Raw genomic sequence first — 54335 nt, forward strand, 5'->3', positions numbered from 1 at the left:
ACGGGTGAGACGGTGCGGGTGAAGAAGACCAACGTGCCGGCCTTCCGTGCGGGCACGACGTTCAAGGACGTCATCTCCGGCACGAAGAAGCTGCCCAAGGCCACCGCCGTCAAGCGCACCACCACCGCCACGGCTGCCACCGCCACCCGCGCGACCACCACGCGCGCGACCGCGGCGACCGGCACGCGTGCGGCTGCCTCGCGCACCGCGGCGACCCGCCCGGCCACCACGCGCTCCACCACGACGCGTACCCGCGCCACCGCTGCGAAGCCGGCCGCTGCGACGAAGACCGCCGCCGCCAAGCCCGCCGCGACGCGCGCGAAGGCCGCCACCACCACTAAGGCTGCCGCTGCGAAGCCGGCTGCCAAGGCGACGGCGACCAAGGCCGCTGCCGCGAAGCCGGCCGCTGCTGCCAAGCCTGCTGCGAAGAAGGCCGCCGCCGCCAAGCCGGCCGCCAAGCGCACCAGCGCTGCGAAGAAGAAGTAACACCACCCCGGTTTACGCCGGGACGTGCACTTCACGGCAGGGCCCCCTCCCATCTCGGGAGGGGGCCCTGCCGCATGTGTGGGGTGGTTCTGGCCAAGTTGGGTGCGGTGTTGGACATCGGGTCGGGCTGGCGTGGGGCCGTGGGAATACTGGGGCTGGCAGGGGAACGATGCACCCTGGCTCGGTCGCCCGGTATTGGCCGACGGCGCCGGTACGAACGCTCTGGCCTGCAGGATCACGGCACCGCACAGAAATGACGAGGCCTGCGCAGTCCTGGCTCGCGCGGCACAGAACGGCGGACGAGAACACGCTGCTGCATAAGCCGAGAGCCCGCCACGAACAACGCGGCCCGAAGCTCTGGCGTAACGGGTTCGGCGCGGTCCAGCCATCGGGTCTGTCCCGCGTACTCCCGCAGGACGGCTCCCGCGAGCATCGCAATGCCGAGGCCGGCAATCGCCAGGCACGCCTGCGATAGATCACTGTGGCACTCACTTACCGCCCGACTGCGGCACGGTGGAATGCGGGACGCGCAATCAACTCCCCAGCTTCCTATCGGCGGAATCGCCGCCGAGCTCAGGGTGCGGCCTCGGGCCGGCAGTTCGGCCACGCGGCGGATGTCAGGACGCGAACGTGGCCTGGGAAATGAGGGCGCTATCGCGCGTTCCTCGCGCTCTTGATCGGCAGGACGCCTTAGGCGCGACGCACCGGAAATGGTGTGCTACCTGCGTGTTCGCGCTCTCCGGCCCAGGTAAGGGTGCGAACGGCGTGGTCGGGCGGCGGGTTCCGCCGCCGTCTTCTCGCGTCTGTCGGGAGAGCGGCTGCGCCCGAACGAGCCGGGATGGCTGTGGTGCGGGGAGCTGGAAGTGGTGCGCTACCTGCATGATCGGCTCGCGGGCCGCGCGAGGTTGCGTGCGGCGTGGTGGCGGGGTGGGGTGCCGCAGCTGTCCTCTCGTATTTGCCGGGGCGGCGAGGAAGTGCCGGAATGGCCGGGATGGGTGCGGTGCGCTGGGAATAGTGCGCCGCCTGCAGGCTCGCGGGCTCGGCCCGCGGGGTTGTGGTTGGCGGGGTGCTGCCGCGGGCTTCCCTTGTCTCCCCGGAGTGGCTGCGGTCTTGCGGCGGAGCGGCCGGGATGGGTGCGGTGCAGTGCGCTGGGAATGGGGCGCCGCCCACAGGCTCGCGCGCTCGACCGGCACGGGGTTGTGGTTGGCGGGGTGCTGCTGCCGACGTCGCTTGTGTCTCTCTGGTGGCTGGGCTCCTGTGCCGGAACGGCCGAGATGGGTGCGGTGCGCTGGGAATAGTGCGCCGCCTGCAGGCTCGCGCGCTCGATCCGCGCGGGGGTTGTGGTCGACGGGGTGCTGCCGCGGACTTCCCTGGTCTCTCTGCTGGCTGTGGTCCTGTGCCGGAGTGACCTGGATGGGTGCGGTGCAGTGCGCTGGGAATGGTGCGCTACCTGTTTGTTCGCGCGCTCGGCTCGAGTCAGGTCGGGCGCTGCTCGGCGGAGCGGCGGGGTGCTGCCGCGGTCTTCCCTTGTCTATGGGGAGTGGCTCTGCGATCTCCGCTGGGATGACCGGAGTGAGCGTCGTGCGACGCGCTGGAAATGGTGCGCTACCTGCATGTTCGCGCTCTCGGTCCAGGCGAGGTTGGGGTAAGCCGTGGTGGGGCGGCGAGGCTCAGGCGGTCCTCCCGCATCTCTCCGGAGATCGGCCGTGGTGCTCGACCGGAACGGCTGGAGTCGTCGGGCTCGCGGCTTGCGTGACGCCGGGGTTTGGTGTGCTGGGTGAAGGTAATGGCACGGCGCGGGGTGCGGTGTCCTCGGCCGCAGGAGAGCTGCTCCGGCCCTGGGAAGTGGCGCGCAGCTCGGTGTTCTTCCCGGGGCTGAGCTTGCAGCGTGGCTGGGAGGGCCGGAGAAGCGGGGGCGTGCCGCGCGGACCTTGCCGCACGTTGTCGTGCGCCTGCGGTGTGCGGGAGTAGCGCGGCGGAACCGACGTTCGAGGCCTGCGATTGCCGGGACATCACGGGGAAGGAAGTGGGAGCGGTGGGGCCGTCGGGTGGATCGGCTGCGGGGCAACACATCCGAGTCCCGGCTGGCAGATATGGCCTGGAGCTGCGGATTCACCCCGCAACGCAGAGCGAGGAAGGCTCGGCCGAGATCGTTGCCGCACCAGGGAGTCGTGGGCTGGGAGCGTCGCTGGGGCTACGAGGGCCACAGAGCGGCCGAGGGTTCTGCGGAGGCGAGACGGACAGCCCACGGCGAGCCCGAGCGCCCCTGCCGACGGTCCCACGACGCAAGGCGGGATGAAATTTCGCCCCCACCCCGAGCGCTTGATCCGCCGTTCGGGCGGACTTGTGTACCCATCGCCGACCACCCCGGCGGCAATAGCCATCTCTATAGAATCCCCGCCAAGCCACCCCGCGAATAGCGACCCGCCCACTTTTCGAGCCCATTCGAACACCGCCATTCCCCGAAACGCGGAAGGCCTCCCCGCGGCGACAACAGCCGGCGGGGAGGCCCGAACAGAAGAACTGCGTCAGTGTTGCGAAGGAGCGGGTGCGGGCAACGGCGTCGGGTAGTAGTCCGCGCCGGCGAGGCGCGGGCCGACGTCGCCGGACGGCGGGAGGAAGGAAAGGACCCAGAGGGAGCCCTTCTTGCTGGGCACGACGCCCCCGCGGGCGGCGGCGAGCTCGGTGCCGTCGCGGTCGGCCAGGGCGCTGATCAGGTCCGGGATCACGCCGCCCTGGCTGGCGATCAAGGGGGTGCCCCCGCCGCCGGCGATGGCGAGGAGGCGGGCGATCCCGAGGACCGGGTCGGGCCAGTAGCCCTCTTCCGAGAGGAGGTTCTCGTGGCGCACGTCGACGCCCAGGTCCTCCGCGACGCCTCGCACGGTCTGTACGCAGCGCAGGCGCGGGGCCGAAAAAACCCGGTCCGGGCCGAAACAAGGCAACAGGGTGCGCAGGGCTTCGGCTTGGCGCTGGCCGGCGTCGGACAGGGGGCGCAGGTCGTCGTCGCCGGTCCAGTCGTCGCGTTTGCCCGCCTTGGCGTGGCGGACGAGCAGCACGGTGATCAGCGACACCGGCAGCGCGCAGAACTCGCGCAGCACGCGCACGTCCGTGTCGCGCGTGAGGAGGCGCTCGGCCGCGACCGCGTCGAGCCAGCGCAGCTCGTCGACCTCGTGGTTGGCCAGGAAAGTCCCCGACACGGCTTCGCCGCTGAAGTAGTCGACGGTCTTCTTCAGCACGCCACCGCCGCTGCGGGCGGGCACGTCGTACGCGCTCTGCGCGACGTGGCGTCCCAGCACCACGCGGTAGCCGGTTTCCTCCCACACCTCCCGCACCGCGGTGGCGGCGAGGGTCTCACCCGAATCGACCTTGCCCTTCGGCAATGACCAGTCGTCGTAACGAGGCCGGTGCACCAGGGCGACTTCGAACCCGTCACCGGCGCGGCGCCACAGCACCGCACCGGCTGCGCGGACGTCCACGCTCATCCGGCGGCCCCGTGCAGCTTCGCGAGCTCCACCTGGTGGTCGCGCACCTGAGAACCGGCGGCGGGTGAGGGCTGCCACTCGCCGGTGGCCGTGAGGACCCAGCACCGCGTGGTCGGGTCGAGCGCCGAGTCGAGCACGGCGTCGAGCTGCTGCGTGAGCTTCGTGTCCTTCACGCGCACCAGCGCTTCGATACGGCGATCGAGGTTGCGGTGCATCATGTCGGCGCTGCCGATCCAGTGCGTGCCGCCGGCGCGGAAGTGGAACACCCGCGAGTGCTCCAGGAACCGGCCCAGGATCGAGCGGACGCGGATGTTCTCCGACAGCCCCTCGACACCCGGCTTCAGCGCGCAGATCCCGCGCACCACCACGTCGACGGGCACGCCGGCCTGCGAAGCGTGGTACAGCGCGTCGATCACCTGCTCGTCGACGAGCGAGTTGCACTTGATCCGGATCCCGGCCTCCTGCCCGGCGCGCGCGAGCTCGATCTCCTCGCCGATCGCGCGCACGATGCCGCGGCGGATGCCGTGGGGCGAGGTGAGGATCGTGCGGTAGGTGTCCTGCCGCGAGTAGCCCGTGAGCACGTTGAACAGGTCGGTCACGTCGGCGCCGATGCTCGGGTCGGCGGTGAACAGGCCGATGTCCTCGTACAGGCGCGCGGTCTTCGGGTTGTAGTTGCCGGTGCCGATGTGGCAGTAGCGCCGGATGGTCGAGCCTTCCTGGCGCACGATCATCGACACCTTGCAGTGGGTCTTGAGCCCGACGAGGCCGTAGACCACGTGCACGCCCGCGCGCTCCAGCGTGCGCGCCCACGTGATGTTGGCCTGCTCGTCGAAGCGCGCCTTGATCTCGACCAGCGCCACGACCTGCTTGCCGGCCTCGGCGGCGTCGATCAGCGCGTCGACGATCGGGGAGTCGCCCGACGTGCGGTAGAGCGTCTGCTTGATCGCCAGCACCTTCGAGTCGGCCGCGGCCTGCTCGATGAAGCGCTGCACGCTCGTGGAGAACGAGTCGTACGGGTGGTGCACCAGCACGTCGCCCTCGCGCAGCGTCGCGAACACGCTCTTGGGCGTCTCGCGCTCGCCGAACGCCGGGTGCGTCGCCGGCACGAACGACCGGTCCTTGAGCTCCTTGCGGTCCACACCGGACAGCTGGTGCAGACAGGTCAGGTCGAGCAGACCCGGCACCTCGACGACGTCGGCCGGGTCCACCTCGAGCTCGCGCAGCAACAGCTCGAGCATGTGCTCGCTCATGTCCTCCGCGACCTCGAGCCGCACGGGCGGGCCGAAGCGCCGCTGCGCGAGCTCGCGTTCGAGTGCCTGCAGGAGGTCCTCGTCGCGGTCTTCCTCGACCTCGAAGTCTGCGTTGCGGGTGACGCGGAACACGTGGTGCTCCGTCACCTCCATGCCGGTGAACAGCTCGCCCAGGTGCGCGGCGATCAGCTCCTCCAGCGGCAGGAACGTGGCCGTGCGGCTGGCGCGTTCGGGCTCCACGCGCATGAGACGCGGCACGTTGCTCGGCACCTTCACCCGGGCGAAGCGCTCCGTTCCGCCCTGCGGGTCGCGCACCGTCACCGCGAGGTTGAGCGACAGGCCCGAGATGTACGGGAACGGGTGCGCCGGGTCGACGGCCAGCGGCGTGAGCACCGGGAAGATCTGCTCCGAGAAGTAGCTCGACAGGCGCAGCTGGTCGGCGCCGGCGAGGTCCGCCCAGCCGACGAGCTGGATGTCCTGCTTTGCGAGCTCCGGGCGCAGATGGTTCTCGAACGCGCCGATGTGGCGCTCCACCAGGTCCTGGTTGCGCTTGGCGATGTAGTCCAGCTGCTCGCGCGGCGTGAGGCCGTCGGCGCTGCGCACGGACAGGCCGGTGTCGTCGCGGCGCTTCAGCCCGGCCACGCGGACCATGTAGAACTCGTCCAAATTGGACGCGAAGATGGCGAGGAACTTCGCCCGCTCCAGCAGCGGCTGCGACTCGTCCTCGGCGAGGGCGAGCACTCGCGCGTTGAAGTCGAGCCAGGACAGCTCGCGGTTGAAGTACCGGTCGTCGGGCAGCGTCTCGACGGCGGTCGGCGCGCTCGAGGTGACAGCGGGAGGAGCCGAGGGCACGCCGCGGAAGTCGTCGCCCGAGGCGTCGACCGCGGCCGTGGTGCGCCGGGCCGCGGGCCGGGCGGTCTCGGGGGCGGCCACGGCCGTGGCCGCGGTGGTCTTGCGGGCACGCGAGGTTTTCACCGGTGCGGTTTTCGGTTCGCTCTTGGCGGTCTTGGCCTTGCCGGCGGCGTTGGTGCCCGCCTTGGCCGCGGTCGCGCGAGCAGCCGTCGTCACCGCGTCGGCGGAAGCGACGCTCTTGCTCGGAGGCGTCTTCTTCGCTGCGCTGGTGTGTCGTGCGGGGCTTCCAGGCGCCTCAGCTTTCGCCGCGCTGGCCCTGCGCCGCCGGGCGGGCTGTCCGTTCCGGGCGGATGTGCTGGCGTCGTCTGTGCTCACGACGCCCATTGTTCACTACGAAGCAGCAGTTTGCGCAGACCGCGGTGAAGGTCAAATGAACACCTTCAGCCCAATGGGACGGATTCGTCGGGCAGCAGTGCCGCGGTGCGTTTGCCGACGCCGAGCGCGCGCACGTGCTCGAGATCGTCCGAAGTGTCCACGTCGCTGCGCAACGACACCACCGCCCCGGCCAGCCGGACGGCCCCGGAATCGGTGTGCCGCTGGGCGGAATCGGCGCCGAACCGCGGATCGAGCAGCGCGCCGGGAGCCGACAGCAGCAGCGTGGTGCCGGTGCCCTGGAGGTCCGCGACGAACGCGCGCCGCCCGGCTGCCTCGGCCAGCGCGTCGGCGAAATCGCCCGCGCGCAGGGCCGGCAGGTCGGCCTGCAGGGCGCCGACGATTCCGTCCGGTTCGTCGTCGCGCAGCAGAGCCGCACCGTGACGGAGTGCTTCGTTGAGCCCGCCGTCGCCCGGTTCGGTCACCAGCTCCACGCCGAGACCCGCCAGTTCGGACACCGACGCCGGGTCCGAGGCGACCACGAGCACGCGCCGCACGCCGGCCACCGAGGTGACCGCGGCCAGCGTGTCGTAGGCCAGCGCCAGCACCAGCTCGGCGTGCTCCGCCTCGGCGACCGCGCCACGCAGGCGAGACTTGCCCACGCGGGGGTGTTTCAACGGCACGACCAGGTCCACGTCCACCTGTCCATCTTTACCCGAAAGCTCCGCGGTGCGTGGTGAGCACACCCTCCCTGGACTGCGTGAACCCCGGCGCGGCAGGATCTGCCCGAGTGGATCGTTCGGAGGAGGAGACTTGGCACGGCGTGAGAAGGGCGGCTTCTGGGTGGGGTTGGCCGCGTTCGTGTTCTACCCGCTGACCCGGATCGGGAAGCGGTCGTACCTCGGCGCGGAGAAGATTCCGCGCCAAGGCCCGGCGGTGCTCGTGCTGAACCACATCTCCCACCTCGACCCGGTGGTGGATGCGGTGTTCGTGCACCGTCAGAAGCGCGTGCCGCGGTTCTTCCTCAAGGACAGCCTGCTCAAGGTCCCGGTCCTCGGGAAGATCGCGACCGCGTCGGGCCAGATCCCGGTGTCGCGCAACTCCAGTGCGGCGGGCGACAGCCTCCGGGCCGCGCACGAGGCGCTGGCCGAGGGCAAGATCGTCGTGATCTACCCCGAGGGCACGATCACGAAGGATCCGGCCGGCTGGCCCAAGGAGTCGTTCACCGGTGTCGCGCGGCTGGCGCTGCAGAACGACGCGCCGGTGATCCCGATCGCACGCTGGGGTACCAACCAGATCTACAACGGCTACACGAAGAAGTTCACGCCGTTCCCGCGCAAGACCGTCACGCACCTCATCGGCGACCCGCTCGACCTGTCGGCCTACGCGAACGCCAACCCCCGCAGCGCCTCCACGCTGCGTGAGGTGACCAAGCTGATGATGGACGAGGTCACCCGGCTGCTCGCCGAGATCCGCCACGAGGAGCCGCCCGTGAAGAAGCCGGAGGACGGCGCCTGATGGCCGCCTTCGCCACCGACGTCCAGCGGGTGACGGTGCTGGGCGCCGGCTCGTGGGGCACGGCGTTCGCCAAGGTCCTCGGCGACGCCGGCCGCGACGTGACGATGTGGGCGCGGCGCGAGTCGATCGCCGCGGAGATCTCCGCGCACCACACCAACGAGTCCTACCTGCCGGGCACGCGGCTGCCCGACCGCATCACGGCGACGGCCGACCCGGCCGCGGCGCTCGACGGCGCGCAGGCCGTGGTGCTCGGCGTGCCGAGCCAGAGCCTGCGCGCGAACCTCACCGCGTGGCAGCCGCTGCTGCCGCCCGAGGCGATCCTCGTGAGCCTGGCCAAGGGCGTCGAGCTGGGCACGCTCAAGCGGATGAGCGAGGTGATCGCCGAGCTGGCGAAGGTCGACGCGGGCGAGATCGTGGTCGTCTCCGGGCCGAACCTGGCGCGCGAGATCGCCGCCGCGCAGCCGGCCGCCGCCGTGCTGGCGTGCGCCGACCACGAGCGCGCGATGGCGATCCAGCGGGCGAGCTCGAACCAGTACTTCCGCCCCTACACCAACACCGACGTCGTCGGTGTCGAGCTGGGCGGCGCGTGCAAGAACGTGATCGCGCTCAGCTGCGGCATGGCCGCGGGGATGGGCTTCGGCGCCAACACGATGGCGACGCTGATCACGCGCGGGCTCGCGGAGATGGCGCGCCTGGGCGCGAAGCTCGGCGCCGACCCGCTGACGTTCGCGGGTCTCGCCGGCCTCGGTGACCTCGTGGCGACGTGCTCGTCGCCGCTGTCGCGCAACCGCACGTTCGGTGAACGCCTCGGTCGTGGCGACACGCTGGAGCAGGCGCAGGCCGCCACCGGCGGGCAGGTCGCGGAGGGCGTCGCGTCGTGCTCGTCGATCCGCGAGCTGGCGCGCAGCCTGGGCGTGGACATGCCGATCACCGACGCGATGCACCGCGTGTGCCACGAGGGCGTGGACCCGCGCCGGGCCGGCGCGGAGCTGCTGGGGCGCTCGCAGAAGCACGAGTGGAGCTGATCTCCCAGGGGCTGGGAAGCGGTTGACCGCCGGGGCCGGCGCTGGTTCGCTGTCGGCGTGACGATGTGCTTGATGACTGCGCGGCCGAGGTCCTGTGACCTCCGCCCGGTCATGCCGTCGTGTCGCTGTTGTCGGTGAACCCAGCCCCGGCCCAGCTTCTCCCACCTTTTCTCCTGCGAGGAACGACCATGTTCGCCGTCCCGGACAACACCCTGCTGCGTCCCGAGAACCCCGCCCTGCGCCACCCCGTGCGCGTCGCCCTTCAGGTGGCCGCCGACCGCGAACGCTGGGCGAACCTCCTGCGCTACGACCCCGACGAGCGCTTCTCCGCCCTCGTGGAACGCGGCGACGGCCAGGAGGTCTGGCTGCTGAGCTGGCTGCCCGGCCAGCACACCGACCTGCACGACCACGAGTTCTCGACCGGCGCGTTCACGGTCGTCTCGGGGCGGCTGACCGAGACCGTCGCGCGCCGCTCGCCCGACGGCCGCGCGGTCACCGAGGTGCACGCGCTGGCCGCCGGGCAGTCGCGCGTGTTCGGACCCGGGTATGTGCACGAGATGCGCAACGACGGGCCGGACCCGGCGATCAGCGTGCACGTCTACCGCGACGGGCCGCGCGCAATGCGGCCGTACCACCTGGATCCGCTCGGTGGTCCGGTCCGGGACTGACGCCTCAGCGGTCCAGGTCGCCACGCAGGCGGAACTCCTGCTCGACGCGTTCCCGCGAGGCGCCGGTGGCGAGCAGGACCTGAAGCAGGACGCGGGCTTTGCGGGGGTCGAGCCAGCCGGCCATCGTCGCGCCGAGGCGGATCAGGCTCGACTCGGAGCCGTGGAAACCGTAGGTGCCGCGGAACGTCGTGCCCGCGCCGGTGCGTGAGGCGACGACGATCGGCACCTTCGCGCCGGCGATCACGTCGGCGGTCCCGCGCGAAACGTGGCCGACTCCGCTGGCCGCCACGACCACCCCACCGGCGCCGCCGTCGAGGACGAGCTTGAGCAGTTCGCCGGAATCCGCGATGCCCGCTTCCAGCAACGGAACCAGCCCCGAGAAGTCGGCGCTTTCCACCTGAAGCGCTGACGGACGTCCGCCGGCCGGGTGGAAGTAGTGCACGTTGCGTTCCGCGACGAGCCCGAGCGGTCCCGCCGGGTTCGAGGAAAACGCTTCGAGGTGGCTCGCGTGTGCCTTGCGCACCCAGCGCGCCGAGTGCACGTCGTCGTTGAACGCCACGAGCGCACCGCGCCCGTGGCTGCGGGGTTCGGCCGCGACGGTCAGCGCCGCGAGAAGGTTGGCGGCGCCGTCGGCGCTGGGCAGGCTCGGGTTGCGCATGGCCCCGGTGACGACCACCGGCACGTCGTGGGGCCAGGTCAGCTCGAAGAAGTACGCCGTCTCCTCGAGGGTGTCCGTGCCCTGCACCACGACGAGTCCCGCCGCGCCCGCCGCCACCTGCTCCAGAGCCCATCGGCGCGTCCGCAGCAGAGTCTCGTAGTCCATCGAGGCGCTGGAGATGCCGGCGAGTGTGGCCGCCGCGACGTCCATCGGCAGGTCGGCGCCAAGGTCGCCGAGCAGGTCCTCGGCGGTCAGCCGCGGCACCACCCCGTCTTCGATCGAGCGGCCGGGGGCCATGGAAATGGTGCCGCCCAGCGCGGCGACAGCGACAAGAGCACGAGTCATACCCGCACTCTAGGAAACCTTTGCCGCCTGCAGGGTGTAGCTCGCCGCGAGGCGCCGCGGGTTCTCACGCAGCCGCCATTCGCCGCCGTCGACCTGGTGCATTTCGTTCGGCAACGCGTTCCACGGCACGGTGTCGTGTTCGGTGAACGCGGTGAGCGTGAGGCCGTTGTCCAGCAGCGCCGTGATGATTTCGCCCAGCGAATGGTTCCACGAGTGCGTGGTGCTGTTCACGATGGGACCGTCGGACTCGACGTACGTGGTTTCCTCGGCGAAGACGAGCGGTTCGGTGTGCTCGAAATACTCGTACTTCGGCCAGCCGTGCTCGGATTCGTCGTCGAGGGTCCACAACATCGGGTGGCCCTCGCGCAGGAACAACCGCCCGCCCGGCTTCAGCAGCCGCGCCACGACCGTGGCCCACTGGGAGATCCGCGGCAGCCAGCACAGCGCACCAATGCCGGTGTAGACGAGGTCGAACGCGCCTTCGCCGAACACGTCGACGGCGTCGTACGTGTTGGCCTCGTGGTAGTCGATCTCCGCGCCGACGCTGTCCGCGAGCCGGCGCGCTTCCGCCAGCGAGCCGGGGGACAGGTCGAGGCCGGACATCCGCGCGCCCAGGTGGGACAAGGAAAGCGTGTCCGTGCCGATGTGGCACTGCAGGTGCACACCGCGCAGGCCGGCGACATCACCGAGGCGCGGGAGGTCGAACCGCACGACGTCGCTGAGGTAGGCGGGGTCCGTGCGGAAGTGCTCGAAGCCGTAGTACTCGGACTTCGCGTGCACGGCCGCGCGCTCGTCCCAATTGGCGCGGTTGAGGTCGAACGACTCGGTCACTTCGCTGCCTTTTCGGCCTTGCTGCGGAGTATGCAGAATTCGTTGCCTTCAGGGTCGTGGAGCACGGCCCAGCCGGTGCCGTCGGCGTTGCGCTGGTCGTCGAACATCGTCGCGCCGGCGGCGAGCAGGCGCTCGACTTCGGCGTCGCGCGGGCCTTCGGGCGTGAGGCACAGGTGGATGCGGTTCTTCACGGTCTTGGTCTCGGGGAGTTGCACTAAAGACGTAACCGACATGAGGATGAGCCTATGACCAGCGATGCCACACCGTCCACCGCCTACGTTGCACTGTATTGCCGGATCTCGGTCGACCGAGCAGGGCGCCGGGAAGGCGTGACGGCGCAGGAACGATGGGGGCGGGAGTATGCCGCGCGGACGTGGCCGGGCGTGCCGGTAGTGGTGTTCGCGGATAATGATTTGTCGGCGGCGGCCGATGATGTTGTCCGGCCTGAATACGACCGATTGCGTGCGGCTATCGGGCGAGGCGAAGTTGCCCATTTGTGGGCGGTGGAACAATATCGAATTGAGCGTCGCGAGATTCAGTGGTTCGAGCTGGCGGCGATGATGGACGCGGCGGGTGTCACGGAGTTGCACACTAATCGGGACGGAATTGTTCGGATCCGTGATGAGGTCGCCGGGATTAAGGCCGTTCTTGGGGCTGGTGAGGTAAGGCGACTCAAGAAGCGAATCAATGACATGTTGGCGGAGAAAGCGGCGTTGGGTGAGGCGCCCGGGAGTCGCCCGTTCGGTTATAGGCACGCGAAAAATGACGACGGCGCAAAGACGTATGCACAGGTTCCCGAGGAAGTGACTGCGATTCGTCAGGCTGCTGAGTGGGTGCTGTCGGGGTGGTCATTGGCGAATATTGCCGCCAAGTTCCGGGAGCAGGGCTTGGGTGGTGCGCACGGGGGCACGATTCGGGCTAGTACGGTCCGAAACTGGGTCACTCTCCCCACGGTGGCGGGGCACCGGGTGTACAAGGGGCAGATCGTGGCACGAGGGAACTGGGAGCCAATCCTGGATGAAGCAACCTGGCAGGCGTGCAAGCTCAAGTTGTCGCAGCCGCGCAGGGTAAAGCGTGCGGACGGAAAGGGTATCTACCTGGTCAGTTCCGATCGCAAGAGCAGTCCGACTGGTCGAAAGTACCTTTTGACAGGTGGGCTCGCCGTATGCGGAGTTTGTAAGCATCGATTGATCGGTGCGCTCAAGCAGATCAGGAAGCGGCGTGTGTCGTATTTGAGCTGCCATCCGAACGCTGGAGGTCGGGGTTGCACCGGTATTCTTCTGGAGAACACTGAAAAGTTTGTTGTTGATAGCTTGTGGGCGGAGCTGGACAAGCCGGAGTTTCTGAGTGCGATCGCGGCAGATGGCCACGGCGCGCGCCGGGACGAAATCGCCACGGAATTGGATGGGTTGGAGCGTCGCCGCGGTGAACTGGCGGCGATGTGGGCTACGCCCGGCATGTTGACGCAAACTGAATGGCAAGAGGCGCGCCGGGCGATTGGGGAAAACGAGCAGCGTTTGCGTGTGGAGTACGCGGCGCTCCCGCCAAAGATGGTCAACGTGGACATTGGCGGGGCGCGTGCGGCGTGGCCGGACATGACGTTGGACGAGCAACGGGAGTTTTTGCGGTTGTTCATCGAAAAGGTGATCGTGGTGCGCGCGCTGCCAGGGCGTCCTCGGGTGTACGACCCTAATCGGGTGAAAATCAAGTGGCGAAACTTGCGGCGAACCACAGCATCAGCGGACCAGCCCTGACCCTGTAGGGCAGAAGCCGGGGGGCTGCTGGGATGCGCGAAATAACTGCCAAGTGGTCGTGTAGTGCCGAACCTCGGCCGTGGACTGGCGGTGACCGGTGTCTGGCGAACTGAAACCCGATCCACCGGTTGGTGTTCCGGCGGTTCCGTTGATCGCGACAGGGCCGGGTCAACTAGTGCACAAGCAGTGTCCACGCAAGCCAATGAGTTGACGATCCCTGGACAGCTCAGTGCACCGGCCACGCGCCCGTGATCCTCGACATCGACCAGGCCGCCCTGAAGCAGTTCACCATCGCCGGCGACCTGCCCCGCTGAGCGGCTCACATGCCGAACCCTGCGAACGTCGGCCGGAGCATGGTGACGTATGCCGCAGCGTGGGTCAGCTGCGGAATGTGCCCGCCCGGGGTTTCGACCACGCTGACACCGAGCTGGTCGGCCAGCCACTGCGAGCCCTCGAACAGCCAGTGGTGAGTCGCGGCCGGATCCCACGGTTGTCGGCTCCCGCTGTGACGGCGCATGGCACGCGCACGTCGGCGAGGTCCCTTTCGGCGGGCAGATAGCTCAGCGCTGGAGCCACCTCGACGCCGAACATGACCTCGCCGTCGGTCAGCACCCGGGCCCGGAAATCGGGGTCGAAGGAGTCGTACGCGGCGTCGCCTGCGACCCACCGCTGGAACATCTCGATCGCGGCGCGGGTCCGCCCGCGGCCATGCCGGCGGCGACCACGTCGTCGAAGGCCTTGGCGGTGGCGGCCGGCGCCGAGGTGACCGCGACGAGGGGCGGTTCGTGGAAGATGGCACCTCGCAGCATTTCCGGGCGTCGCAGCGTGAGGTTGGTGAGGATCATCGCCCCCATGCTGTTCCCGCAGGCGGCGACCGGGCCGGAACGGCGGCGGCTGGGGACCATCGTGATCATTCACGGTGTGATCGTCCCCCTGGGCAGGCGCCGGCGTGCCGTTCCCGTGTTCGCTGGTTGAGGATCGACGGAACGGCAAGGCCCGCCGGCGATGATGATCGTGATCGCCGCCCAGCTGCACCGGGTCTTCGCAGCACTCTCGGAAACCGCTGATCCGGAGCGGGACCGGGTTGTGCATCGGCCGTGTCCAGGGAGCGACGAGCAACCGCTGAGGTGGAATGGACGACCCTCGCCGACGCGGGTCAGCCGGCGGAGCGGAGGGAATCGGTTGCTCGGGTGATCAGCTCCTGCAACCGGACGCCGCGGCGGACGTCGAGTTCGGGTGAGCGGCCCGCGCGCACGGCGGCGGCGAATTCGGCGCGCAGGATCGGCCAGGCTTCGGTGTGGTCGAGCGTCGCGGTGTCGTAGGCCAGCGAGCCCGTCGGGCCGAACAGCTCGACCGTGGTCCGGGCCCGATCGAGGCCGACCGCACCGGACAGGGACGCCTGGCTGATCGCGCCGGATACGTGTTCGCAGGTCAGCTCTATCCACCGGGTCGAGTCGCCGGTGGCGCGGATCGTGCGGATGGGGCCGAGCGCGGTTTCGAGGAGGTCCAGCAGGTGGGGGCCGAGGTCGGGCAGCGCGCCGTGTTCGAGGCGCCAGCCGGTGGCGAAATCGCCGCCGAGGAAGGCGCCGTGCAGGTAGCAGGAGCGGGCGCCGATGGTGGGAACGAGCGGGCCTGCTCGAGGAATTCACGGGTCGCGGGGAGGTACCGCTTGGTCAGGACCAGCTGGCTCACGACGCCCGCGGATTCGATGGTCTCCGCGAGCTCCCGCGCCGCGGGCAGGGTCAGCGCGACGGGTTTCTCCAGCAGCACTGCCTTCCCGGCTCTCGCGGCCCGTTTCGCCAGGTCGGCCTGGATGTCGGGGCGAACCGCGAACGCGACGGCGTCGCAGGTGCCGAGCAGTTCGTCGAAGTCGGTCGTCGCGACGGCCCCGTACTTCCCGGCGAGTTCGCCGGCGGCCTCGGCACGGCGGACGTGCACCGCGGTGACGGTGGTTTCGGGGCCGGCGGCGAAGGTCGGGGCGTGCATGGCGTGGGCCCACGGGCCCGCTCCTGCCAGTCCGATCCGAAGGGGCGCTTCGGTCACGATGCTCCTTCCCGGGCCAGCCGTTCGTCGACGGCGGCGGGTGCGTAGGCGGCGTCGAGCACCATGGCTTGTGCTCCGTGCAAGGCAAGCCGGCGAGGTCGCCGAGGCTGCTGCTGGTCACCTGCAGGTGCCTGGTCGCACGGGGGAGCGCTTTCTGGTAGATGACCTCCCGGACACCCGTGACGAAGTGCGTGTCGGCGAGGTCGCCGGCGATCACGAGCACCTCGGGGTTGACCATGCACACGACCGTGGTCAGGACCTCGCCGACGAGCCGGCCGGCTTCCCGCGCGAGCTCGACCGCTTCGGGACGGCCGGCCGCGAGGTGGGCGGCCAGCTCCCGGCTCGAGCGCGTCGGCACCCCGCGTTCGGTCAGCCGGCGCGCGAGCGCACCGCCGCTCGCCACGGCGGCGAGACAGCCGCGGGAACCGCACATGCAGACCGCGTCGTCGTGTCCGGGCAGGCGGATGTGCCCGATGTCGCCGGCCCCGCCGTCGACACCCCGCAGCAGCCCGCCGTTGAACACCAGCCCCGAACCGATCCCGGCCGACACCTTGACCAGCACCAGCGGCGAGGACTCGGGTGCTCCTGGGTGTGCTCGCCCAGCGCCACGATGTTCGCGTCGTTGTCCACCAGGACCGGCACCCCCAGCGACCGGCTCTTCAGCGGCTGGGGCGTGCGCACGCTCGCGGAAGGGCAGGTTGGCGAGTTCGGCGTCCAGCTCGGCGCCCATCACCGCCATGTGACTGTGTACTAGGTCAGCGACGTGGCGATGCGCAACGGCGCCGCGGCCGCCCACGGTTGCGGTGACGCCGAGTGTGGATACCGAACCGGGTACGGCGTTTCCGCGCGAGCGTAACCGGCCATCACCTCGGGCAGGCGGTTGCCTGGTTGGTGCCCGGCCGCGGCGACGAGACCCTCGGCCAGGTGCGTGGCCTCCGCGGTGAGTCCAGCGCGAGCCAGGCCCGCCACCGCGATGGCCGTGTCGTGGAGCCACACCCCGCCGTTGTGGTACGAGACGGGGTGGAAGGGCACCCGGACACCGGCTCGAGGCTCGGCGGCGCCCCGGGGGCGAGCCGTTCCTGCCGGCGCGCGACACGAAGGCCGAAGGCGCGGCCGTCGCCAAGGAGGGGTCAAGCTCAGTCGCGACGGCGCTCGCGCTGTTCGCCGATCACGCTCTGGCCGGTGCCCTCGGCGTCATCGACGTCCCTGGGCGGACGGCCTTCTCCCGTCGTACAGGGAGTCGTCCTCGCGGCCCGGCTCGGACGTCGTCGGGCGGGCGATGTCGGGCTAATTGGTACCGTCGCGCATGTCCCGGGCTTACCCGGTCGTGGGTTTGCCGAACCACCGCGTTTCGCGCGCGGCCGCCTGGGTAACGGGGCAGCATGACTCGCATCGGCACGGACCTGCCGACGGTCTCCGACCTCGCGGGCTTGGCCCGCCTGTTCGAGACTGAAGGCGGCGACAACCTGTATGTGCGTTGGTCGCGGGGCCCCTGCACCGACCTCGCCGACGTCGAGCGCGCGCCCACCAGCCTGGACGGGCTCGCAGGCATCCCGCTGCCGGGCCTGTCGGCGAACCCGCTGCGGACAGAGTCCTGGTGGCTTGACCGCTCCGTACGGCTGTGGCTCGCCCGCCGCCTGTATGACTACGAGCATTTGCGTGACCTCCGAGGCCCCGGCGTCCGCCCCTGGGTGCTGCGGGGCCGCGAGATCGCCCTCGGCCCCGACAACGAGCCCTTGGCCGTCGACGCCCAGCGGATGGCCTGGGTGGCCGACACCGTGCTGCGCGAGGCGCGGCACCCGGTGGACGAGCAAGGTTCCCGCGAGTGGGGCCCGATGGACCGCTACACCCGGCGCTGATTACAAGCGCGGATCAGCCGCCTGCGCATGCGGTCCGGAGTGCGAAATCACCGCGGACCAGCAACACTTCGTCTTCGTAGGGTGTGCGTGGCTTCGTCGTTCACCGGCCCCGAATACCCGCCCGCGGCCCGCTCTAGCCGACGTGGCGGTGAGAGCCGCCGGGCGGCGGCGCGGATCGCCACAGCGGTCTCCGGGCGCAGAGCTTTCGCGCAGCCGGTCCAGCATGGTCTCGTCAACGGCCTGGCGGTGGAGGTGATCGAAGTAGTGCAGGCCGTCCAGCCGCCGTAGGTCCGAGTTCTGCGAACGAGCCCGTGCGCTCGTGGGCGGCACCAGCAGATCTCCGGCCAGGCTTCGCCCGGCACTGCCTTCGGTGGGGGACACCGTGGCCGAGACGAACAGCGCTGCCTGATGGTCTCCGGAAGTACGGACGGGTCCTTGACCAGTGTCTTGGCTTCCTCGGGCAGCCCTTGCCGTTGGTGGGCGAGGGCCGTGGCCGAGGTCTCGGATCCCATCGCTGCGCGGAGCGACAGCATCGGCTCGGCTTGGCAGCCGACAGCCACGAGGACGGGTGGCAACGTCGGGCAGCTTGACGTTGATGTGCCGGGAGGCTTTGCGCAGCGCGTCGAACGCCTCTTCAGCCGACGAGCTGAGCAGCAGCATCAGCATGCCCTTCGCCTGCCCGACCACCGGCTGCGACGCCAGGGCCTCCTCCAGCTGTGCCACCTTGGCGTCGAGATCCGCGTCTTCGTCCCCGCTCGTCAGCCCCATAGTTCACCGCACGCCGCGCGGACGCCTTCCTTGATCACAGCCTGGCGCTGACACGGTATGCCGGCGGTCGCGAAGGCGTCACGGGGAGCCGCGGCGCCACCGGGGTTCTGCGCGCGGTGGGTGGGCTGCTCGGGTCAGCTCGTGCCGAGGGTCTCGGGCAATGTCAGGTACCAAGTCATGGTCACGGTGGTGCCCACGTCGGTGGGAGCGAGGATCGTGAGGTCGGCGAGCGCGCGCATGATGGTGAGGCCACGTCCGCCACGCTGGCCTGGGTCCCTGGTGGGTGGTTGCCAGCGGCCGTCGTCGGTGACGGTGATCCGGATCAGGTCATCCTGGTGGCGTGCATTCAGCTCGACGGTGCCGCCGATGCCGGCGGGGTAGGCGTGGCTCGCCGTGTTGATCAGCGCCTCGTAAGTGGCCAGCTCGACATCGTGGGCGAGATCCCCTGTCAGGCTGTGGGCCCTGAGCCAGCCGGTCAGGGAGTACCGCATGAGCGTCACGTCGTCGGTGCGCGCGGGTCGGCGGACCGACAACTCGGATTTCGCTGCAGCGGCGTGGTCGCCGGTCACAGACATGGGCACCACCTCGCGGTCGTGATCGGGCCTGCCGGGCCTTGTCTGCGGCATACCCGCGCCCGCCCGAGATACACCCGTCCTGTGTCGCGCGTAGCGAGTCAGGTGTCGTCAACGGCAAGAGCGTCGGCCACTGACGAATACAGGGCGAACCGGTGGTGGAGGCCGACCAACCGCAGGGTGCGGTCCAGTTGGCGCTCGACCGCCAGGCGCAGGCTGGTGCGCTCGCCGGCGGCTTGGCGTGCCTCGGCCAGGGCCGCGAGGGCGATCGAGGAGAAGAAGCTGACTGCGGTCAGGTCGACCACCAGAACGTCGGGTGTGGTCTTCAGCGCATCGTGGATTGCCGCCTGGAGCAGGGGTGCGGTGAGTGCGTCGAATTCACCGCGTGCAGTGAGCACCACAGCGGAACCCTCACCGCGGAGGCTGACGCTCGTCTCGCCGGCGCCAGGCGCGGGGTGGCGATCGGATGCCTGCATTGCCCGATCGTCTCGCAGCCACCGCTACGGTGCATCACCTTCGGGCCTCGGGATGTTCACTCGCGTGTCGGCCGCACATCAGCCTGGGGACCACCGACATCGACCAGAACGTGACCGGCGAAGGTACTCACCTGTGGCGCAACGCGCGGTCGAACATCGAAGCGGCTTGCGGGGCGCCGCCGGCCGCGCCGGACATCGGGTGCGATCGGGCCACACGGGTTCGAGGTGTCGAGTGACGGAATCGGGGTAGCCGAGGTCTGAGGAGGCCGTCGGAAACGAAACCCGAGGAGTGATCGTGACCAGCAGCGAAACCGATCAGGTCACAGGTACACAGGACAAGGACTACAACATCATCTGGTTCGTGGAGGCGTGTCTGAGCAACGCGCTGCGAATGGAGTCCTACATCGCCGATGCCGACCGCACGGGCGACCGCGAGCTGGCCGCCTTTTTCCGCCGTGCCCAGGAGGAAAGCCGGAAGGGTGCGGAGCAGGGCAAGAGACTGCTCGCCCAACGGCTCGGTGCCGCGAGTTGACGGTTGCGTCGGCGGCCAGTGCTTCGCCCCACGACGAATACAGCGCGAAGACCCTCGCGAGCCCGAGCAGCGTGAGGCTGCGTTCGAGATAGCGCCCGATGACCAGCCGCAGCGCGATGCGTTGCCTGCCGGCCTCACGCACCTCAACGAGCGCCCCGGGCGCGGCCGAGGAAAAGCATGCCTCGTCACTCAGCTCGAGCGCCGGTGTCGGCGGGCTTCGCGGAGCACGGTCTGCAGCTGAGGCGTGGTCAGGGCGTCGAATTCGCAGCGGGCGGCCAGCATCGCCGCGGCGCTCGCGCGGCGTAGGTCGACGCTGGTGGGTGCGTTGAGCGCGGCCGGGTCGCCGAGCGGCGCACAACAGCCGCACGCCCGGGAAGTCTCGATGCCGCCCTTGAATGATTCGGCACTCCTCCCTCCGGCACCGATGCCAAGGATCGCGCGAATGGGGGCCCGGTGGACCGATGACCGCGCGCCGCCGAGCGCACGGCCACCGGCTGAGCCGGCGGCCGTGCGCTGCTGCTCCGCCCTCGCCTTGCCGGACGAACGGCCGGACGGCCTCCGTGACGGCCGGGCCCGATTCCGAGCTGCCGGACAGCTCTTTGATGAATTCGTGACACTGCTTGGCCCGTGCCGAGTCTTCCGCCATCACTGTGCGGAAGAAATCGGCGATGTCCTGCTTGCCCGCGTTGTCCACGTCCCTGACGTACTGGCCGTAGTCGTGTCCCGCCTTCAGGGCGTGGTACTGCACAGACACCAGGTCGTAGGTGACGTCGTCGAATCCGGTTTCGCCGGTGGCCATGATGTCTCCTCTCCGGAACTGGGTCGTGCGGTGGCTGACACCGCTGTGTTGGCGGGGCACCCGCGCCGTGGCGGCCGACACGGTGGGCCGCGTAGACGTCAGCGGCTGATCGGCGTGTAGGCACGTTCCGGCTGCCGCGACGGGTGGGCCGCATCTTCCGAGGGCGTCGGCGACGCCGTCGCGACTGCCTGTGCCCGCGTCCGCAGCTCGTTCTGGAGGCGACTCGCGCCGGGGCCGGGCGGACCGGTTCCGGCCACACGGCAACGATCACAGGCGGTTCGTCGCTCTCGGGCTCGAGTGCGAGTCGCCAGCCCTCGTCGCTGCTCCACGCGAGCATCAGGAGCCGCCCGGGCCAAGCGCGCGACGTGTCGGCGAGCGCGACGTACGCGGTCGAAGGTGTGCCGCACTCGCAAAGCACCGCGGTCGCCTCCACTCCCACCTGCTCAGCGACCGACTCTACGTAGTGCCGCAGCAGCAGCTCTTCCCGATACGTGGGCTTCGGTTCCACGGATCATCACCACCTTCGCCTGAGCCTGGTCCGCAGATGAAAGCACCGTGCGCGGGCTGGATTCCCCCAGGCGGGGGCGTGAAACCAACCCTTTGTCGCCGACACGGTTGCGGGTACGCGGGCGCGGTCATCCGGGCGGGACGAGAACCAGGCTGTTTGCGTGCGGCGTGGCTCTTCGGCGCCGGGCCGGGGAGACCGGGTGCTGGGCTTGGGAATGAAACCCGAACGCAAAGAGAAACCGCATCGTGATCGAGGTCCGTCGGGCCTCTCGGCGTGCGATCACGGGTGCGAGACCTCGTGCTCTGGACAGTGAACAGCCCGGCCGATCCACTCGGGACCGGCCGGGCTGTCCGTCGCTCAGCCTCAGGCGAGGTCGGACCGGTCCAGTTCCATGACCTTCGTCCACGCTGCGACGAACTTGTCCGGGCGTCTTCGCTGGAGTAGACCTCGGCGAGTGCGCGCAGCTGCGAGTTGGAGCCGAAGATGAGGTCGACGGCGGTGGCCGTCCACTTCAGCTCGTCGGTTGCGGTGTCGCGGATCTCGTCCACGTTCTCGTCCCACGCCGAGGATTTCTCCTTTCACGTACGGGACACGGCGGCACGCTGGCCGCGGTCCTGTGGTGCCCGCGCACTGGCGGGACAAACATCGCGACGCGTGATTTCCGCAGCCGGCCCGGGGCACCTCCCGCGGCGGCGGAGACGGGTGGCCGGGATGAGCGGACGAAGCCGGACGGCCCGACGGATCTTGGGCAACTCGTGGCGCGCCGTGCTTAAGAACTGCGAACCGTTTCAAGCACGGCGACCTGATCGAGTGGGCGGCCGCGCCCACCTATCACGGCGTGCTGTCCGTCTTTCCCGGCTCGGTGGTGCTCACGGCTCTGCTCGGACTGCTTGGCCGGAACGCGACGCAGACGGTGGTTGACAACATCAACCAGGTCGAGCTTGGACAGGGCGCACGATCCTGGTCGGGGCGATCCGGGAACTTTGCGGCTCGACCGTGACCGCCGGCGCCGACCGCAAGGAGATCACGGCCTGACCCCTCGCCGAACGCACCGCTGACGCGGGAGCGCTGGGCCGCGCGGCTCAGCCCACCTCGCGCTCGACCAGCGGAACCCGGCCGACCCGGACCGCGATTTCGCTCTGCTGTGGGACGAGGAACGCCGCTGGGCCGCCGCCATCGAAACCCGCTCCGGCGAAGACCTCATCGTCGTGCGCTACCTCGGCACCGCTGTGGCCCCTCAGCCGGCCGAGGTGGGCTGGTTCCGTCGACGCCGTGCTCAACGACGACCACGCTCGGCACGCCCGACCCGGTGCGCCTGCGGGGCGCGGGCCACACCGACGAGCTCACCGCGCTGCTCGAAGGGAGGGTACGGTGACGTTCACCTTGCTCGAAAGCTTCGCCCTGACGCTGCGCGGCTACGACCGCGAGCAAGCCGACGACCGGCTCGCCGAGCTGCACGAGGAACTGCGCCTGCTCACCGTCGACCGTGACACAGCGCAGTCGCAGGTCGAGGTGCTCGCCGATCGGCTCGCGCAGGCGCGCGCCGAGACCTCCGTGCTGCGCGAACAGCTCGACCGGCCGTGCCGCGCACCCGGCGATCCCGCCGGCTCGGCGATAAGGTGAGCCGACTGCTCGCCCTCGCCCACTCGGAAGCCGACCACGTCGTCCTGATGGCCAGGCGGCGTGCAGCCGCGCCGCGGGCCGAGGCCGACGCGCAACAGGGGAAGCTGATGAAACCGGGTTCGGCCGGCGGGTGACCGCACGGGCGGTCGGGTTACGGGACGGCGCGCCGGGGTAGTCCTCAGGCGTGCGAATCGTGATCACGGGCGCGAGCGGGAACATCGGGACGGCGCTGCTGCGCGAGCTGGAGCCCTCGTGGGAAGTGACCGGCATCGCCCGGCGCATCCCGGATCTCGTCGCGGAGCCGTACGCCGGCGTTTCGTGGCTGCAGTCCGACCTCGGTGAGCCCGGCGCCGCCGATGAGCTGGCGCGCGCGTTCGACGGGGCCGACGCGGTGGTGCATCTCGCGTGGGCGATCTCGCCGGCGTGGGATGAGCCGGCGATGTGGCGCACCAACGAGAACGGGACCCGGCACGTGCTCGACGCCGCGGCGAAAGCGGGCGTCGGGCACCTGGTGTGCGCGTCTTCGGTCGCCGCCTACGGGCCGGGGCCGCGGGAAGAGAAGGTCGGCGAGGAGTTCCCGCGCACGGGCATCCCGGCCAGCGCCTACAGCCGTGGCAAAGCGGAGCTGGAGGCGGTGCTCGACGCGTTCGCCGAGGCGCACCCCGCGATCGGACTGGCGCGGATCCGGCCGTGCGCGGTGGTGCAGCAGGGCGCGGCGGGGGAGTTCACGCGCTGGCTGCTGGGCCCAGTGATCCCGCCCGGGCTGCTGGGCAGACGGCTGCTGCCGGTGCCGCTGTGGGAAGGCCTGCGCGTGCAGGCGGTGCACGCCGAAGACGTGGCTTCGGCCCTGCGGCTGATCGTTGAGCAGCGCGCGACCGGGCCCTTCAACCTGGCCGCACCCGACGTGCTCGACGCGAAGGCACTGGCCGGGATCATCGGCGGGCTGCGCCTGCCGGTGCGCAAGTCGGTGACACGGTTCGCAGCGCGGGTCGCATGGACGGCTGGGCTGCAGCCACTGCACCCGGGCTGGCTGGAGCTGGCCGATCGCGCCGCGCTGGTGGACACCACGCGCGCCGAGATGATGCTCGGCTGGCAGCCGCGGCACAGCACGCGGGAGACGGTGACTGAGCTGATCGGCGCGGTGCGGGACAAGGTGGCGGGGGCGTCACCGCCGTTGGCGCGCGCGAGCACCGGGCTGAAATCACGGGTGCGTGCGCTGGGGCGCCTTCGTCCCACGCGTCAGTCGCAGGCGTGAGGGGGGCGTGGTGGAGACCGTCGACGCGATCGTGGTCGGGGCCGGGCACAACGGCCTCGTCGCGGCGAACCTGCTGGCCGACGCCGGCTGGGACGTGCTGGTCCTGGAGGCCACCGACATCCCGGGCGGAGCGGTGCACACCGCGGAGGTGACCGCGCCCGGGTTCCGCAACGACCTGTGCAGCGCGTTCTTCCCGATGTCGGCTGCCTCGCCGATCGTTCGCGGGCTGGGGCTGGAGGAGCACGGCCTGCGCTGGCGGCACGCACCCGAGGTACTGGCGCACGTGTTACCGGACGACCGGTGCGCGGTGCTGTCGCGCGACGTCGACCGCACGGCGCGGTCGGTGGCGCAGTTCTCCGCCGGGGACGGTGATGCGTGGCGGGAGCTGTTCGCGCAGTGGCAGCAGCTGCGCGAACAGCTCCTCGATGCGTTGTTCACGCCCTTCCCTCCCGTGCGGCCCGCCGCCCGCCTGCTGCGCCGCACCGGTACCGCCGAGGCGCTTCGGCTCGCGCGGATGCTGACGTTGCCGGCTCGCCGGTTCACGCAGGAGCGGTTCTCCGGCGAGGGTGCGCGGTTGCTGCTCGCGGGCAACGCCGCGCACAGCGACCTGTCGGTGGACAACGCCGGCAGCGCCGTCTTCGGGTGGCTGCTAACGATGCTGGCACAGGACGTCGGGTTCCCCGTGCCCGAGGGCGGGGCGGGGGAGCTGGTCTCGGCGTTGGTCAAACGCCTCGACGGTCGCGGTACTGTCCACTGTGGACGTGAAGTGACGGAGATCCTCGTGGCCGGCGGCCGCGCGGTGGGTGTGCGCTGCGCCGACGGCGACGCGATCCGCGCCCGGCGCGCGGTTCTGGCCGACGTGCCGGCGACCGCGCTGTACGGGAAACTGGTCGCACAGGAGTGGCTGCCCGCCCGGCTGGTGCAGGACCTGCACACCGGGTTCGAATGGGACAGCGCGACGGTGAAGGTCGACTGGGCGCTCAGCGGGCCGGTCCCGTGGACCGCGGCGGAAGCGGGGCGCGCCGGCACTGTCCACCTGGGCTGTGACGAGGATGGTCTCTCGGCATTCGGCGCCGAGCTCGCCCGCGGCCGCGTCCCGCGGCGGCCGTTCCTGCTGCTCGGCCAGATGACCACTGCCGACCCGACGCGCTCACCCGAGGGGACCGAGGCGGTGTGGGCCTACACCCACGTGCCCCGCGGTTCCGTGGCGACGCCGTCCGCGTTGTCCCGCCGGGTCAAGTCCATAGAGGACTCGATCGAACGTCACGCGCCGGGCTTCGGCGACCGCATCGTGGCCCGCTACGTCCAGGGGCCGGCCGAACTCGCCGACCACGACCCGAGCCTCGTCGGCGGCGCCGTCAACGGCGGCACCACGGCCATCCACCAGCAGCTCTTCTTCCGTCCTGTCCCCGGCCTTGGCCGCTCCGACACCCCCGTCGACCGCCTCTACCTCGCTGGCGCCTCCGCCCACCCCGGCGGCGCCGTCCACGGTGGCCCGGGCGCCAACGCGGTCCGCGCGGCCCTTGCCCGCAACGGCGTACTGGGCAGCGGCTACGCGGCGTTGATCAAGGCGGCGAACCGCGCGGTGTACGGCTGACGGCCACGCGGAGCTCGATGGCGCGCGGAAAACTCGGCCGGGTCGGAAAGGCGCGGCCGTGGAAACGGATCAGCCTATGGCGCGACCGGCTTGCGGGACCGGCCCTCCGCCAATGCCGCGAGCCGAGCCAGAGACTCGCGATTGCGGGGCTTCAGCACCAGTGCCTGGAGGGGCTCGGGGATGAACTTTCCGGGGCCGCGCAACGCGCGCTCACCCATGCGGACGAGCGTGCCGCTCTCGCGAGGCGTGAGGGTGACCTCCACCTCGGCTGTGCCGAGTGGCCAGCCCTGGGCCTCGAGCTTGAGCGATTCGCCCGGCGAGACGGCGAGGACGACCGTCGTGTCCTCGAGTTGCAGCGGCCAGGCGCCGACGGTGTGATGCAGGCGCGAGCCGACAGCGGGCCAGGTGGCGTCGACGTCGCGGATGTGGCTGCTGCCGACCACCCAGCCGGAGTAGTGCCAGCCGTCGGCAAGGACGGCGAAGACCGCGGCCGGATCGGCGCCGACCATGCGGGTGACTTCGATCATGGATCCCTCCTCGGCGGCAGGCGTCCGGCCGCGCCGCGGCAGTCGTGGACGCCGGCCCCGGCTGGAGTGCCGGGCTGCCGACGGAACACGTTTCCTGAATCGGTTACCCTCCGGCGAGCGGCGTAACCGGCGTTCGCGCATCAGGCCCGATTCGAGCGGCACGTAGGGCAGTGACGCTCGAACAGCACCGGCACGAGCGTCGCCGCAAACGACACCATGGTTCGTCTCGGCCTCGGTCAACCGCCGCGGCGCCGCACCGGCACGTCCTGCTGGGCATGGCGGTGCTCGTGCTGCTGGGTTGCCCTCCGGGTGCCGTTGCTCGTACGCGCGGGTCAGCGGCCGGCGGGCCGCTGACCCGCAGCGGCCCTCCGCCGGGTGACGCTGTCCTCGGCCGAGGGATACCTGTGGCACGTCCGACCTGGCTGAGCCGAGGTCGTCGAACAGCAGCACGCCGTCGCGCCGCTTCGGCTCCCGGAGCGATGAGACGCCACCTGTTGTTGTCCAGCCACATGTGCGCGGGCAGCGCGGTCGGCTCGTTGACGTGACCGGCGTGCCCGGCCACGAGGTGGCGCCGGGTCGCGCCGCGCGCAATTCCAGCGGCGCCGCCGCGTTTTCGGCGGCCAGGGCCTGCGCGATGCCCCCTGCGGCCTTCGGCCGCGGTTACGCGCGCGGCGAGCCGGCACCGGCTCACGGCGTCGCGCCGGGTCGACTCGAACTCAGTGTGGTGGTGTGGGCTGCCCGGCCGGGCGCCGGGCCGCCGCGAGTGATCACTTGGCCTTGTTCTTCGCGGACTTCGCCTTGCCTTTCACCGTGCCTTTGGCGTTCTGCAGGGGTGCGTAGGTGCCGAAGAGCGCGGGGTCGGGCTTGGGTGCGGTGCCAGGGCCGCCGAGGGGTTTGGGGTCCATGAGGTATTCGATGGATTCTTCGTTGAAGGTCCAGCCGGCCTTGGCGCCGTCGGGGCCGTCGGACAGGTGCCAGACGGTGTTGTTGTGCTCCTGGTTCTCCTCGTCGAACAGTGCGTCCGGGGCGATGTCGCCTTCCAGGCCGTCGGTCTTGAGCTCGTCGATGGCGGCGAGCCATTGTTTCTGGTGAACGGTGTCGCGGGCGAGGTTGAACTGCAGCATGGCTTTGACGCCGGGGTCGTCGGTCATGTTGTAGAGCCGCGCGGTCTGCAACCGGCCTTGGGCTTCGGCGGCGGCGTTGGCGCGGAAATCGGCCAGCAGGTTGCCCGACGCCACGATGTACTTGCCGTTCCACGGTGTGCCGTTGCTGTCGGCGGGCAGCGCCCCGCCCCCGGCGACGATGGCCTGCTGCGGATCCATCCCCCCGATCACCGCGGCCATCACCGGGTCCTTCACCGCATCGGCGGTCGCCGTGGCAGGTGCGCCCTCCAGGAGCCGGGCGACCATCGTGGCGAGCATTTCGACGTGGCCGATCTCTTCGGTCGCCGTGTCCATGATCAGGTCCTTGTACTTGCCTTCGACGCGGCAGTTCCACCCCTGGAACAGGTACTGCATGGTCACGGTCATCTCGCCGAACGCGCCGCCGACGAGCTCCTGCAGCTTGTGCGCGTATACCGGGTCCGGCTTCTCGGGCTTCGCTTCGAACTGCAGGAGCTTGGTGTGTCGGAACATCGAGCCGACCTCTTTCCCTGACGTGGCGACCGGCCGATTCCGGCCGCCGATCCGCTCGAATGCCCGCCCCGAGCGGAGATAACCATCGCGAGCCTTTGGCATGACGGAACACGCTCGTCGAGCCCATCAGGATTAGCAGGTCATCTGCGGGGTACGTACCCGGCCAACGTGGTGGCCGTCCGGGCCCCACCGAAGCCCGTTTCACGGGAGGAGAAGCCCATGTCTACAAGCACGCCGTCACACACCGCAATCGGACGGTCGTCAGCCCAGCTCGCCGCGGGCATCGTCGCCGCCGTCTTCCTTTTGGTCGGTGTCCTCGGGTTCGTCCCCGGCGTCACAACCGATTACGACCAGTTGAGCTTCGCCGGGCACGGCTCGACGGCCATGCTCTTCGGCGTGTTCATGGTCTCCACCCTGCACAACATCGTGCACCTGCTCTTCGGCATCGTCGGCCTCGTGTGCGCCCGCACCTCACGCGCCGCACGGTTGTACCTCCTCATCGGAGGAGTCGTGTACCTCGTGTTGTGGCTCTATGGCCTGCTCATCGACCACGGCAGTGACGCCAACTTCGTCCCGATCAACAACGCGGACAACTGGCTCCACCTCGGTCTCGGCATCGGCATGATCGTCCTGGGCCTGCTCACCGGACGCGAAGCACGCGGGGTCGCCACACCGCACGCCGAAAGGGGGCCAGGCACCCGCTAACAACAACACAATTGCCGTACCCCCGGGTCGTAAGTCTCGACGCGGTCGCTGAAGCGATAGCCGGACCCGATCGTGGAGCGGGGGTGTACAAGGGTGAAGCCATTGGTGGGCCGGTGTTCGGCGTAGCGGCGGCGGATGGATCATCGAAGAGTTGACCGTCAACGCCTACATCGAGGAAGAGATCTTCTACCCGGCAGCGCGGGAAGCCGAGCCGGCCGTCTGGATACTGCCCGGGCTCACCGACCTGGACGGGTCGGACGAGACGTTCGACGCGAAGGTCACCGTGCTTGCCGTGACAGCCTGAGCGGCCCACGCAAGCCGGTTCCAGGCAGGTGAATCGCGTTTGCCCCGCCGGTCGTCAGGAAATCCCGCAACCAGTTGGCTTTCTCCACGGTGAAAGGGAGATCGATGAAGGCAGTGACCTGGCATGGCAAGCGCGACGTCCGCGTGGACACCGTGCCCGACCCGAAGCTCGAGGGGCCCACCGACGCGATTGTGCGGATCACGTCCACCGGGATCTGCGGGTCGGACCTGCACCTGTACGAGGTACTTGGCGCGTTCATGACCGAGGGCGACATCCTGGGTCACGAGCCGATGGGCGTCGTCGAGGAAGTCGGCGCGGCCGTGAGCGGGATGAAGCCCGGCGACCGTGTCGTGATCCCCTTCAATATCTCGTGCGGCCACTGCTGGATGTGCGAACGTGGCCTGCAGTCGCAGTGCGAGACGACGCAGGTGACGAGCCAGGGCAAAGGGGCGTCGCTGCTCGGGTACACCAAGCTTTACGGCCAGGTGCCCGGCGGGCAGGCGGAGTACTTGCGGGTTCCGCAGGCGCAGTACGGGCCGATCAAGGTCCCGGACGGCCCGCCAGACGAGCGGTTCGTCTACCTGTCCGACGTGGTCCCGACTGCGTGGCAGGCCGTCGAGTACGCGGACGTGCCCGACGGCGGTTCGGTCGTGGTGTTCGGGCTGGGGCCGATCGGGCAGATGGCCTGCCGCGTCGCGCGGCACCGCGGGGCCGGCGAGGTGATCGGCGTCGACCTCGTACCGGAGCGGATCGCGCGGGCGCGTTCGCACGGCGCTACCACCCTCGATCTCCGCGACCACAGCGACATTGCCGAGTCGATCCGGCAGCTCACCGGTGGGCGAGGCGCGGACGCGGTGATCGACGCCGTTGGCATGGAGGCCCACGGCGCGCCGATCGGCCGATTGGCGCACAATCTCGTCGCCCTATTGCCGCAGCAGGTCGGTGCGAAGATCACCGAGAAGGCGGGTGTCGACCGCCTGAGCGTGCTGTACGCCGCGATCGACAGCGTGCGCCGCGGCGGCACGATCTCGCTGTCCGGTGTGTACGGCGGAATGGTCGACCCGATGCCGATGATGGAGCTTTTCGACAAGCAGATCCAGCTGCGCATGGGCCAGGCCAACGTACGCCACTGGATCGACGACATCATGCCGGTCCTCACCGCCGACGGCGACCCGCTCGGCGTCGAGGGTTTCGCCACGCACAAGCTCCCGCTGGCCGACGCGCCGCGAGCCTACGACATCTTCCAGAAGAAGCTCGAGGGCGCCCAGAAGATCCTGCTGCAGCCCGCCGCCTGAGGGCTGCACCAAGTGGCACACGCCGTCGATCCGCATCCGAGGAATACCTATCGCCGAAGCTGGCGGGGCTGGTGCAGCGCTTCGCGTCGCACTCGTTGGCCGCGCGCTCCGGCCCGCGCGGCGCGTGTACCCGTGAATGCCGGACCGACGAGGTCCATCGAGGTCCCCGCTCATGGCACGATCGAGATGACGCCCGGGCCCCGGCCGGTGAACCTCACGCTCGCAAGTCACGAGCTGCGATGGTGCCGCCCCCGGGCACCGACGACGTTACCTGCTGGCCGCCCGCAACCCGCATGATCGCGTGGTAGCCGCCCCGCCCCGCCCGCGCGGCATGGCGGGTTCAACGTGCGGGGGCCGTTTGGGAACGGCCTGCGGTCGCGCCCTGGCGGCCCAGACGTCGTCCCTGTCTCCGCATGCCAGTGTGCTGTCGGCGCGCACGACCACGGAGAGATTCCTGGTGCGTGAGGAAGAGCTGAGTGGCCGAGTGTTACCGGGCGACGCCGAGACGGCGACCACGTTGGTGCCGGCCGATCTCCCGACTGTGTCGCACCAGGCGGTCTACGACATGCTGCGCGCACTCACTGACGCGGGTCCGCGCGAATGCCCGCTACGAGTCCCGGGTGGGCGACAACCAACACCACGTCGTGTGCCGCTCCTGCGGCGCGAGACGGGTTTCGCACAATGTCCGCACTCTGCGTCCGCCGCTTGCCCGTCATGGACAACCAGGACCTCGTCGGTTCGTCGCCCAGGCCGACGTGGTCCCCGTCATGCCCCACATGGCGGCGGGCGAACTCGTGGAGGCTCTTGTCGTACGACCAATGGAGCTTCCAATAGAAGGTCGCCGGCCTCGGCCGCAGTGGCGGCCCCGCGTGATGTCGTACTCTGCGGGCAGCTCATCGAGATTGTCCATGCGGCTCCTGCATTCGCACCCGGTGCTTCTCGCGGCGGGCGACGTGTTTCTCTTCCTCGAGCCGCTCGGTCATCGCGGGGTAGTGCAGCTCGAATGCCGGCCCTTCGGAGCGGATGCGCGGCAGCTCGTGGAAGTTGTGCCGCGGCGGTGCGCAGGTGGTGGCCCATTCGAGCGAGTTGCCGAAGCCCCATGGGTCGTCCACGGCGACGACTTCGCCGTAGCGGTAGCTTTTCACGACGTTCCAGATGAACGGCAGCATCGATGCGCCGAGCACGAATGAGCCGATGGTCGAGATCGTGTTGAGGGTGGTGAAGCCATCGGTGGACAGGTACGCGTAGCGGCGTGGCATGCCTTCGGCGCCGAGCCAGTGCTGGACGAGGAACGTGAGGTGGAACCCGATGAACGTGAGCCAGAACTGCCATTTGCCGAGGCGCTCGTCGAGCATGCCGCCGGTCATCTTGGGGAACCAGGAACACCGATCCACGAGGCGAGCGCCTCAGACTCCGCACGATCGGTTCCGCGCGGGCGGTCGACTTCACCTCGGTCACGGGTGCCCCCCGGCTTCGGCGCATGGCCCGCGGCGGTCACCCGATCGGCGCGCCGCCTACACCTGCGTCGCAACCGGTTCCGACGCCGCCTCGCTCGCGCTCGCGCGAGGCAAGTCGTCGCGGGCGCGCTCGGCGCCGAGGGGACCCTGTCAGCGCTCGACCTGAAGCGCGTCGAGGTCTGCCCATGGGCGCTGCGGGAAGGAATCATGCTGCGGCACCTGGAGCGCATCGCGGAAACGCCGACGCTGCCGCTTCTGCCGCTGACCCGGCACCCGGACGCGACGGTCCGCCCCCTGCACACCGCCGAGGAACAGCAGACGCCCTCCTGAGCGATCTGACCCGGTTCGGTGCGCCGGGCGCGGGGTAACCGGCACGGACGAGCCGATCCGCACAGGAGGACCGATGGCCGAAGATCGACTGCGCCCGCCGCAGCAGCAAGAGCCGCCCGGGCTGACCGAGGATATGGACCCCCGGCCGCGGGACACGATGGCGGGCTACGAGGGACGCGGGTTGTTGACCGGGCTGAAGGCGTTGATCACCGGCGGGGATTCCGGTATCGGGCGGGCGGTCGCGATCGCGTTCGCCAAGGAAGGTGCCGATGTCGCGATCGCCTACCTGAGCGAGCACGCCGACGCCGAGTACACCGCCGAGCGAGTACGGGCCGAAGGCCGTGAGTGTCTGCTGCTGCCCGGGGACCTGGGCCGCGCGCGGCAGTGCCGGGACGTCGTCGATCAGACCGTGGAGCATCTCCACGGTCTGGACATCCTGGTGAACAATTCCGCCACCCAGCGGCCGGTGGACAAGCCCGAAGACCTCAGCGACGAGCAATGGCTGCACACGTTCGACGTCAACATGCACAGCTATTTCCGGGTCACCTCGGCCGCGTTGCCGCACCTGCGTGAAGGATCGGTGATCATCAACACCGGCTCGGTCAACGGATTGCGCGGCAACAAATCCCTCATCGACTACTCCGCGACCAAAGGTGCGATCCACGCGTGGACGATGGCGATGGCTCAGGCTTTGGCCGACCGCGGCATCCGGATCAACTGTGTGGCGCCGGGCCCGGTGTGGACGCCGCTCATCCCGTCCACCTTCCCTCCCGAGAAGGTGGAGAAGTTCGGGCTGCAGGTGCCGTTTGAACGCGCCGCGCACCCCGACGACCTGGCGCCGTCCTACGTATTCCTGGCGTCGAACCGGCTCTCGTCCTACTACAGCGGCGAAGTCATCGCAGCGCTCGGCGGCGAGACGACACCCGGCTGACCGGGATCCGTCACCGCTTGGCTACCGTCATTGGGTTGATCGTGCCGAGCCTGGGAAAACGCCTTGCCCGGGTCCACGACACAGAAGCGGGTGGTGTCCGGGTCGGTCCGGTGCGCGGCGAGCGCGGGTGAATTCCATGGGAGCGGTGCTCTGCTGTTCGGTGTTCTCTGTTTTGCCGGTGAAGGGAACCGAGGAGTACGACACCGCGACCGACGACGCATGTCCATAGATGCGCGTGCGCCGGAAAACTCATCTTGGCGGTGAGCACGATCGCGTCGCCCGTTGAGATCTTTCGTGGACTTGGTTGGTGATGCAGCACGCCGTTGTCGGCCGTCCGGGTCGGGTTCAGGGGGTGACCGGCGAGCGGTCCAGCAGTGGGCCGTGCCCGTGGTCTCCTTCCACTCCGGGCGCGAGCTGACGCGCGGTCGCAACCTCGCCTCAGCGTCGCATCCCGGGTGCGCCGACGAAAACAGGCCACCTTGACCACTACCATCACCAGATCATCCGGACCTGTGTCGACCCGATCCATCCGCGTGGACCACTCCGGCTCTCCGCCGACCATGAGCTCACCATGGCCCGAGTGGCCGGCGATCTGGACGCCGTCTCGGCACCCCGGCCCCAGGAGCTGCTCGACGAACCTGCTGACGGTTTCGGCGATCCGCAGGATCCGCCCATCTTCCGCTCTGGTGACCGAGTCACTGCCGGCGAGCATGGCGATGTCCTCGGGGCCGCGGCCGTCGATCGAGATGATCTGTGGCGAGGGCTCGGGTGGATCAGCGGATGGCCACGCGACCCTGGCGCTCAGCGGCCCAGGGCGTTCTGTAGCTCCTTCTTGGTCATGCTGGAGCGGCCCTTGATGTTGCGCTTCTTGGCCTCGTTGTAGAGCTGGTCCTTCGTCGGCCCGCCGGGGCCTTGCCGGTTGCCGGACCGCTTTCCGCCGCGTTTCTGCGGCGACGTGTCGCGGGTGGAACTCTTACTGGCGGTCCGGGATTCCCCGGACTGGGCCCGGTTTTTGTTGACCGTGCGCGCGGCGATCTCCTCGGCCCGTCCGGTGCTGGCTCCCTGCTTCTTCTGCGACGACTTGATGTGCTCGTACTGACGTTCGCGTTTGGTGCTCCAGCTCTGCTCAGGCACGGCTCCTCCTTCGTCGTGACTGGCGTCTACCCGCTCGTGGCAGCGGCAAAACCGCCAGGTCTCACGGGGTGCATAAGGTTCACCCCACCTGGGTACGTTCGTGATGTCCGCGGTTCAGCCGAGCAGCCGCCAGTTCCAGCACCCGCCGCCATCCGGTGGTGCTGCCAGACCCGCGACGCCGGCATGATCCGCAGGTTGCCGGCCTCAATGGAGGTGACAGCGTTCATGAGCGACCCATTTCCTCACAGCGCGGCGACGTTCACCGTCACCGGCTCCCTCGACTCGACCGTGCTCGCCGCGACTGGAGACCTTGACTGCACTGTCGCCGACCACTTGCTCGACCGGCTGCTCGACGAGGTCGCCCTGCGCCCGCGCGCGTTGATCGTCGACTTGACGCGCGTGGGCTTCTGCTCCGCGCGGGCTTTGCGCGCGCTGCTGGTGGCTTCGGCTGAAGCCCACGCCGTCGGGATCCCGTGTGTCACCGTAAGCGATCAGCAAGCGGTTCGACGCCCGATCACCATGCTCAAGCTGGACCACGTCCTCCTTCTGCACGGCACCCTCGCCACCGCCCGGGAATGGCTGACGGTCTCCCATGGTGTCGCCGACGTCGCCGTCCATCGGTAGCCGGTGGGGTCAGCAGCCGGAGGGTGCGGGGCTGAGGTGGACGACGCAGAAGCGGCTGCCGTCGGAGTCGGCGAGGAGACGAAGTCCGGCTCCGGCGGATACCTGTCCTAGTCTGTGTCGCGCGCGCAGCTTTTTGAGGCAGGACACTTCGGCCTTCTGTTCGGCGGCGGTGTCGACGAGAAGGTCGAGGTGCATGCGCGGGTACGGCTCGACGGGCATGCTGTGCATCGCCCGGGGCCGGTCGGAGACGCCGCTGACGGGGAAGCTGAGTCGGAGCATGCGGCCTGGCTAGCGGTCGGCCACATGGGTGAACGACCCGCTGGCGGGCCGACCGCGGTTTGCGCGAACAGTGAGCGGATAGCCAGAGGTCGGGCACCTCGATGAAGGGTCGCGGGCGCCTGGCTCCCGTCGGTCAAGAAGCGGCCGACGGGAGTCTGTCGTCTGGCTGGCTGCTGTTGCTGTCGGCTGGGCCGCAGCGGCGCGGAGTGGACACGACTTCCTCGATCAAGCCGCGAGCCACGTCGCGGAGTTTGACATTGGTGTCCTGTGACAGCTCGCGAAGGATCTCGAATGCTTCACCGGCCGTGCAGCGACGCTGCGCCATCAGGATGCCCTTGGCCTGTTCGATCGGTGCCCGCGACGACAACACCTGCCGCAACTGCTCGAGTTCGGTTTGCGCGGCGCGGTAACGCTCCGCCAAATCGCTCTCGCCGTGCGACCCATTCCCTGCTCCGTCGCGCCGGCTGTGACGCGGTGGGGAGTGCAGCAGACGGTCGGCGACGTCGATCGATTCGGGGTGCTGCATGGTGATCACTCCTTCGCAAGGTCTCGGCGAGGGGCAACTACCCAGGGTAGCGCCAATAAACGTATGACGATGGGCCCCGAGATTCAATGGAAGACGGATGCGCGACGATCCTGGACTCCAGCGGACGCCGGAACTGCTGCGCCGTCGGTGCAGCGCGTCAAGTCGTGGTGAGCAGGACGATGGCTGCTGCGGCGGCCGAGGAGGCCGCAGGTCTGTGCTGTGCGTAGCCGTTCGTGGAGGACGATGATGCCGAGGAGGGCTGCTGCTGCTCGCCGACCTGCGGCGGCTGCACCGCAAGGCCGCCGGTGTGTCGCTCGACTGGGAACTGCTCGCCCAGGGCGCTCAGGTCACGAAAGACCAGGAGATGCTCGAACTGGCGAGCCGCTGCCACCCGCAGACGCTGCGGCAGATGAAGTGGACCAACGCAATGCTGTAGATCATGTCCATGCAAATCCTCACCAGCTGAACGGAACAACGATGACCGGACCAGGGGGGCCATCGCCCGCTCGCCCGCGACAGCGGGACATGCCGACCGTCCGCAGCCTCGACGAGCTGTGCGCGTTGTTCAGCTGCGACGGCGAAGACGATCTGTACGCCCGCTGGTCGCACGGCCCCGCCACCGACCTCGACCCGTTGCGGGCGCAGCAGAGCCGGGACAGCCTGACCGGCGTGTCGCTGCCGGGCTTGTCGGCCAACCCGCTGCGCAAGGAGTCGTGGTGGGAGGACCGTCCCGTCCGGGCTTGCGCGGCGGCTCCACGACTATCAGCACCTGCGCGATCTACGTGGTCCCCGCATGCGCCCGTGGGTGCTGCTGCTGCGCGGAACCGAACTCGCACGCGGTCCGGACAACGAGCCACTCGTACGCTGCGACGAGCCACTGGCGTGGGTCGCGGACACCGTACTACGTGAAGGCCGCGCGCTGTTCACGACGTCGATGCTGCTCGCGAACCTGCTGCAGGCCCACGATTTCCACCTCCACGGCGCCACGCTGACACCGGGGGAGCTGCCCCTGACGCTGACAACTTCGGGCTGAGCTTCGACGTCGTCGCGCGGTGACTCACGCCGCCTCCTTCGGCACAATGTCACTGGCGAGCGAGGCGCACTCCCCTATGGAGCTATGCCAGCTGTTCCCCGTTTTTGAGGTGGAAGGCGCGGTTGGGGCCTTCTCGGACGATGCTGGTCTGGGCGGGGAGGTAGAGCGCCGGCGCACGCGGCGGCTGCAGTGCTGGCGACAGTGCAGGTTTCCGTTGCGACGGCCGGAATCGTGCCTCACAAGCCCGGTGGCCGTGCGATCGCTGGCCGGTGCGGTGTTCACCCACAGCGAGAGCGGGAAGCGCAGAGCCGCCAGGTACCGGTGGTTGCGCCGGCGCGGAGGTCGAAACCTGGTTTCGCTGCGACCGCGCGAAGTTTGTCCGGTCGGTAGCCGGGTAATCGGCGGTGACCCTGACGCCGAGGAGGCCCCGATGACCACGGTACCTGCGGAGGAAGCGGATGAGATCGCCGACGGCGCCACGACCCTGTGGAAGGTGCTGCCCGCATTCCCTCCGGGGCCCGCACTTCCCGCACGCGGCCTGCTCCGGCTGCCCGGCGTCTACCGTCCTCAAGCGGACACGTGCCTTCTGACGACGGCGGTGCGCCGGGCCGGGGTGCCCGCCGGGGCACGCGCGCTCGACTTGTGCACCGGGACGGGTGCGCTTGCCATCGCACTCGCCCGTGCCGGGGCGGAATCCGTGCTGGCCGTGGACCTTTCGCGGCGGGCGCTGTTGTCGGCGCGGGTGAACGCGGCGCTGCGCGGGCTGCCGGTGCGCGTGCGCCGCGGCGGACTGCTCGCGGCCGCGGACGGGGGCCCCTTTGACGTCGTCGTGACCAACCCGCCGTACGTGCCGATGCCGGCGGAACAGGCCCGGCCGGACCGCCGATGCGACGCTGGGAGCGACGGGCGCGCGGTGCTGGATCCGTTGTGTGAGGTCGCCCCGGCACTCGTTGCGCCAGGTGGGTTCCTGTTGCTGGTGCAGTCCGTGATGTCCGGCGTGGACCGTTCGGTTCGCCTGCTTACCGCCGCGGGCCTGCGTGCACGGGTCGTCGCCCGGGCGGCGGTCCCGTTCGGACCGGTCCTTTCCGGACGGACGGACTTCCTCGAGGAGTCCGGCTTCGTGGCCCCCCAGGTGCGGACAGAGGAGCTGGTGGTCCTTCGTGCCGACCGGTGAGGGCCGGGACCATCGGCGGGCGCGGCTGGTCCCGGGCGGGCCGCTGCTGATCGAGGGTCCGGTGGAGCTGCAGACGCCCGAGGGCGACACGGTGCGCTCCGACCGATTCCTCGTGGCGGTGTGTACCTGCCGGCGCAGCAAATGCTTCCCGCTGTGCGACACCAGTCATCGCAAGCGGGTCCGGACTCAAGGCAACGGCTGACGCAACGAGGACCGCCCGGTGCGCCAGCACCCCAGCAAGTGCTCGCAGAGGCGGTTTTCGAGGTGGTTCGTGGCCTGCACACCGAACACCACGTCCGCCGCGAGCGCCGGTTCCTGTTCGAGCAGGTCGCCGACCACGTCGTGGCGCATCACTTGTTCGTGCACCGCGTCGGCTTCGATGTGCTCGGTGTAGAAGAATTTGCACTCCTCGGCCGCGCCGAGCCGGGTGAGCGCCTGGACCATGCGCTGCGCCGAGGGCGCGGTGGTGACCTCCGCGGCGGCGAAGTGGCCGACGAGCGCGCCCCGCAGCGCGCGGTGGAGCCCGAACAGCGACATCGCGTTGACGATCGCCAGCATCGGCGCGGGCACGTGGTCCAGGAGGGCCAGGTATCCGTCGGGTAGCCCGGCTTCGCGCAGCAGGTCGGCGAACAGCCGCGAGTGGACGTACTCCGGGCGGCCGCCGCCGAACTCGTCGAACTCCACGGCCACGAGTGCCGCCTTGGCCCGGCCCCGCAGCCGCGGGATGACCCACGCGTGCGGATCGGCTTCCTTGAGGTGGTAAATCGAGCGGTGGGCGAACAATTCCCGTACCTGCCACCACTCGCCCTCGTCCCGCAGGTAGTGGGACGCGCCGGCCGCGTCGATCGGCTCGACCAGCAGCGCGGCGAACTCGCCGTCGACATTGTCGCCACCGGCCACGGCGGCGCGCAACGCGCTCAGGAAGCGCTCTTCCAGCGCAGTCCGCAGCCGCAGCAGTTCGGGGTCCCACTCCCAGTCGGCGTCGACGCCTGGCAGACCTTGGTAGTGCAGCTCGTAACACAGGTGCAGCGCCAGCTGCAGGTCGTCGCCGAACGGGTCGGTCTCCGCGATCGCGTCGAGCGGCGGAGCGTGCCCGGGTGGGGGCGCGGACAGGGTCTCGGAGACGGCGGCCGACAACGGCCCACGGGCCGTGGGGAGCTCGGCGGACTGCAGAGTCGTCATGGCCGGAGGGTTACCCCGCGGCGGCCGCTTCATGCCCCGAGACGGGCACGGTGCGCTCCTCAAGCAGCCGCACCACAGCGCGTAGCCCGCCGGCCGCCGCGGAGCGCTGCGCGGCCGATCCCGTGCCGTCGACGAGCAGCCGGCTGGCCAGTGATCCGGCGAGGGCGAGGTCGCCGGCTTCCTCGAGCGCGCCGGCGGTGTGCGTGAGCAGGTCTCCGACGAGGGCGGCGGCCGGGCGCTGTCGTTCGAGCCGGGGATCCACCAGGAGCCCGGTGAGGCCGTGGCGCGCGGCGGCCCAGACGGCGGCGGCGCACACCTGCGGCGACAGGCGCGGTCCTTCGATCCCGCGCTCCAGGTCGGCCAGCGCGGTCCGCACGAGGCCGCGCGACAGCACGGCCTGCAGCACCGCGCCATCGACGGTCGCGGCGGTGTCGGCCACACGCAGTTCCACCGTCGGCAGCCATGGTGACGGCCGCGCCAGCCAGAAACTCTGGTTGCGGTCGACGAGCGCGCCGCACTCCACGAGCGCATCCACCGTGCTCTGGTACTCAGCGTGGCTGCGGAAATGCGGAGCGACGCCGGAACCGGGGAAGCGGGTCTGCAGCACCATGCGCCAGCTGTGGTAACCGGTGTCGCGGCCGTCGGCGAACGGCGAGTTGGCCGACAGTGCCAGCAGCACCGGCAGCCAGGGGCCGAGGTGATTCACCACCGCGACGGCCGTGTCCGGGTCGTCGACGCCGACGTGCACGTGGCAGCCGCAGGCTTCGTAGTCGGCGGCGAGGGTTCCGTAGGCCTCGTGGATCTTCGCGTACCGGCCCTGCGGCTCCGGCTGCGCCCCACGACCCGGCAAAGACACGGGCGTGCCGGACGCGACGAGCGCGCAGTCCTCGGCGGCCGCGGCAGCGGCGAGCAACCGGCGCCCGCTGGTCATCTGGACCCGCAGCTCGTCGGCACTCGTGCAGACGCCGGTGGCCAGCTCCAGCTGCGTCGGGCGCAGCTCCCGTTGCACGATCGCGCCTTCCGGCAACCGGCCGTGGTGCCCACAGCGCGCCAGCACGCGGTCCGCACACGGTGCCGTCCGGCCCGTGCGCGGGTTGACGAGGAGGAACTCCTCCTCGACCCCGATCGTCGTCCCCGCCCCATCCATGAGAACTCGACTACCCGTTTGCGCGGCGGTGAACCGGGATCGCGCGCCGGAGACAGGCCTCGCGCAACGCGACGTCGAGCCACGGCGAGATCGGCACGAGCCAGTCGGGTTGCGGGCGCTCCTCATCGCGCGGCTGTTGCGCGCCGAGGGCCGTGAGCGCTGCACCAGCGGAGGCCCCGGAGGGCGGGCGTCGCTGCAGGTCGTCGGCCACGGGGTCGAGGGTGGCCTTGACTATCGGGAGCGTGGCGGTGTGGTCGTGGCGGGGGCCCCACCGCTGCGCAGGTGCAGCGCTTGCGCGGAAATCCTGGTTGTCCCGGCCGGGGATGGGTACGCGAGTAGAAAGCGATCACGAGGGGACCACCCGTGACCACCGCGGAGAAGCCACTGGCCGTCATGACCGGCACGTCGAGCGGCATCGGGCTCGAATTGGCCAAGCAGTTCGCCCGCCACGACTTCGACGTCATGCTCGCCGCTGAAGACAATGAGCTGACCGAGGCCGCCGAGCAGGTCCGGTCTTGCGGCGCGACGGTCGAGCAAGTGCGGACGGATCTCACCCGCCGCGAAGGAGTGGAAGAACTCGTCGAGCGCGTCGCCGCCACGGGCCGCCCGGTCGAGGCGCTCGCCGTCAACGCAGGCGTCGGCATCAAAGGCGAGTTCGCCAGCGACACGCGCCTCGACGACCAGTTGACCGTCGTGGACCTGAACGTGCGCTCGGCGGTGCACCTGGCCAAGCGCGTGGTACCGGCCATGGTCGAGCCCGGTCGCGGGCGGGTGCTGTTCACATCGTCGATCGCGGGGACCGCGCCGGCGCCGTACCAGGTCGTCTACTCCGCGTCCAAGGCGTTCCTCACCTCGTTCTCCGAGGGCCTGCGCGCGGAGGTGAAGGACAAGGGCGTGACGGTGACGGCGCTGCTGCCCGGCGCCACCGACACGAAGTTCTTCGAACGCGCGGACATGGAGGACACGAAGATCGGCGCGGGCAATAAAGACAGCGCGTCTGACGTCGCGGAAGCCGGGTTCGCCGCGCTCATGGCAGGCGACGACAAGGTCGTGGTCGGGACCAAGAACAAGATGACCGCCGCCGCGTCGCGGATGCTGCCCGACGAGGCGAAGGCGGCGCAGCAGGGGAAGGTGATGAAACCGGGTTCGGCCGAGGAGTGACCAAGATACCGGTCGGTGCGCGGTGCCGGGGTAGTTCTGCTGCGTGCGAATCGCGTCACCGGTGCGAACGGGAACAACGGCGTTGCGCGCGAGCTGGACTCCTCGTAGGAATTACTGGCGTCGCGCGGCATGTCCCGGACCTCGCTGCGGAAACGTTGGAGAAGCCCTCTAGATCAAGTTGGTGGCTCCGGCCTCGGGAGAGCGCTCACGGCCAGTAGCAGCGCGCCAAGATCGTTGCTGTTGGCAAGGACGTCCAGGGTCCCTTTGGCTTGCAGCGTGCGACGCGCCTGGCCGCGGGCGTGCAGGACGTGGTAGGTCGTACCCCAGTCGATGGCCGTGAGGTAGCCCGCGAAAAGCAGGTCGGCTCCGCAGGCGTCGAGCGCGGTCGTGTCCCGGAGATCGATCACGAGTTCGTCGGGTTGTTCGGTCGCGATCACCCTCAAGATAAGGATGCCCAGCTCGGCGGCTGCGGCGGCAAGAACCTGACCCCGCACGTCGACCCGCAGCGTTCCGTTGTCGATGCGGTGGAGTGTCGCAGAGAACGGCACGATGTCTCCAGCCCAGTTGTTTGGCGACAGGGGCCGGGCCGCTTCATGTAGGCCATCAGCGTAGTAGCCCAACTACCGATGCTCGCGCACGACGTCGTCATAAGACCGCGGTCGAGGATTGGTTTGAGCTGGCAGGCGGATCAGCCACAAGGCGGAGAAATGTCTTCGCAGAGGCAGGCGATGCGGGTGGGGCTTCAGCGCCGCTGGGGTCGCTGATCTTGCCAAGTGGTGCACTGGCTGAGGGTGCAGCAATCGGTCGATAGCCTCGTGCGCGGTCAGCCCGGCTGATCGGCGCACGGTACGACGTGGGACGGTTGATCTGCCGTTGCGGGACCGCGCGCGTTGACCGAGATTTCGGCCGTCGCCAGAAGACCGTCCGGGCCGGCATCGATCACCCGCGCGTGGTGGCGTTACTGGGACACCGGTCCGACGACGGCCGGCCGTTCCTGGTGATGCAGCTGGTCGACGGTGAGAACCTCGCCGAATGCCTGGTCGCCGGGGTGCTGTCGGGCGAGCATGATTCTCGAATCGTCACCTGGAGGGGCTGCAAGGGGATGAGTAGCCCGCGGTTCGGCGGTGAAGCGCGTGTTGTGGTGCGGACCGCGCGGGAACGGGCCCGCCCACTTGGGCATCCCTGCGGTGATAACGCGGGGCTGGGTTAGGTGTGGATGTGGAAGGGAAGTTCGCCGGTTTCAGCGAAGCCCAGTCGGTTTGCGACGGCGACGGCTTGGTCTCCGAATCGTTCGTAGAACCTGGCGAGCAGGGCGAGGTTGATAGCTGCCTGGACGCCGTGGGGCCATTGGTCGCTGGTGATCAGTGTCAGGACGCGGGCGCGCACCGTGTCGATGGTCTGGTCGGTTTCGGCGAGGTCGGCGAATCCGCAAGCGCACTCGCGGGCGATCAGCTCGGCGAGGCGGTCCGCCATGCCCGCGGCGGCGCCACCCATCTCCGCGAACGCGGGTTCGAGCTCGACGGGAATGGCGCAGGCGGGGTGGGCGAAACGGGTGATGCCGGCGATGTGCGCGGCCAAGTCGCCCATCCGTTCGAACCGGTCTGCGCAGTAGATTGCGGCCAGGATGGCCCGCAGGTCGTGCGCCTTTGGCGCCTGGAGGGCCAGAAGCGCCTGGGCTTGCGATTCGCAGTCCGCGCGGGCCCAGTCGATCTCGGCGTCGGCGGCGATCACCTGCTCGGCGATGTCCAGGTCTGCGGTCAGCAGTGATCGGCTTGCCCGGCGGATCGCCTCGGCCGTGAGCGCGCACATCCGCCGCAGCTCCGTCCTGAGGCGGTTCAGCTCTTCGTGAAAGCTCTCGCGCATGCTCACACCGCATTAATCGTCGGCCAACCGAACGCCGGTCCTGGCGGCGTCGTAGCGCACTCGCGCAATGCAGCCCGCCGGCACGCAAAGGAAAACTCGCGCCGACGGGGTCCGCCACGCGCCATGCCACCGCGCCGCGTAGCTACAATGCTCGCCCAAGTCAAGCGGACCGGCACCGTGGTATTACAAGATCTTTTGTGGCGTTGGCGGGGCAGTCGGCTCGCCGCGGAGCACAGCGACGCTCGGCTGTCCGGTTCGAGATGGGTGGTGAGTCCCATCGGGTGCCGAGGCGGTCGACCCGCCGCTGCTGCGGCAGGTCGGCGAGGAACGCGCCGGCAACGTCGCGGAGTTTGGCGTTGGTGATTCGCGTCGAGGACTTTACGGCCCAACCGGCCCAGCTCTTCGACAGAACACGCGGCTCGGAGCTTGGGCAGAAGATCCTTCTCCTCGTCCTCGTCCTCGTCGCGGCGACCCGTCGACATCCGGCAGCCGGCGCCACCGCCGCGGATTCTCCTACGCCGCTGCGGTCGGCGAACGGGATACCGATGCTGCGACCCTCGCGCGCATCGAAGACCTCACGTACCCGCCCGCCTGGCGCGACGTCTGCATCTCTCCCGACTTAACCACGGGACACGCGCGCGGCGCTTGCCCAGGGCCGACGGGATGACGGGAGAACCTGCCAAACCGTCGGTCGGCCGGACAGCGCGTCGCGGATCTTTCCGATGAACGGTGCACCCGGGTCAAGCAAGCCGGTTGGCCGGCGGTTTGTCCGGCGCTGAGGGGTGGGGCCGAGTGGGAGCAGGCTTCTCGGAACTTCGTCACCGGCTGCTGGTACCCGTGCTCGAAGCCCAGCGACCAAGACCGGACGATCACGATCGCCGCGGCGTAGACTGCGTTTCTACTGCGGTTCGATCAGAAGGTCGCCGCCCGCCGTCCTTCCCGGATGCATCCAGAGGCCTCGCGGCGAAGTAGGAGCCTGCGGGCCCTGCCTCCGTTGCGTCGAAGGAGGCCCTGTTATGACCCGACTCGTCAGTGCTTCCACATTCGTCCAGGTCGCGCGGTCGCCCAGCATGCTGTTCATCACTACGGCCGAAGCAAGCATGGTGATCGTCCGCGGTGATGTTGACCTCACCATCACGGGCCCGCTCTCGAAGCAGTTGACGGAGGAGCTCGAACTCCGGCCTGCCGCGCTGATCGTCGACCTGCGCGAGGCCACCTTCTGCTCGTCTTGCGGTCTGAGCGCGCTCGCCCGGGCATGCGAGGCGGCGCGGAGGGTCGATGTGCCGTTCGCGATCGTCACCACCCAGCACGCCGTGCTTCGGCCGGTCCAGCTGCTAGGCCTCGACAGGACGCTGCCGATCCACCGAACCCTGCCGGAGGCACAGGAGTGGCTCGGTCTCGTCAACCGCCTGCGCTGATCTGCCGCAGCAACTCCGCGAGGCAACCCGGCCCAGCCGAAACGGCGGTTGAACGCGTCGGCTCGGACGGCAGATTGGCACCGCTGGCGTTCGGTGCGTCGCGGGCGAGGATCCCGCGGTAGCGGGCGGCGGTCAGGTGCACGGGGCCGGCCGATGCGTGTCAGCCGCGGCACGCGCGATCCCGGTGGCGCCGCGCCCACGCGGCCGCGACTTCGGTGTGGGCCTCGGTGTTCAGCACTAGGATCTTCGACAGCTCGTGCGCCGGCCACGCACCGAGGGCGGTCCGGCAGCCGAGGTCGAGCACGGCGCCGATCGTGGTGAGCTCAGTGTTCGACACGACGACGGCGCAGCCGCATCGAGGCCGTATCCTGGATCCGACCGCAGCTCCTCTCCGGCGAGGAAGAGGCCCGCCCGACTGACGCCGTGGGTGTCCGTCGCGCTTGGTGATCGGCAGGTTGGTGGCGTTGCTTAGGATCTCGCGCCCGATTTCGGCGAGCCCGGTCGGCGGAGACGGATCAATGTGTTCGTGCGGGCGAGATCGCTCTCCGCGCTCCGGCGAGCGGCTTAGCCAGTGCGTCCACGCGCCGACCCGCGTCGCGGTCCATGCCGGCTCCTCTTGTCCCCGGGAGCCTGCCCGGCGGCACGAGGGTGAAACTGCCTTCGATGTCCTACGAGGATCGTCCCGGCCGGTGGGTCGGCGAGGCGCGGTGGCCCTCGCCGCATGTCAAGCCTTCGGAGCACGCGCTGGCGCCGCACGGCATCGCGCGGCCGGGGCAGGACGTGCCGGAAACGGCGTTGGAGGTGTCCTCACCGCTGTCGGTCGGGCAGTTCGCCGGGAAATGGGCCTCGTACAGCGCCCCGCCGGACCTGCCCTACCACCAGCGCGAGGAGGACGGCGGCTCTCTAGTCTTCGACACCGACGTGCTCACCGAGCGCTGTGAAATCCTCGGCGCGCCGCGCGTGCGGCTCGCGGTCTCCGCCGACCGGCCCGTGGCGATGGTGGCCGCGCGACTGTCCGATGTGGCCCCCGATGACTGTGCCACTCGGGTGATGTACGGGCTGCTCAACCTGACCCACCGCGACGGCCACGAAGAACCCAAGCCGATGGAGCCCGGTCAAGTGTGCGAGGTCGAGTTCGAGCTCAACGGAGTGGCGCAGGCCTTCCCCGCCGGCCACCGGATCCGGCTCTCCCTGTCCACCTCGTACTGGCCGCTCGCCTGGCCGCCGCCAGAGCCGGTCATGTTGTCCGTCCACACGGGACGCAGTGCGCTCTTGCTGCCGGTGCGCCCGGTGGCGGAGCCCGACGAGGTGTCCACGAACCCGTTCGGTGAACCGGAAGGCACGCCGCCGCTGGCGACAATACAGCTGACCGCCGCCCGAGCAGCACTGGGAAGTGTCGCGGGACCTTGTGGCGTATCACTCCGCGCCGGACATCGTCAAGAACTCCGGCGCCGTCCGCCACGACGGCATCGACCTCACCGTCACCCGCGACGTGCACGAGCGCTACACGTGGGTCGCCGACGACTTCTGCTCACCGGTCGCGGAGACGGAGTGGATCGTGACGTTCGAGCGCGCCGACTGGTCCGCGCGCAGCGAAACCAGCACACGGGTGTGCTGCACGCCCGAGGAGTTCGTGGTCGGCGCGCGCCTCGACGCCTACTACGGCGACCGCCGGATCGTGTCCCGCAACTGGCACCGCACGGTTCCGAGGGACCTGCTCTGACGCGTTTGTCGTTGTGGCAAAGGGGAATCCGGGAGGTATGAACCAACCGGAACGAACGAAGAGTGGCAGACCGATCACGGCGAACATCTTCGTGGTCGGCCTGAACGACAATAACGCATAGGTGCTCGAGCGGCTGCCCGACTCCGACCAGTACGCGTTCCACGGACTGCTGACGCCTGACGAACTGCAGCACGGCGAAATCGACATCGGCGGACTGCTCGACAAGGCAACAACGACGCTCGACGCGTTCGAGGGCTCGATCGACGCGATCGTCACGTTCTGGGATTTCCCGACGGCGTCGCTCGTACTACTGTTGTGCGAGAGCCGCGGCCTGCCGCACGTGCCGATCGAGGCGATCCTCAAGTGCGAGCACAAGTACTGGAGCCGGTTGGAGCAGCGCGAGGTGATCGACGAGCTGCCGAAATTCGGCATCGTCGACCTCGACGACGCCGACCGAAGCTCCCCGAGGGTGTATCGAACCCCGTGTGGCTCAAGCCGGTGAAGTCCTTCTCCTCGGAGCTCGCCTTCCGCGTCACCAACGATGACGACTTCGCCGCGGCGGTCACAGACATCCGCGAGGGCGTGGGCCGGGTCGGCGAGCCCTTCGACGAGGTACTCGGGAAAGTCGAGCTACCGTGCGAAATCGCCAAGGTCGGCGGGGCGGCGTGCCTGGCCGAGGAGGCGCTGCACGGAGTGCAGGCCGCCGTCGAAGGCTACGTGTACCGGGGCGAAGTGACCGAGTATGCGGCGCTCGACTCGTTCGACCTACCCGGAAAGCTCGTCGTTCCTGCGCCATCAGTACCCCTCGCAGCTGCCGGCGGAGGTGCGGCGAATCATGGCGGACGTCGCGAAGAGAGTGATGCGGCGGATCGGCTTCGACAACGGGACGTTCAGCATCGAGTTCTTCTGCGACGTGCAGTCCGGAGAGGTGTACCTGCTGGAGATCAACCCGAGGCACTCGCAGTCGCACGCCGAACTGTTCGAGCTGGTCGACGGTCTGGCCAACCACGACCTGATGGTTCGCCTCGGACTCGGGCAGGCGCCGCGCCACCGCGCCGGCGGAGGTCCCTACGGCATCGCCGGCCGCTGGTACCTGCGCCGCTTCTCCGGCGACGCTGTGGTGACGCGCGCGCCGACGGCCGCGGAGATCACCGCGTTGCAGGATCGGCTGGGCGCGGTGGAGGTCAGCGTGTCGCCGAAGGAAGGACAGCGCTTCCGGACCTGGCCGAGCAGGACAGCTACTCCTACGAGCTCGCGCAGTTCCTCATCGCGGCGAACAGCGAGCGGGAGATGGAGCAGAAGTACCAGCGCTGCGTCGACGAACTCCGGTTCGAGTTCGAGGACGTGGCCTGAGGCGAGGCCGGCAACCACCGCGGGCCCCACCTGTCGAGGTTGTCGTCGAACGGTATCCCGGCAACGGCGCGGGTGAAGTGGCTGGCGACGGGTATCCAGGGATCTCCGGACCGCGGAGGGAGGCATCCATCATGGATGGTGACGTCGAGACGTTCCACGAAAACGGGTTGTGGAAGAACAAGATCGATGGCCATCAGCGCGCGTCGAACACTTTCAAGGATTGCGTGCTCGCCGTCAAAACGGGGCGGCACATGGCGAAGGCCCGCCGCGTCGGCCACCGTGTGCGCGACGAGCGGGGCTCCCTCATCAGCCACGACGACTACCGCACCCGTCACAAAGGCTTACGGTGACCTTGTAGTTGCCGCTCCGCGTGGCTTCGCCGCTCCTGTACTTCGCGCCTTGGACCGGCACGAAGAAGCCCTTGTCGTACGTCGTGGCATCCGTGTTGTTCAGGCCGACACGGGAATCGGTGTGGTGCTTCGTCAATCCTTGGCGAAGATGCAGGTGTGCTTGACGTGGGAAAAACTTGGCGACCACAGCTGGTGCGGATGAGTCCGCGTTTGGAAATGAGAACGGGCAGTTGGCGCGACCTCCCGACGATGACGTCGTGAGCCGCTGGGCTCGCTGGTGTCCGGCGCGGTAGCGGATCCGGGGACCCGTTGTCCTCCGTTCAGCCGGGAGGGGTGCCGAAGACCCGGGTGAGGCTCGCTTCGGTGTCCTTGCCGACCTTTTCGAACACCGCCTTCGCGATCGGCGTGCCGAGCTTCGCGGCGCCGTGGAACTCGATGGTGGCGTGGTAGGTCAGGGTGGCGCCGCCGTCGGCGGCGTTGACGGTGATGTCGTCGGTGGTGGTGGCGGTGTCGTTGCTGCCGCTGAAGACGACCCGGCCGGGTTCGAGCCGGCTGAGCTCGTAGGTGAGTTCGGTTTCCACGCCGGCGATCTTGGAGACGTTGTGCCAGCGGGCGCCGACTGCGATCGGTCCGCTGTCGAGGCGGTCGCACGACTGCGTGCCCGGGTCCCAGTCGGTGGCGTTGCCGAAATCCTTGAGGTACTCCACCACTTCGTGCGGTCCGGTGGCGACGGTGAAGGTGCGTGTCACTTCGACCACGAGCGGTTCCTTCCTGTGGGGGGCGTCGTCTCGTCGTACCCGGCGTCCGCGGTCCGAAACCTCGGGCGCGCCGGGGCGTTTGGCGAGGCGGTCGCGTTCTTGCCGGCCGAACTGGCGGGGCCGCCTGATCACGCCACCGACCGGCCCGAAGCAGCCCGTGAACGGTTGGGGCGCGCGGCCCGGGGGTAGGTCTCCGGGTGATGCAGACTTTCCTTCCCCTCCAGGACTTCGCGGAAAGCGCTCGGACGCTCGACCGCCGGCGGCTCGGCAAGCAGCGCGTCGAAGCGCTGCAAGTGCTGCGTGCGCTGGTCGTGCCCGGCTACGGCTGGCGGCATCATCCGGCCGCGAAAATGTGGACCGGGTACGCGGAGGCGCTGACCCGGTACGGCTTGGAGGTGTGCGCCGTGTGGCGCGCGACGGGGGCAGCCGACACGTGCGCGGAGAAGCTGCTCGACCAGTACGGCGCGACCCCGGTGCGGACCCAGGCGGAACTGGCGGACGCGGGGGAACTGCCACCCTGGCTGGGCGACGAGGCGCTGCACTGCAGCCATCGTTCGGCGCTGGTGCGCAAGGAACCCGGGCACTACCGGCGGTGGTTCCCGGACGTGCCGGCCGACTTGCCGTATGTCTGGCCGCGGTCGGACCGGAGCTCGGCGGCCGGCCCCTCCGTGTGAGCGCCTCATCCGCTCGGCGTCCAGGAAACCACCAGCACGCCGACGTCGGCGGACGGTTCGGGACCGAGATGGTCGGCGATCGCGGCGGAGAGAAGATGGGCGAGCTCCGAAGGCGGCGAGCCGGCGGAGCGCTCCAGGATCCGGGTGACGCCCGCCTGGCCGAACCGTTCGCCAATCGGGCCGATGGCGTCCACGGCTGCCCGGGAGCACACGGCGAACACCTCGCCGGGATCCAGCCGGGAACCGATGCTGTCGGGCGAAAAGACCCGGCCCGAGAACTGGTTGGTGAAGCTGTTCGCCGTCGTGCCGTTGCTGGCGCTGGCCGCGGCGGTGCCGTTCGCGTGGGGGTGGGGCCTGAGCTGGATCGACATCGGCCTGGCCGCCGGCTTTTACGTGCTCACCTGCCTCGGCGTGACGGTCGGGTTCCACCGGTGCTTCACCCATGGCGCGTTCAAGGCCGGCCGCGGCCTGCGGATCACGCTCGCGGTGGCCGGGAGCATGGCCATGCAGGGCCCGGTGATCGGCTGGGTCGCCGACCACCGCCGCCACCACGCCTACGCCGACCGCGAAGGCGATCCGCACTCCCCGTGGTGTTACGGCACCACACCGCCCAGCGTTTCGCCCCCGACCTGCTCGCCGATCGCGACATCGCCCGCGTCGACCGCCGGTTCCCCGCGCTGACCGTGCTCACGCTCCTGGCGCCCGCCCTAATCGGCGGCCTCGCCACGATGTCCTGGTCGGGCGCGGTGACGGTGTTCTTCTGGGCGAGCCTGGTACGCGTGGCCGTGCTGCACCACGTGACCTGGTCGGTGAACTCGTTGTGCCACCTGATCGGTGACCGGCCCTACGCCGCACGCGACAAGTCGGCAAACTTCTGGCCGCTGGCCATCGCCTCCATGGGCGAGTCGTGGCACAACTCCCACCACGCCGATCCGACCGGCGCCCGCCACGGTGTCCGCCGCGGCCAGCTGGACATCTCGGCTCGGATCATCTGGCTGTTCGAGAAGGCCGGTTGGGCCACCGACGTCCGTTGGCCGAAGCCTGAACGCCTGGCCGACAAGCTCAACCCCGGCTACGCACCAGGGCTCGGACGCGGAGTGCGCGACCCGCGATGACACTGCGCACCGGACCCGACCCTGGTTCGATCACTTCGGGTTGAGCCCACAGCCTCCACGATCCGAACACTCGCACCGTTCTGAGGCCCGTCGTGCCTGGATCCCATGAGCCCGAGCGGGGTTGGTTCGACGATGCCGAAGCCGCCGCGGCTGGGCTCAGTACTGCTGCGCAACCGTTGGGCAAGGGAAGACCGCTCAACCGCCGGTCGCCGTTCCTGCTCGGCTATGGCGAGAGCGGCGGGCGGCCCGGCTGACGCCGTGCTTCTCGGCTTCCCCTAGCCAGCCTTCGCGCTCGGCTTCGGCGATCCGAGCGGTTAGATTGTCGCGAATAAAACCCAGCCAAGACCACGATCGCGCCCTACTCGCTGCGGTGCCCGGATCAGGGGCGGCAGACGCGGGAGGCCGAGGCCCTGGATCGCAAGGGCAACGTGTCGCGGCGCAACAGTCAACTGCTTTCGGTTCAGCGTCCACGGGGGTCTTCGCTGCCGCCTTGGTCTTCCGGCTGGGTCGCGCCCGCGGCTGCCTCGAAGAGTGAGGCTTTGCCCTGGGGGTGCCCTCGGGTGACGTGTGCTTCGTCGCGCAGGCGCTCCACCATGTGCGGGTAGTGCAGCTCGAACGCGGGCCGTTCGGAGCGGATGCGCGGGAGCTCGAGGAAGTTGTGCCGCGGCGGCGGGCTGGTCGTCGCCCACTCCAGCGAGTTGCCGTACCCCCACGGGTCGTCCACGTCGACCGCTTGGCCGAAGCGGTAACTCTTGACGACGTTCCAGATGAAGGGCAGCACCGAGGCGCCCAGGATGAACGCGCCGATCGTGGAGACCGTGTGCATCCACGTGAACCCGTCGCTGCGCAGGTAGTCGGCGTAACGGCGGGGCATGCCTGCGTCGCCGAGCCAGTGCTGGATCAGGAACGTGGTGTGGAAGCCGATGAACGTGGTCCAGAAATGCCACTTGGCCAGGCCTTCGTCGAGCATGCGGCCGGTGATCTTGGGGAACCAGAAGTAGATGCCGGCGAACGTGGCGAACACGATCGTCCCGAAGAGGACGTAGTGGAAGTGGGCGACGACGAAGTAGCTGTCGTGCACGTGGAAGTCCAGGGGCGGGGCGGCGAGGATGATGCCGGTGAGCCCGCCGAGCAGGAAGGTGACCAGGAAGCCGATCGACCACAGCATGGGTGATTCGAACGTGAGGGTGCCTTTCCACATGGTGCCGATCCAGTTGAAGAACTTGATGCCGGTCGGCACGGCGATGAGGAAGGTCATGAACGAGAAGAACGGCAGCAGCACGGCGCCGGTGGCGAACATGTGGTGGGCCCACACGGCGACCGACAACGCAGTGATGCCGATGGTCGCGAACACCATGGTCTTGTAGCCGAAGAGCGGTTTGCGGCTGAAGACGGGAATGATCTCCGTGACGATGCCGAAGTACGGCAGCGCGACGATGTACACCTCGGGATGGCCGAAGAACCAGAACAGGTGCTGCCACAGGATCGCCCCGCCGGTGGCGGGGTCGAACACGTGCGCGCCGATGTGCCGGTCGGCCAGCAGCCCGAACAGCGCGGCCGTGAGGATCGGGAACGCCAGCAGGATCAGGACGCCGGTGAACAGAATGTTCCAGGTGAAGATCGGCATCCGCCACATCAGCATCCCGGGCGCGCGCAGACACACGATGGTGGTGATCATGTTAACCGCCCCGAGGATCGTGCCGAGGCCGGTGACGATCAGCCCGGTGATCCACAGGTCGCCGCCGACACCGGGGCTGTGGATGGCGCTCGACAGCGGGGTGTAGGCGGTCCATCCGAAGTCGGGCGGCCCACCCGGGGTGATGTAGCCGGACAAGACGATCAACCCGCCGAACAGGTAGAGCCAATAGGAGAACGCGTTCAACCGGGGAAAGGACACGTCCGGCGAGCCGATCTGCAACGGCACGAGGAAGTTGGCGAATCCGAACAGGTTCGGGGTGGCGTAGAGCAGCAGCATGATCGTGCCGTGCATGGTGAACAGCTGGTTGTACTGCTCGGGTGACAGGAACTGCAGCCCGGGCTGGGCCAGCTCGCCTCGCATCAGCAAAGCCGTCAACCCGCCGACGAGGAAGAACCCGAATGAGGTCGAGAGGTAGAGAACGCCGATCGTCTTGTGATCGGTCGTGCGGATCGTCTTCAGGATCACCGAACCGAGCGGCTCCCTGCGGGCCGGTCGGAACGGAACGGGAGTCGGGTGCGCGGCGGTGTCGGTCATCGGAATCCTCGGTTTTCGTCGTCGCCGGAGCATCCTCATCGCTGCCGGTCCGCACTTACCCGCTCCGGCCGTCGGTAAACCCGTGGTTGAAATCGATGGTTGATGGCGCCCGGTGCGGGTATGCCTCGCGCTGAGCGCAGCCGGCAGCACCGCTTTTTCGGATCGAGGTGGCGGCGATGGACTCAACTGTTCCGGGCGTGCGGAGGGCCGTCTCAGCGCGGACTGCGGCTCGACGTCTCCGCGCGACCGAACGTCACCTCAAAGCCACGGACGCAATGTGGGTGCGGCAGATCCTCGGTGAGGCCGCGTGGCCCCTGCGGCGCGGCTGGTTCGCGGTGAACCTCGCCTTGGACGTCATCGCGCTTGCGCTGATCCTGCTCGGCGTGCTCGTGGTGCTACCGGTGGCCTTCGCGGGCTTCGTCCTGGGCAACATCGCCGTCTGCATGCACCTCGAACGCCAAAGCCGGATCGAAGGCTGTACGAAGACTCGGTGACCCGCCGCCTGGCTGACGAAACCCTCGCGCGATCCCGCGGCGACGTGGTGGCGAAGGGGTGGGCCGGTCTCTCTTGAGCGTGGCCAGTAGTCGGGCTCGAGCGGTCTGGCGGAAGCCGGTGCCGTTACCGGACTATCAGCTCGTGCCGCAAAGCCGACCAGCGCCGCTCATGAGCGCCGAAAGGTTCAGCGCGAGGATGCGCTGGCTCGCTGGCCGCGTCTTCGATGGCGCGGACGCCAACGGCGCCGCCGCGATCAGTTCTCCTGGTGGGTGGAGGTCATGACCTCGACGCCGATCTGGCGTCGGAAGGGTTCGACTGTGTTTCGCTGGTGGTCGGCTCGAGCCAGGAGATCGTCGAAGTCGATGGACGGCACGCGTTCGCGCAGGCCGGCCAGGTCACCGAGGGTGGTCCACAGGATCTTTTTGCCTTCGATGCCCATGGCCAGGGCCTCTAGTTCAAGAAAACGGCTCAGAGGAGAATAGGACCTCAGGCGGCCGTTGTATTTGAGCCGTCCCAGCCGTTCCCCCGCGAAGGCGGCCGCGGCCTTGGCGCGGTTCGGACGCACGTTAAGCGTGCGCATGATCAGTTCGAACGTCCGCACGTCTTCGGCGATGGCTTGTGCGACCTTGGCCAGCGCGTCTCCCAGTTCGGTCCCGCGGTTGTTGTCGCGGGCCCGGCGCGCCAGTTCGCGCCAGGTGATGCCCATGGCGAACTGGTCGCGAAGGTAGATCCGCAGGAACTCGGTCACCGGTCCACCGCCTGGGGGCGCGGGGACTGCCACCGGAAGACGCCGGCGCCCTGCGCGTAGGCGAGGTGACCGCCGAGCGCGCCACCCGCGCTGAGAACCACCAAGCCGACGACGCCGAGGACCTTTCCGCCTGCCGGCTCGCGCCGGCGTCGCAGGTAGGAGCCGGTGAAGAACGCGGCAGCGAGGCTGTTGAGCACGAGGTGGCCGAACCCGACACGTCGCTGCCGCTCGTCCAGCTCGCTGTAGTCGGCCGCGCCGAGGACTGCGGCCGGTGGCACGGCGAGTAGGCCGATCCCGACCAATCGCCGGGCGGCTGCGTCGCTGCCCGGGGTCAGGTCGAGCAGCGACGCGCACACCCAGGCCCCGATCGGGACGGTGACGGCAAGCGGGTGCAGCGGATGCCCGAGCCAGCGCCCACGCAGCTCACGGCCGACCCGACCGCCGAAGAGCCGGATCAACGACTTCGCCACCGCCGCCGCGGGCGCATCAATCCCTCGTGCGGTTTCCATTGCGGACAACACACGATGAGGTGCCGCAGCTCGATCCCCTTCGCTGCGGATCTTCGGAACGGCTTGTGCGGTTTCGTCGGTCATGCCGCGGGCTACCCCGCGTCCCGGTGCACCAATCTCGCGTTGGCCAAAACGTGGCCGGCCGTGGTGACCGGACGGCCGGATACCCGCCTGCGACGACGTTGCTCCGGCCGACCCAGGCAGAGTCGGCACACGAGGACCGCGGTTCAAGGACGACGCCACGGGCTCGCGCGGCGGACCGATCTGGACGGGAGTGAGCCTGGACGAGCACGAGGATGCCGAAGAGACGCGGCGCTGGGTCGACGAGGCCGGCCGCAAGGCGGTGCTTGTCCCCGGTGACTTTGCCGATCCTGCGCAAT

56 protein-coding genes and 11 pseudogenes (1 of these 67 running past the window's edge) are annotated in these 54335 nt (G+C 69.4%); 32 read left to right on the plus strand and 35 right to left on the minus strand.

Annotated elements, in window-relative coordinates:
* Window positions 1-486 (plus strand): HU family DNA-binding protein (locus tag ABZU76_RS45940; protein ID WP_354883049.1); only part of this gene is annotated, 486 nt, incomplete at its 5' end.
* Between the two features lie 2528 nt (window positions 487-3014).
* On the opposite strand, the gene ABZU76_RS45945 is transcribed toward ABZU76_RS45940, so the two are convergent.
* The 3 genes from ABZU76_RS45945 to cofC are packed head-to-tail and all read right to left on the minus strand — an operon-like array spanning window position 3015 to window position 7143.
* Window positions 3015-3968, minus strand: a complete 954-nt coding sequence (locus tag ABZU76_RS45945; protein WP_354883052.1) for an NUDIX hydrolase — start codon at window positions 3966-3968, stop codon at window positions 3015-3017.
* Window positions 3965-6454: an RNA degradosome polyphosphate kinase gene (locus ABZU76_RS45950; protein ID WP_354883055.1), complete on the minus strand. Its 2490-nt coding sequence runs from the start codon at window positions 6452-6454 to the stop codon at window positions 3965-3967. The genes ABZU76_RS45945 and ABZU76_RS45950 overlap by 4 nt, the downstream gene beginning before the upstream one ends.
* A gap of 56 nt (window positions 6455-6510) precedes the next feature.
* Window positions 6511-7143 (minus strand): 2-phospho-L-lactate guanylyltransferase, encoded by a 633-nt coding sequence (cofC, locus tag ABZU76_RS45955; RefSeq protein WP_354883058.1) that lies wholly within the window; start codon window positions 7141-7143, stop codon window positions 6511-6513.
* Window positions 7144-7255: 112 nt separating this feature from the next.
* Here cofC and ABZU76_RS45960 point away from each other — a divergent pair, with 112 nt between their 5' ends.
* The 3 genes from ABZU76_RS45960 to ABZU76_RS45970 all read left to right on the plus strand — a co-directional run bounded on the left by ABZU76_RS45960 (window position 7256) and on the right by ABZU76_RS45970 (window position 9653).
* Window positions 7256-7960, plus strand: coding sequence for a lysophospholipid acyltransferase family protein (locus tag ABZU76_RS45960; RefSeq protein ID WP_354883061.1), 705 nt, complete (start codon window positions 7256-7258; stop codon window positions 7958-7960).
* Window positions 7960-8985 (plus strand): NAD(P)H-dependent glycerol-3-phosphate dehydrogenase, encoded by a 1026-nt coding sequence (locus tag ABZU76_RS45965; protein ID WP_354883064.1) that lies wholly within the window; start codon window positions 7960-7962, stop codon window positions 8983-8985. The genes ABZU76_RS45960 and ABZU76_RS45965 overlap by 1 nt, the downstream gene beginning before the upstream one ends.
* A 188-nt stretch (window positions 8986-9173) precedes the next feature.
* The gene (locus tag ABZU76_RS45970) at window positions 9174-9653 is read left to right on the plus strand and encodes a cysteine dioxygenase family protein (protein WP_354883067.1); all 480 of its coding nucleotides are present in this window, start codon (window positions 9174-9176) and stop codon (window positions 9651-9653) included.
* A 4-nt stretch (window positions 9654-9657) separates the two neighbouring features.
* Here ABZU76_RS45970 and ABZU76_RS45975 read toward each other — a convergent pair whose 3' ends face one another.
* The 3 genes and pseudogenes from ABZU76_RS45975 to ABZU76_RS45985 form a co-directional block, all read right to left on the minus strand.
* Window positions 9658-10656: an asparaginase gene (locus tag ABZU76_RS45975; protein ID WP_354883070.1), complete on the minus strand. Its 999-nt coding sequence runs from the start codon at window positions 10654-10656 to the stop codon at window positions 9658-9660.
* Between the two features lie 9 nt (window positions 10657-10665).
* Window positions 10666-11487: a class I SAM-dependent methyltransferase gene (locus ABZU76_RS45980; RefSeq protein ID WP_354883073.1), complete on the minus strand. Its 822-nt coding sequence runs from the start codon at window positions 11485-11487 to the stop codon at window positions 10666-10668.
* Window positions 11484-11699, minus strand: a pseudogene (locus ABZU76_RS45985) (VOC family protein); the annotation flags it as partial. The pseudogene ABZU76_RS45985 and the gene ABZU76_RS45980, both read right to left, overlap by 4 nt.
* A 33-nt stretch (window positions 11700-11732) precedes the next feature.
* Here ABZU76_RS45985 and ABZU76_RS45990 point away from each other — a divergent pair.
* Window positions 11733-13241, plus strand: a complete 1509-nt coding sequence (locus ABZU76_RS45990; protein ID WP_354883076.1) for a recombinase family protein — start codon at window positions 11733-11735, stop codon at window positions 13239-13241.
* Between the two features lie 319 nt (window positions 13242-13560).
* On the opposite strand, the gene ABZU76_RS45995 is transcribed toward ABZU76_RS45990, so the two are convergent.
* The 5 genes and pseudogenes from ABZU76_RS45995 to ABZU76_RS46015 all read right to left on the minus strand — a co-directional run bounded on the left by ABZU76_RS45995 (window position 13561) and on the right by ABZU76_RS46015 (window position 16316).
* The gene (locus ABZU76_RS45995; protein ID WP_354883079.1) at window positions 13561-13758 is read right to left on the minus strand and encodes a hypothetical protein; all 198 of its coding nucleotides are present in this window, start codon (window positions 13756-13758) and stop codon (window positions 13561-13563) included.
* Between the two features lie 88 nt (window positions 13759-13846).
* Window positions 13847-14155, minus strand: coding sequence for a hypothetical protein (locus ABZU76_RS46000; RefSeq protein WP_354883082.1), 309 nt, complete (start codon window positions 14153-14155; stop codon window positions 13847-13849).
* A 523-nt stretch (window positions 14156-14678) separates the two neighbouring features.
* A complete protein-coding gene (locus tag ABZU76_RS46005; RefSeq protein WP_354883085.1) occupies window positions 14679-15284 on the minus strand; it encodes a Gfo/Idh/MocA family oxidoreductase in 606 nt (201 codons plus the stop codon).
* 145 nt (window positions 15285-15429) lie between these two features.
* Window positions 15430-16023 (minus strand): annotated as a pseudogene (locus ABZU76_RS46010) (ROK family protein); the annotation flags it as partial.
* 11 nt (window positions 16024-16034) lie between these two features.
* Window positions 16035-16316: a hypothetical protein gene (locus tag ABZU76_RS46015; protein WP_354883088.1), complete on the minus strand. Its 282-nt coding sequence runs from the start codon at window positions 16314-16316 to the stop codon at window positions 16035-16037.
* A 350-nt stretch (window positions 16317-16666) separates the two neighbouring features.
* Between ABZU76_RS46015 and ABZU76_RS46020 the strand changes: the two genes are divergently transcribed.
* Window positions 16667-17143: a DUF6098 family protein gene (locus ABZU76_RS46020; RefSeq protein ID WP_354883091.1), complete on the plus strand. Its 477-nt coding sequence runs from the start codon at window positions 16667-16669 to the stop codon at window positions 17141-17143.
* Here the strand turns inward: ABZU76_RS46020 and ABZU76_RS46025 are convergent, their stop codons facing one another.
* The 3 genes from ABZU76_RS46025 to ABZU76_RS46035 form a co-directional block, all read right to left on the minus strand.
* Entirely contained in the window at window positions 17144-17911 is a 768-nt protein-coding gene (locus ABZU76_RS46025) for an ANTAR domain-containing protein (RefSeq protein ID WP_354883094.1), read from the minus strand. It lies immediately after the preceding gene.
* A gap of 134 nt (window positions 17912-18045) precedes the next feature.
* Complete coding sequence (locus ABZU76_RS46030) at window positions 18046-18486, minus strand: ATP-binding protein (protein ID WP_354883097.1); 441 nt, start codon at window positions 18484-18486, stop codon at window positions 18046-18048.
* Window positions 18487-18584: 98 nt separating this feature from the next.
* Window positions 18585-18959 (minus strand): STAS domain-containing protein, encoded by a 375-nt coding sequence (locus ABZU76_RS46035; protein ID WP_354883100.1) that lies wholly within the window; start codon window positions 18957-18959, stop codon window positions 18585-18587.
* 295 nt (window positions 18960-19254) lie between these two features.
* Here ABZU76_RS46035 and ABZU76_RS46040 point away from each other — a divergent pair, with 295 nt between their 5' ends.
* Window positions 19255-19491, plus strand: coding sequence for a hypothetical protein (locus tag ABZU76_RS46040; protein WP_354883103.1), 237 nt, complete (start codon window positions 19255-19257; stop codon window positions 19489-19491).
* 248 nt (window positions 19492-19739) lie between these two features.
* Here the strand turns inward: ABZU76_RS46040 and ABZU76_RS46045 are convergent, their stop codons facing one another.
* Together ABZU76_RS46045 and ABZU76_RS46050 are read right to left on the minus strand one after the other, a co-directional pair.
* Window positions 19740-20798, minus strand: coding sequence for a DUF6292 family protein (locus tag ABZU76_RS46045; RefSeq protein WP_354883106.1), 1059 nt, complete (start codon window positions 20796-20798; stop codon window positions 19740-19742).
* A gap of 363 nt (window positions 20799-21161) precedes the next feature.
* Window positions 21162-21370 (minus strand): annotated as a pseudogene (locus ABZU76_RS46050) (hypothetical protein); the annotation flags it as partial.
* A gap of 570 nt (window positions 21371-21940) precedes the next feature.
* Here ABZU76_RS46050 and ABZU76_RS46055 point away from each other — a divergent pair.
* The 4 genes from ABZU76_RS46055 (at window position 21941) to ABZU76_RS46070 (ending at window position 25273) form a co-directional block, all read left to right on the plus strand.
* Window positions 21941-22288 (plus strand): DUF6292 family protein, encoded by a 348-nt coding sequence (locus ABZU76_RS46055; RefSeq protein ID WP_354883244.1) that lies wholly within the window; start codon window positions 21941-21943, stop codon window positions 22286-22288.
* Entirely contained in the window at window positions 22170-22421 is a 252-nt protein-coding gene (locus ABZU76_RS46060; protein ID WP_354883109.1) for a hypothetical protein, read from the plus strand. Before ABZU76_RS46055 ends, ABZU76_RS46060 begins: the two co-directional genes overlap by 119 nt.
* Before the next feature lie 184 nt (window positions 22422-22605).
* Window positions 22606-23676: an NAD-dependent epimerase/dehydratase family protein gene (locus ABZU76_RS46065; RefSeq protein WP_354883112.1), complete on the plus strand. Its 1071-nt coding sequence runs from the start codon at window positions 22606-22608 to the stop codon at window positions 23674-23676.
* Window positions 23677-23686: 10 nt separating this feature from the next.
* Window positions 23687-25273, plus strand: coding sequence for an NAD(P)/FAD-dependent oxidoreductase (locus tag ABZU76_RS46070; RefSeq protein WP_354883115.1), 1587 nt, complete (start codon window positions 23687-23689; stop codon window positions 25271-25273).
* A 74-nt stretch (window positions 25274-25347) separates the two neighbouring features.
* Here the strand turns inward: ABZU76_RS46070 and ABZU76_RS46075 are convergent, their stop codons facing one another.
* Together ABZU76_RS46075 and ABZU76_RS46080 are read right to left on the minus strand one after the other, a co-directional pair.
* Window positions 25348-25800 carry an SRPBCC family protein gene (locus ABZU76_RS46075; RefSeq protein ID WP_354883118.1) on the minus strand — a complete coding sequence of 151 codons (453 nt, stop codon included), beginning with the start codon at window positions 25798-25800 and terminating at the stop codon, window positions 25348-25350.
* 767 nt (window positions 25801-26567) lie between these two features.
* A complete protein-coding gene (locus ABZU76_RS46080; protein ID WP_354883121.1) occupies window positions 26568-27434 on the minus strand; it encodes a manganese catalase family protein in 867 nt (288 codons plus the stop codon).
* 219 nt (window positions 27435-27653) lie between these two features.
* On the opposite strand from ABZU76_RS46080, the gene ABZU76_RS46085 reads away from it, so the two are divergent.
* The 4 genes and pseudogenes from ABZU76_RS46085 to ABZU76_RS46100 all read left to right on the plus strand — a co-directional run.
* Window positions 27654-28139 (plus strand): DUF4383 domain-containing protein, encoded by a 486-nt coding sequence (locus tag ABZU76_RS46085; RefSeq protein ID WP_354883124.1) that lies wholly within the window; start codon window positions 27654-27656, stop codon window positions 28137-28139.
* Window positions 28140-28290: 151 nt separating this feature from the next.
* Complete coding sequence (locus ABZU76_RS46090) at window positions 28291-28443, plus strand: hypothetical protein (RefSeq protein ID WP_354883127.1); 153 nt, start codon at window positions 28291-28293, stop codon at window positions 28441-28443.
* 104 nt (window positions 28444-28547) lie between these two features.
* Window positions 28548-29738, plus strand: a complete 1191-nt coding sequence (locus tag ABZU76_RS46095) for a zinc-dependent alcohol dehydrogenase (RefSeq protein WP_354883130.1) — start codon at window positions 28548-28550, stop codon at window positions 29736-29738.
* Window positions 29739-30255: 517 nt separating this feature from the next.
* Window positions 30256-30403, plus strand: a pseudogene (locus tag ABZU76_RS46100) (transcriptional repressor); the annotation flags it as partial.
* Window positions 30404-30631: 228 nt separating this feature from the next.
* Here the strand turns inward: ABZU76_RS46100 and ABZU76_RS46105 are convergent.
* Window positions 30632-31117, minus strand: a pseudogene (locus ABZU76_RS46105) (cbb3-type cytochrome c oxidase subunit I); the annotation flags it as partial.
* A gap of 285 nt (window positions 31118-31402) precedes the next feature.
* Between ABZU76_RS46105 and ABZU76_RS46110 the strand changes: the two are divergent.
* Window positions 31403-31525 carry a hypothetical protein gene (locus tag ABZU76_RS46110; protein WP_354883133.1) on the plus strand — a complete coding sequence of 41 codons (123 nt, stop codon included), beginning with the start codon at window positions 31403-31405 and terminating at the stop codon, window positions 31523-31525.
* Window positions 31526-31598: 73 nt separating this feature from the next.
* Window positions 31599-32456, plus strand: coding sequence for an SDR family oxidoreductase (locus ABZU76_RS46115; protein WP_354883135.1), 858 nt, complete (start codon window positions 31599-31601; stop codon window positions 32454-32456).
* 801 nt (window positions 32457-33257) lie between these two features.
* Here the strand turns inward: ABZU76_RS46115 and ABZU76_RS46120 are convergent.
* Window positions 33258-33590: a plasmid stabilization protein gene (locus tag ABZU76_RS46120; RefSeq protein WP_220240184.1), complete on the minus strand. Its 333-nt coding sequence runs from the start codon at window positions 33588-33590 to the stop codon at window positions 33258-33260.
* 225 nt (window positions 33591-33815) lie between these two features.
* Here ABZU76_RS46120 and ABZU76_RS46125 point away from each other — a divergent pair, with 225 nt between their 5' ends.
* Entirely contained in the window at window positions 33816-34214 is a 399-nt protein-coding gene (locus ABZU76_RS46125; RefSeq protein WP_354883138.1) for an STAS domain-containing protein, read from the plus strand.
* A gap of 9 nt (window positions 34215-34223) precedes the next feature.
* Here ABZU76_RS46125 and ABZU76_RS46130 read toward each other — a convergent pair whose 3' ends face one another.
* Window positions 34224-34493 (minus strand): VOC family protein, encoded by a 270-nt coding sequence (locus ABZU76_RS46130; RefSeq protein WP_354883141.1) that lies wholly within the window; start codon window positions 34491-34493, stop codon window positions 34224-34226.
* Between the two features lie 133 nt (window positions 34494-34626).
* A complete protein-coding gene (locus ABZU76_RS46135; protein WP_354883143.1) occupies window positions 34627-35019 on the minus strand; it encodes an ANTAR domain-containing protein in 393 nt (130 codons plus the stop codon).
* Window positions 35020-35326: 307 nt separating this feature from the next.
* Between ABZU76_RS46135 and ABZU76_RS46140 the strand changes: the two genes are divergently transcribed.
* From ABZU76_RS46140 to ABZU76_RS46155, 4 genes and pseudogenes are all read left to right on the plus strand, one after another.
* Window positions 35327-35455 (plus strand): hypothetical protein, encoded by a 129-nt coding sequence (locus tag ABZU76_RS46140; RefSeq protein WP_354883146.1) that lies wholly within the window; start codon window positions 35327-35329, stop codon window positions 35453-35455.
* A gap of 89 nt (window positions 35456-35544) precedes the next feature.
* Window positions 35545-36052, plus strand: a pseudogene (locus ABZU76_RS46145) (DUF6098 family protein).
* A gap of 430 nt (window positions 36053-36482) precedes the next feature.
* A complete protein-coding gene (locus tag ABZU76_RS46150; RefSeq protein ID WP_354883148.1) occupies window positions 36483-37226 on the plus strand; it encodes a methyltransferase in 744 nt (247 codons plus the stop codon).
* Window positions 37213-37428 carry a CDGSH iron-sulfur domain-containing protein gene (locus ABZU76_RS46155; protein ID WP_354883151.1) on the plus strand — a complete coding sequence of 72 codons (216 nt, stop codon included), beginning with the start codon at window positions 37213-37215 and terminating at the stop codon, window positions 37426-37428. Before ABZU76_RS46150 ends, ABZU76_RS46155 begins: the two co-directional genes overlap by 14 nt.
* Here ABZU76_RS46155 and ABZU76_RS46160 read toward each other — a convergent pair.
* The 3 genes from ABZU76_RS46160 to ABZU76_RS46170 are packed head-to-tail and all read right to left on the minus strand — an operon-like array spanning window position 37413 to window position 39766.
* Window positions 37413-38408 carry an iron-containing redox enzyme family protein gene (locus ABZU76_RS46160; protein ID WP_354883153.1) on the minus strand — a complete coding sequence of 332 codons (996 nt, stop codon included), beginning with the start codon at window positions 38406-38408 and terminating at the stop codon, window positions 37413-37415. The two genes, ABZU76_RS46155 and ABZU76_RS46160, sit on opposite strands and share 16 nt — an antisense overlap.
* Window positions 38409-38418: 10 nt before the next feature.
* Window positions 38419-39555, minus strand: coding sequence for a glutamate--cysteine ligase (locus ABZU76_RS46165; protein ID WP_354883156.1), 1137 nt, complete (start codon window positions 39553-39555; stop codon window positions 38419-38421).
* A 10-nt stretch (window positions 39556-39565) separates the two neighbouring features.
* Window positions 39566-39766: a hypothetical protein gene (locus ABZU76_RS46170; RefSeq protein WP_354883159.1), complete on the minus strand. Its 201-nt coding sequence runs from the start codon at window positions 39764-39766 to the stop codon at window positions 39566-39568.
* A gap of 152 nt (window positions 39767-39918) precedes the next feature.
* Here ABZU76_RS46170 and ABZU76_RS46175 point away from each other — a divergent pair, with 152 nt between their 5' ends.
* Window positions 39919-40716 carry an SDR family NAD(P)-dependent oxidoreductase gene (locus ABZU76_RS46175; RefSeq protein ID WP_354883162.1) on the plus strand — a complete coding sequence of 266 codons (798 nt, stop codon included), beginning with the start codon at window positions 39919-39921 and terminating at the stop codon, window positions 40714-40716.
* Window positions 40717-40889: 173 nt separating this feature from the next.
* On the opposite strand, the gene ABZU76_RS46180 is transcribed toward ABZU76_RS46175, so the two are convergent.
* The 3 genes and pseudogenes from ABZU76_RS46180 to ABZU76_RS46190 all read right to left on the minus strand — a co-directional run.
* Window positions 40890-41336: an STAS domain-containing protein gene (locus ABZU76_RS46180; RefSeq protein ID WP_354883165.1), complete on the minus strand. Its 447-nt coding sequence runs from the start codon at window positions 41334-41336 to the stop codon at window positions 40890-40892.
* Between the two features lie 586 nt (window positions 41337-41922).
* On the minus strand, window positions 41923-42579 hold the full coding sequence (gene phoU, locus ABZU76_RS46185; protein WP_354883167.1) for a phosphate signaling complex protein PhoU: 657 nt from the start codon (window positions 42577-42579) through the stop codon (window positions 41923-41925).
* Window positions 42580-42944: 365 nt separating this feature from the next.
* Window positions 42945-43034, minus strand: a pseudogene (locus ABZU76_RS46190) (hemerythrin domain-containing protein); the annotation flags it as partial.
* A gap of 62 nt (window positions 43035-43096) precedes the next feature.
* Between ABZU76_RS46190 and ABZU76_RS46195 the strand changes: the two are divergent.
* A pseudogene (locus tag ABZU76_RS46195) lies at window positions 43097-43246 on the plus strand (hypothetical protein); the annotation flags it as partial.
* An 18-nt stretch (window positions 43247-43264) separates the two neighbouring features.
* Here the strand turns inward: ABZU76_RS46195 and ABZU76_RS46200 are convergent.
* Window positions 43265-43391, minus strand: a pseudogene (locus ABZU76_RS46200) (hemerythrin domain-containing protein); the annotation flags it as partial.
* Between the two features lie 204 nt (window positions 43392-43595).
* On the opposite strand from ABZU76_RS46200, the gene ABZU76_RS46205 reads away from it, so the two are divergent.
* The gene (locus ABZU76_RS46205) at window positions 43596-43997 is read left to right on the plus strand and encodes an STAS domain-containing protein (RefSeq protein WP_354883170.1); all 402 of its coding nucleotides are present in this window, start codon (window positions 43596-43598) and stop codon (window positions 43995-43997) included.
* 160 nt (window positions 43998-44157) lie between these two features.
* Here the strand turns inward: ABZU76_RS46205 and ABZU76_RS46210 are convergent, their stop codons facing one another.
* A complete protein-coding gene (locus ABZU76_RS46210) occupies window positions 44158-44334 on the minus strand; it encodes a hypothetical protein (RefSeq protein ID WP_354883172.1) in 177 nt (58 codons plus the stop codon).
* A 320-nt stretch (window positions 44335-44654) separates the two neighbouring features.
* On the opposite strand from ABZU76_RS46210, the pseudogene ABZU76_RS46215 reads away from it, so the two are divergent.
* From ABZU76_RS46215 to ABZU76_RS46225, 3 genes and pseudogenes are all read left to right on the plus strand, one after another.
* A pseudogene (locus ABZU76_RS46215) lies at window positions 44655-45720 on the plus strand (CocE/NonD family hydrolase C-terminal non-catalytic domain-containing protein); the annotation flags it as partial.
* A 121-nt stretch (window positions 45721-45841) separates the two neighbouring features.
* Window positions 45842-47073 (plus strand): annotated as a pseudogene (locus ABZU76_RS46220) (ATP-grasp domain-containing protein).
* 131 nt (window positions 47074-47204) lie between these two features.
* On the plus strand, window positions 47205-47423 hold the full coding sequence (locus ABZU76_RS46225) for a DUF2188 domain-containing protein (RefSeq protein WP_354883175.1): 219 nt from the start codon (window positions 47205-47207) through the stop codon (window positions 47421-47423).
* Between the two features lie 320 nt (window positions 47424-47743).
* Here the strand turns inward: ABZU76_RS46225 and ABZU76_RS46230 are convergent, their stop codons facing one another.
* Window positions 47744-48181 carry an SRPBCC family protein gene (locus ABZU76_RS46230; protein ID WP_354883178.1) on the minus strand — a complete coding sequence of 146 codons (438 nt, stop codon included), beginning with the start codon at window positions 48179-48181 and terminating at the stop codon, window positions 47744-47746.
* Between the two features lie 200 nt (window positions 48182-48381).
* Between ABZU76_RS46230 and ABZU76_RS46235 the strand changes: the two genes are divergently transcribed.
* Window positions 48382-48855, plus strand: a complete 474-nt coding sequence (locus ABZU76_RS46235) for an MSMEG_6728 family protein (protein WP_354883181.1) — start codon at window positions 48382-48384, stop codon at window positions 48853-48855.
* A 5-nt stretch (window positions 48856-48860) separates the two neighbouring features.
* Here the strand turns inward: ABZU76_RS46235 and ABZU76_RS46240 are convergent, their stop codons facing one another.
* The gene (locus ABZU76_RS46240; RefSeq protein ID WP_354883184.1) at window positions 48861-49226 is read right to left on the minus strand and encodes a hypothetical protein; all 366 of its coding nucleotides are present in this window, start codon (window positions 49224-49226) and stop codon (window positions 48861-48863) included.
* Window positions 49227-49286: 60 nt separating this feature from the next.
* Between ABZU76_RS46240 and ABZU76_RS46245 the strand changes: the two genes are divergently transcribed.
* On the plus strand, window positions 49287-49970 hold the full coding sequence (locus ABZU76_RS46245) for a fatty acid desaturase (protein ID WP_354883187.1): 684 nt from the start codon (window positions 49287-49289) through the stop codon (window positions 49968-49970).
* Window positions 49971-50430: 460 nt separating this feature from the next.
* Here ABZU76_RS46245 and ctaD read toward each other — a convergent pair whose 3' ends face one another.
* Window positions 50431-52203, minus strand: a complete 1773-nt coding sequence (ctaD, locus tag ABZU76_RS46250; protein ID WP_354883190.1) for a cytochrome c oxidase subunit I — start codon at window positions 52201-52203, stop codon at window positions 50431-50433.
* A gap of 281 nt (window positions 52204-52484) precedes the next feature.
* Here ctaD and ABZU76_RS46255 point away from each other — a divergent pair, with 281 nt between their 5' ends.
* Window positions 52485-52697, plus strand: a complete 213-nt coding sequence (locus ABZU76_RS46255) for a hypothetical protein (RefSeq protein WP_354883193.1) — start codon at window positions 52485-52487, stop codon at window positions 52695-52697.
* Window positions 52698-52951: 254 nt separating this feature from the next.
* Here ABZU76_RS46255 and ABZU76_RS46260 read toward each other — a convergent pair whose 3' ends face one another.
* Entirely contained in the window at window positions 52952-53446 is a 495-nt protein-coding gene (locus tag ABZU76_RS46260; RefSeq protein WP_354883196.1) for a hypothetical protein, read from the minus strand.
* Window positions 53443-53955, minus strand: coding sequence for a DUF2231 domain-containing protein (locus ABZU76_RS46265; protein ID WP_354883198.1), 513 nt, complete (start codon window positions 53953-53955; stop codon window positions 53443-53445). The genes ABZU76_RS46260 and ABZU76_RS46265 overlap by 4 nt, the downstream gene beginning before the upstream one ends.
* Before the next feature lie 274 nt (window positions 53956-54229).
* Between ABZU76_RS46265 and ABZU76_RS46270 the strand changes: the two genes are divergently transcribed.
* A protein-coding gene (locus ABZU76_RS46270) for an SDR family oxidoreductase (RefSeq protein ID WP_354883201.1) crosses the window boundary here: on the plus strand, window positions 54230-54335 show its 5' portion. The gene runs 80 nt beyond the window's last position; the window shows 106 of its 186 coding nt (coding positions 1-106); the start codon lies at window positions 54230-54232; the stop codon falls past the right edge of the window.

Origin of the sequence: Amycolatopsis sp. NPDC005232 (assembly GCF_040607795.1) — a bacterium.
Lineage (GTDB): Bacteria > Actinomycetota > Actinomycetes > Mycobacteriales > Pseudonocardiaceae > Amycolatopsis.

What these genes read in the sequence shown, in the direction of transcription:
- ABZU76_RS46000 (WP_354883082.1), bottom strand. Translation starts at nt 14,155, where the DNA reads ATGATCACGATGGTCCCCAGCCGCCGCCGTTCCGGCCCGGTCGCCGCC.
- phoU (WP_354883167.1), bottom strand. Translation starts at nt 42,579, where the DNA reads ATGCGCGAGAGCTTTCACGAAGAGCTGAACCGCCTCAGGACGGAGCTG.
- ABZU76_RS46135 (WP_354883143.1), bottom strand. Translation starts at nt 35,019, where the DNA reads ATGCAGCACCCCGAATCGATCGACGTCGCCGACCGTCTGCTGCACTCC.
- ABZU76_RS46205 (WP_354883170.1), top strand. Translation starts at nt 43,596, where the DNA reads ATGACCCGACTCGTCAGTGCTTCCACATTCGTCCAGGTCGCGCGGTCG.
- ctaD (WP_354883190.1), bottom strand. Translation starts at nt 52,203, where the DNA reads ATGACCGACACCGCCGCGCACCCGACTCCCGTTCCGTTCCGACCGGCC.
- ABZU76_RS45975 (WP_354883070.1), bottom strand. Translation starts at nt 10,656, where the DNA reads ATGACTCGTGCTCTTGTCGCTGTCGCCGCGCTGGGCGGCACCATTTCC.
- ABZU76_RS46130 (WP_354883141.1), bottom strand. Translation starts at nt 34,493, where the DNA reads ATGCTCCGACTCAGCTTCCCCGTCAGCGGCGTCTCCGACCGGCCCCGG.
- ABZU76_RS46235 (WP_354883181.1), top strand. Translation starts at nt 48,382, where the DNA reads ATGCAGACTTTCCTTCCCCTCCAGGACTTCGCGGAAAGCGCTCGGACG.
- ABZU76_RS46075 (WP_354883118.1), bottom strand. Translation starts at nt 25,800, where the DNA reads ATGATCGAAGTCACCCGCATGGTCGGCGCCGATCCGGCCGCGGTCTTC.
- ABZU76_RS46150 (WP_354883148.1), top strand. Translation starts at nt 36,483, where the DNA reads ATGACCACGGTACCTGCGGAGGAAGCGGATGAGATCGCCGACGGCGCC.
- ABZU76_RS46035 (WP_354883100.1), bottom strand. Translation starts at nt 18,959, where the DNA reads ATGCAGGCATCCGATCGCCACCCCGCGCCTGGCGCCGGCGAGACGAGC.
- ABZU76_RS46165 (WP_354883156.1), bottom strand. Translation starts at nt 39,555, where the DNA reads ATGGATGGGGCGGGGACGACGATCGGGGTCGAGGAGGAGTTCCTCCTC.
- ABZU76_RS46225 (WP_354883175.1), top strand. Translation starts at nt 47,205, where the DNA reads ATGGATGGTGACGTCGAGACGTTCCACGAAAACGGGTTGTGGAAGAAC.
- ABZU76_RS45950 (WP_354883055.1), bottom strand. Translation starts at nt 6,454, where the DNA reads ATGGGCGTCGTGAGCACAGACGACGCCAGCACATCCGCCCGGAACGGA.
- ABZU76_RS46265 (WP_354883198.1), bottom strand. Translation starts at nt 53,955, where the DNA reads ATGGAAACCGCACGAGGGATTGATGCGCCCGCGGCGGCGGTGGCGAAG.
- ABZU76_RS45995 (WP_354883079.1), bottom strand. Translation starts at nt 13,758, where the DNA reads ATGCGCCGTCACAGCGGGAGCCGACAACCGTGGGATCCGGCCGCGACT.
- ABZU76_RS46115 (WP_354883135.1), top strand. Translation starts at nt 31,599, where the DNA reads ATGGCCGAAGATCGACTGCGCCCGCCGCAGCAGCAAGAGCCGCCCGGG.
- ABZU76_RS46240 (WP_354883184.1), bottom strand. Translation starts at nt 49,226, where the DNA reads ATGTCGATCCAGCTCAGGCCCCACCCCCACGCGAACGGCACCGCCGCG.
- ABZU76_RS45970 (WP_354883067.1), top strand. Translation starts at nt 9,174, where the DNA reads ATGTTCGCCGTCCCGGACAACACCCTGCTGCGTCCCGAGAACCCCGCC.
- ABZU76_RS46030 (WP_354883097.1), bottom strand. Translation starts at nt 18,486, where the DNA reads ATGTCTGTGACCGGCGACCACGCCGCTGCAGCGAAATCCGAGTTGTCG.
- ABZU76_RS46125 (WP_354883138.1), top strand. Translation starts at nt 33,816, where the DNA reads ATGAGCGACCCATTTCCTCACAGCGCGGCGACGTTCACCGTCACCGGC.
- ABZU76_RS46020 (WP_354883091.1), top strand. Translation starts at nt 16,667, where the DNA reads ATGACTCGCATCGGCACGGACCTGCCGACGGTCTCCGACCTCGCGGGC.
- ABZU76_RS45965 (WP_354883064.1), top strand. Translation starts at nt 7,960, where the DNA reads ATGGCCGCCTTCGCCACCGACGTCCAGCGGGTGACGGTGCTGGGCGCC.
- ABZU76_RS46110 (WP_354883133.1), top strand. Translation starts at nt 31,403, where the DNA reads ATGCTGCGGCACCTGGAGCGCATCGCGGAAACGCCGACGCTGCCGCTT.
- ABZU76_RS46025 (WP_354883094.1), bottom strand. Translation starts at nt 17,911, where the DNA reads ATGGGGCTGACGAGCGGGGACGAAGACGCGGATCTCGACGCCAAGGTG.
- ABZU76_RS46160 (WP_354883153.1), bottom strand. Translation starts at nt 38,408, where the DNA reads ATGACGACTCTGCAGTCCGCCGAGCTCCCCACGGCCCGTGGGCCGTTG.
- ABZU76_RS45945 (WP_354883052.1), bottom strand. Translation starts at nt 3,968, where the DNA reads ATGAGCGTGGACGTCCGCGCAGCCGGTGCGGTGCTGTGGCGCCGCGCC.
- ABZU76_RS46080 (WP_354883121.1), bottom strand. Translation starts at nt 27,434, where the DNA reads ATGTTCCGACACACCAAGCTCCTGCAGTTCGAAGCGAAGCCCGAGAAG.
- ABZU76_RS46085 (WP_354883124.1), top strand. Translation starts at nt 27,654, where the DNA reads ATGTCTACAAGCACGCCGTCACACACCGCAATCGGACGGTCGTCAGCC.
- ABZU76_RS45990 (WP_354883076.1), top strand. Translation starts at nt 11,733, where the DNA reads ATGACCAGCGATGCCACACCGTCCACCGCCTACGTTGCACTGTATTGC.
- ABZU76_RS46095 (WP_354883130.1), top strand. Translation starts at nt 28,548, where the DNA reads ATGAAGGCAGTGACCTGGCATGGCAAGCGCGACGTCCGCGTGGACACC.